The 55,087-nt window shown below is 69.3% G+C and carries 40 protein-coding genes and 3 pseudogenes; 16 read left to right on the top strand and 27 right to left on the bottom strand.

Going from position 1 to position 55,087, the window contains the following annotated elements; all coding sequences use genetic code 11:
• Positions 1–353: 353 nt before the first annotated feature.
• The 22 genes and pseudogenes from ACFPIJ_RS57850 to ACFPIJ_RS57950 form a co-directional block, all read right to left on the bottom strand.
• Positions 354–719: a hypothetical protein gene (locus ACFPIJ_RS57850; RefSeq protein ID WP_380128108.1), complete on the bottom strand. Its 366-nt coding sequence runs from the start codon at positions 717–719 to the stop codon at positions 354–356.
• 43 nt (positions 720–762) lie between these two features.
• Entirely contained in the window at positions 763–1,329 is a 567-nt protein-coding gene (locus ACFPIJ_RS57855; protein ID WP_417323613.1) for a cold-shock protein, read from the bottom strand.
• Positions 1,318–1,509, bottom strand: a pseudogene (locus tag ACFPIJ_RS64540) (cold-shock protein); the annotation flags it as partial. The pseudogene ACFPIJ_RS64540 and the gene ACFPIJ_RS57855, both read right to left, overlap by 12 nt.
• A gap of 36 nt (positions 1,510–1,545) precedes the next feature.
• A pseudogene (locus ACFPIJ_RS57860) lies at positions 1,546–1,743 on the bottom strand (cold-shock protein); the annotation flags it as partial.
• Positions 1,744–2,681: 938 nt separating this feature from the next.
• On the bottom strand, positions 2,682–4,478 hold the full coding sequence (locus ACFPIJ_RS57865) for a hypothetical protein (RefSeq protein WP_380128109.1): 1,797 nt from the start codon (positions 4,476–4,478) through the stop codon (positions 2,682–2,684).
• A gap of 11 nt (positions 4,479–4,489) precedes the next feature.
• On the bottom strand, positions 4,490–8,311 hold the full coding sequence (locus tag ACFPIJ_RS57870) for a CHAT domain-containing protein (RefSeq protein ID WP_380128110.1): 3,822 nt from the start codon (positions 8,309–8,311) through the stop codon (positions 4,490–4,492).
• Positions 8,312–8,332: 21 nt separating this feature from the next.
• The gene (locus ACFPIJ_RS57875) at positions 8,333–9,241 is read right to left on the bottom strand and encodes a hypothetical protein (RefSeq protein ID WP_380128111.1); all 909 of its coding nucleotides are present in this window, start codon (positions 9,239–9,241) and stop codon (positions 8,333–8,335) included.
• Positions 9,238–11,019, bottom strand: a complete 1,782-nt coding sequence (locus ACFPIJ_RS57880) for a hypothetical protein (RefSeq protein WP_380128112.1) — start codon at positions 11,017–11,019, stop codon at positions 9,238–9,240. Before ACFPIJ_RS57880 ends, ACFPIJ_RS57875 begins: the two co-directional genes overlap by 4 nt.
• Positions 11,020–12,494: 1,475 nt before the next feature.
• Complete coding sequence (locus ACFPIJ_RS57885) at positions 12,495–13,247, bottom strand: hypothetical protein (protein WP_380128113.1); 753 nt, start codon at positions 13,245–13,247, stop codon at positions 12,495–12,497.
• A 25-nt stretch (positions 13,248–13,272) separates the two neighbouring features.
• Positions 13,273–14,151 (bottom strand): hypothetical protein, encoded by an 879-nt coding sequence (locus ACFPIJ_RS57890; protein ID WP_380128114.1) that lies wholly within the window; start codon positions 14,149–14,151, stop codon positions 13,273–13,275.
• Positions 14,148–14,462 carry a hypothetical protein gene (locus tag ACFPIJ_RS57895; protein WP_380128115.1) on the bottom strand — a complete coding sequence of 105 codons (315 nt, stop codon included), beginning with the start codon at positions 14,460–14,462 and terminating at the stop codon, positions 14,148–14,150. Before ACFPIJ_RS57895 ends, ACFPIJ_RS57890 begins: the two co-directional genes overlap by 4 nt.
• A gap of 31 nt (positions 14,463–14,493) precedes the next feature.
• Positions 14,494–17,673, bottom strand: a complete 3,180-nt coding sequence (locus tag ACFPIJ_RS57900; RefSeq protein WP_380128116.1) for a CHAT domain-containing tetratricopeptide repeat protein — start codon at positions 17,671–17,673, stop codon at positions 14,494–14,496.
• A gap of 621 nt (positions 17,674–18,294) precedes the next feature.
• Positions 18,295–18,420: pseudogene (locus tag ACFPIJ_RS57905) on the bottom strand (IS6 family transposase); the annotation flags it as partial.
• A gap of 375 nt (positions 18,421–18,795) precedes the next feature.
• Positions 18,796–19,893, bottom strand: coding sequence for a hypothetical protein (locus ACFPIJ_RS57910; protein ID WP_380128117.1), 1,098 nt, complete (start codon positions 19,891–19,893; stop codon positions 18,796–18,798).
• Positions 19,894–19,896: 3 nt separating this feature from the next.
• A complete protein-coding gene (locus tag ACFPIJ_RS57915; protein WP_380128118.1) occupies positions 19,897–20,886 on the bottom strand; it encodes a thiopeptide-type bacteriocin biosynthesis protein in 990 nt (329 codons plus the stop codon).
• Positions 20,868–22,073, bottom strand: a complete 1,206-nt coding sequence (locus ACFPIJ_RS57920) for a lanthionine synthetase C family protein (RefSeq protein ID WP_380128119.1) — start codon at positions 22,071–22,073, stop codon at positions 20,868–20,870. Before ACFPIJ_RS57920 ends, ACFPIJ_RS57915 begins: the two co-directional genes overlap by 19 nt.
• On the bottom strand, positions 22,073–25,126 hold the full coding sequence (locus tag ACFPIJ_RS57925) for a lantibiotic dehydratase (RefSeq protein ID WP_380128120.1): 3,054 nt from the start codon (positions 25,124–25,126) through the stop codon (positions 22,073–22,075). Before ACFPIJ_RS57925 ends, ACFPIJ_RS57920 begins: the two co-directional genes overlap by 1 nt.
• Positions 25,127–25,298: 172 nt before the next feature.
• Positions 25,299–25,550, bottom strand: a complete 252-nt coding sequence (locus ACFPIJ_RS57930; RefSeq protein ID WP_380128121.1) for an FxLD family lanthipeptide — start codon at positions 25,548–25,550, stop codon at positions 25,299–25,301.
• A 60-nt stretch (positions 25,551–25,610) separates the two neighbouring features.
• Entirely contained in the window at positions 25,611–26,882 is a 1,272-nt protein-coding gene (fxlM, locus tag ACFPIJ_RS57935) for a methyltransferase, FxLD system (RefSeq protein ID WP_380128122.1), read from the bottom strand.
• Positions 26,883–27,250: 368 nt separating this feature from the next.
• A complete protein-coding gene (locus ACFPIJ_RS57940) occupies positions 27,251–27,925 on the bottom strand; it encodes an HAD family hydrolase (RefSeq protein ID WP_380128145.1) in 675 nt (224 codons plus the stop codon).
• 212 nt (positions 27,926–28,137) lie between these two features.
• Positions 28,138–28,809: a 2'-5' RNA ligase family protein gene (locus tag ACFPIJ_RS57945; protein WP_380128123.1), complete on the bottom strand. Its 672-nt coding sequence runs from the start codon at positions 28,807–28,809 to the stop codon at positions 28,138–28,140.
• A complete protein-coding gene (locus ACFPIJ_RS57950; RefSeq protein ID WP_380128124.1) occupies positions 28,806–30,212 on the bottom strand; it encodes a helix-turn-helix domain-containing protein in 1,407 nt (468 codons plus the stop codon). Before ACFPIJ_RS57950 ends, ACFPIJ_RS57945 begins: the two co-directional genes overlap by 4 nt.
• A gap of 665 nt (positions 30,213–30,877) precedes the next feature.
• On the opposite strand from ACFPIJ_RS57950, the gene ACFPIJ_RS57955 reads away from it, so the two are divergent.
• From ACFPIJ_RS57955 to ACFPIJ_RS58015, 13 genes are all read left to right on the top strand, one after another.
• Positions 30,878–31,411, top strand: a complete 534-nt coding sequence (locus tag ACFPIJ_RS57955) for a hypothetical protein (RefSeq protein WP_380128125.1) — start codon at positions 30,878–30,880, stop codon at positions 31,409–31,411.
• Complete coding sequence (locus tag ACFPIJ_RS57960; protein WP_380128126.1) at positions 31,393–32,865, top strand: APC family permease; 1,473 nt, start codon at positions 31,393–31,395, stop codon at positions 32,863–32,865. The genes ACFPIJ_RS57955 and ACFPIJ_RS57960 overlap by 19 nt, the downstream gene beginning before the upstream one ends.
• Before the next feature lie 436 nt (positions 32,866–33,301).
• Positions 33,302–34,162 carry a hypothetical protein gene (locus ACFPIJ_RS57965; RefSeq protein ID WP_380128127.1) on the top strand — a complete coding sequence of 287 codons (861 nt, stop codon included), beginning with the start codon at positions 33,302–33,304 and terminating at the stop codon, positions 34,160–34,162.
• Positions 34,162–35,406 carry an aminotransferase class V-fold PLP-dependent enzyme gene (locus tag ACFPIJ_RS57970; protein ID WP_380128146.1) on the top strand — a complete coding sequence of 415 codons (1,245 nt, stop codon included), beginning with the start codon at positions 34,162–34,164 and terminating at the stop codon, positions 35,404–35,406. Before ACFPIJ_RS57965 ends, ACFPIJ_RS57970 begins: the two co-directional genes overlap by 1 nt.
• A complete protein-coding gene (locus ACFPIJ_RS57975) occupies positions 35,400–36,050 on the top strand; it encodes a hypothetical protein (RefSeq protein ID WP_380128128.1) in 651 nt (216 codons plus the stop codon). Before ACFPIJ_RS57970 ends, ACFPIJ_RS57975 begins: the two co-directional genes overlap by 7 nt.
• 31 nt (positions 36,051–36,081) lie before the next feature.
• Positions 36,082–36,654 carry a hypothetical protein gene (locus tag ACFPIJ_RS57980; protein ID WP_380128129.1) on the top strand — a complete coding sequence of 191 codons (573 nt, stop codon included), beginning with the start codon at positions 36,082–36,084 and terminating at the stop codon, positions 36,652–36,654.
• Positions 36,655–36,883: 229 nt separating this feature from the next.
• The gene (locus ACFPIJ_RS57985) at positions 36,884–38,212 is read left to right on the top strand and encodes a class I adenylate-forming enzyme family protein (protein ID WP_380128130.1); all 1,329 of its coding nucleotides are present in this window, start codon (positions 36,884–36,886) and stop codon (positions 38,210–38,212) included.
• Positions 38,213–38,666: 454 nt separating this feature from the next.
• The gene (locus ACFPIJ_RS57990; RefSeq protein WP_380128131.1) at positions 38,667–39,458 is read left to right on the top strand and encodes a hypothetical protein; all 792 of its coding nucleotides are present in this window, start codon (positions 38,667–38,669) and stop codon (positions 39,456–39,458) included.
• A 307-nt stretch (positions 39,459–39,765) separates the two neighbouring features.
• Positions 39,766–42,210, top strand: a complete 2,445-nt coding sequence (locus ACFPIJ_RS57995) for a hypothetical protein (RefSeq protein WP_380128132.1) — start codon at positions 39,766–39,768, stop codon at positions 42,208–42,210.
• Complete coding sequence (locus ACFPIJ_RS58000) at positions 42,207–43,127, top strand: hypothetical protein (protein WP_380128133.1); 921 nt, start codon at positions 42,207–42,209, stop codon at positions 43,125–43,127. The genes ACFPIJ_RS57995 and ACFPIJ_RS58000 overlap by 4 nt, the downstream gene beginning before the upstream one ends.
• A gap of 65 nt (positions 43,128–43,192) precedes the next feature.
• The gene (locus ACFPIJ_RS58005) at positions 43,193–44,005 is read left to right on the top strand and encodes an SAM-dependent methyltransferase (RefSeq protein ID WP_380128134.1); all 813 of its coding nucleotides are present in this window, start codon (positions 43,193–43,195) and stop codon (positions 44,003–44,005) included.
• A gap of 213 nt (positions 44,006–44,218) precedes the next feature.
• The gene (locus ACFPIJ_RS58010; RefSeq protein ID WP_380128135.1) at positions 44,219–45,556 is read left to right on the top strand and encodes a hypothetical protein; all 1,338 of its coding nucleotides are present in this window, start codon (positions 44,219–44,221) and stop codon (positions 45,554–45,556) included.
• 306 nt (positions 45,557–45,862) lie between these two features.
• Complete coding sequence (locus tag ACFPIJ_RS58015) at positions 45,863–46,204, top strand: hypothetical protein (protein WP_380128136.1); 342 nt, start codon at positions 45,863–45,865, stop codon at positions 46,202–46,204.
• Positions 46,205–46,462: 258 nt separating this feature from the next.
• Here ACFPIJ_RS58015 and ACFPIJ_RS58020 read toward each other — a convergent pair whose 3' ends face one another.
• The 5 genes from ACFPIJ_RS58020 to ACFPIJ_RS58040 all read right to left on the bottom strand — a co-directional run bounded on the left by ACFPIJ_RS58020 (position 46,463) and on the right by ACFPIJ_RS58040 (position 50,773).
• On the bottom strand, positions 46,463–47,110 hold the full coding sequence (locus ACFPIJ_RS58020; RefSeq protein ID WP_380128137.1) for a hypothetical protein: 648 nt from the start codon (positions 47,108–47,110) through the stop codon (positions 46,463–46,465).
• 88 nt (positions 47,111–47,198) lie between these two features.
• Positions 47,199–47,807: a DNA cytosine methyltransferase gene (locus tag ACFPIJ_RS58025; RefSeq protein WP_380128138.1), complete on the bottom strand. Its 609-nt coding sequence runs from the start codon at positions 47,805–47,807 to the stop codon at positions 47,199–47,201.
• On the bottom strand, positions 47,804–48,691 hold the full coding sequence (locus ACFPIJ_RS58030) for a hypothetical protein (protein WP_380128139.1): 888 nt from the start codon (positions 48,689–48,691) through the stop codon (positions 47,804–47,806). Before ACFPIJ_RS58030 ends, ACFPIJ_RS58025 begins: the two co-directional genes overlap by 4 nt.
• Positions 48,688–49,773 (bottom strand): TRM11 family SAM-dependent methyltransferase, encoded by a 1,086-nt coding sequence (locus ACFPIJ_RS58035; protein ID WP_380128140.1) that lies wholly within the window; start codon positions 49,771–49,773, stop codon positions 48,688–48,690. Before ACFPIJ_RS58035 ends, ACFPIJ_RS58030 begins: the two co-directional genes overlap by 4 nt.
• Positions 49,766–50,773, bottom strand: a complete 1,008-nt coding sequence (locus ACFPIJ_RS58040; protein WP_380128141.1) for a hypothetical protein — start codon at positions 50,771–50,773, stop codon at positions 49,766–49,768. Before ACFPIJ_RS58040 ends, ACFPIJ_RS58035 begins: the two co-directional genes overlap by 8 nt.
• Positions 50,774–51,862: 1,089 nt before the next feature.
• Here ACFPIJ_RS58040 and ACFPIJ_RS58045 point away from each other — a divergent pair.
• From ACFPIJ_RS58045 to ACFPIJ_RS58055, 3 genes are all read left to right on the top strand, one after another.
• On the top strand, positions 51,863–52,918 hold the full coding sequence (locus tag ACFPIJ_RS58045; RefSeq protein ID WP_380128142.1) for a hypothetical protein: 1,056 nt from the start codon (positions 51,863–51,865) through the stop codon (positions 52,916–52,918).
• Positions 52,919–53,728: 810 nt separating this feature from the next.
• The gene (locus ACFPIJ_RS58050) at positions 53,729–54,058 is read left to right on the top strand and encodes a pilin (RefSeq protein WP_380128147.1); all 330 of its coding nucleotides are present in this window, start codon (positions 53,729–53,731) and stop codon (positions 54,056–54,058) included.
• A gap of 5 nt (positions 54,059–54,063) precedes the next feature.
• Positions 54,064–54,993 carry a hypothetical protein gene (locus ACFPIJ_RS58055; protein ID WP_380128143.1) on the top strand — a complete coding sequence of 310 codons (930 nt, stop codon included), beginning with the start codon at positions 54,064–54,066 and terminating at the stop codon, positions 54,991–54,993.
• Positions 54,994–55,087 lie beyond the last annotated feature (94 nt).

Raw genomic sequence — 55,087 nt, forward strand, 5'->3', positions numbered from 1 at the left:
GAGCGGCCTGGAGAAACGGACCAGCGGCAACACTGACACCGCGCTCCAGGCCGACTCAACTAGAAAGCAAGATGCCAAGTCCAGCTCACAGCCTTGATCAGCGCCACCTCGACGGTCCGATTACATCGCAATCGCGCGGCTTGTCCGTCCACTGAGGATCGATTCGCGATCGGCAGATCGCAACGCGCCGATCACAGACAGACATCCCATGTTTGGTCTCGAAAGGGCCTCAAGCAAATCCCCTATGGTGGCGTTCCGTCAGCGAACGTGCCGTAGAGATCTCCACCGGAGGCGGTGCCCCCAGTCCGGCCGATGCCAACCGGCAGGTACCCGCTGGCGTGCTTGGTGCTCAGTCAGATCCAGTCCTCGTCCGAGGAGGTCTCGTCGGTGAATCCGTACGGCGCCCCGCCAGCGGTATAGCCGACGACGAAGAACGACCTGCCGTCAACGACGATCCACGAGTCGTCGTCGGGGACGATCCCGTAACCGACCCGACGCGTGGACCGCAGCCGCGGCGACGACGGCGGACGCTGCGCCCACTGCTGCGCGAAGGCCGGCAGAGGGACACCGAGCGCGGCAAGATCGTCGAACGCGGTGTACCGGTCCACGCCATACCGCTTCGCGTACGCCTTGACAGAGACCGCGGCACCGGAGGTGATCCAGGCCCGGGCCGAATCCCGGCGTGATCGTTGACGCATCCGGTGCCGACGCGGCTGCATACCGCCGGATGCTACCGGCCCGCCGAGGCACCCCCGGGCACTCTCAAGTGAGAGTAGGAGCGCCTCGGAGGCGCTCTACGCGGTCGGCCTGCGGGCCCCGGTCGCTCTGACGCACCGTGTACCGGACCCGGTCGCCCTGCTGCAGCGGTTCCGACCCCGCGACCACGGACACGTGGACGAACAGGTCGTCACCTCCGGCGTCCGGGGTGATGAACCCGAATCCGCGGTCGCCGTCGTAACGTGCGACGACGCCCTCGCCCGCGCGTGCGGGCACGCCCAGTGACGGCGGCTCCCTCCTGGCGGGTGCCGGCCCGACCGGCGCCGGCCGTCGCGGTGGCGGTACGGGCTCGACCCCTCGGACCAACTGCACATCGCGGGCCTGCGGGCCCTTGTCGCCGCTGACGACCTCGTACGCCACGCGATCGCCCTCTGCCAGCCAGGTGAGGCCCTCGGCCAGGGACCGGGCGTGGACGAAGACGTCCCCGCCGCCGGAGTCGGGAGCGATAAAGCCGAAGCCCTTGTCCTCGTCGTACCAGGAGACGGTTCCGTCCGCCCCGTCGGCACCGCCGGCCCCGGCGTGCAGGCCGACCCCGGGACCGAGCGGGACCACGTGCGCGGCCTGCGGGCCGCGCTCGCCCTCGACGACGACGAAGGCCACCCGCTGCCCGTCGCTGACCACACCGCCGGTCACGATGGCCGAGCTGTGCACGAAGATGTCGGCGCCGCCGCCGTCAGGCGAGGCGAACCCGTACCCCTTGGCCGGCTCGTACCAGTTGACCGTGCCGAGCAGGCCTACGGCGCCGCCGGCGGCCTGCTCGGCGGTGACGCGGACGCGCAGCGCCTGGGGACCGCGGTCGTTCTCGCCGGCCTCGAACTCGACGGCCTGGCCCTCGCGGAGCACCTTCGGGCCGCCTTCACCCACGATCTCGGAGGCGTGCACGAACACGTCTGGCGAGCCGTCCTCAGGCGCGAGGAAGCCGAACCCCCGTTCGGCGTCGAACCAGCGGACGATCCCCTGCGGCATAGGAAAGCTCCAGGTCGTAATAGCGGCATTGCTCTCAGTCTCGCTCACGGCGTCGCGCCTGGGACCACCGGGACCGGCCACCGGCCCCCAGCCTCACGCAGGCCCGGCCCCCAAGATCGAACCTCGTCTGCCGCCCCACCCGGATGGATCTTCAACAGCTTCGAAATCCGCAACCGGTCAGATGCGGCGCACCGGCCGTCACCCGTCGGATCCCTTTTCGGAACGGTGGACCAGGCGGCACAGACCCGCGCCGACCAGCACGGACCGGTCTGGACCGTTCCGAAACAGCCGATCACTTTCGGAACACCACAGGTCCACAGTGGACAAACGAAGAGAGGCGGTTGATCTACGTTTCCGCAGCTCAACCGCCTCTTGATCTTGCGCACCCGAAGGGGCTCGAACCCCTAACCTTCTGATCCGTAGTCCTTCAGCGGCCAGGCAGAGCTCGCAGCCTTGATCAGCACCGACTCGACCGCCCGATTACGGCCCATTCGGTAAGTTCGTCCATCGACTATGGACAACAGTGCTCCGGACACGTTCCAGACACGCCGATTGCGGCAGACATCCTATGTCTCAGCCCTCAGAGCTGTGGCCGCAACGCCGCGCCGCGCCGCGCCGCGCCGCGCCGCGCAAAGACAGTGGCATGTGCGGAAACGCGATCGGGCGTTATGTGGCACTCGTCGGTAGGCCAGTATTTAGCCCGGCGCAATTCCGACCGTGGAGGTTTCGGACTGCCCGTCCCCCCTGGCTCGCCGGCGCGGCTGGCGTGCACGCCTACCCGTACCGGACTTCCCGATGTGCGAGTTCGACCGCAACGGCGTGCGGGCCGTCACGCCGAGCCGTGCCACGGGGTGCCACGGCCATTAGCGGTGGAGGGCCCTGGGCTCGGGCTCTGTCGGCAGTGGGGCGACGACGACGGCGTCCACTGGGCGGCGGCCTTACGCTTGCAGGAAGGAGAACCGCTCCGGTGGCATAAAGCCGAGGTGTTCGTCCACGAAAAACCCAGGGTCGTCGAAGCGGAAGAGGCGTTTGCACCACGCCTCTGGATCGGTTTGGTATTGGGCCGCAAATGTCCGCTGCCGCGTCGTCACCGGGCGGTCCGCGTTCAGGAACTCCTGACACCATGGGGCGCCATCGCGGAGCAGCCGGACCACATCCTCCATGTCATCTTCGAGCCGGTCCATCCGGCGGTCGTCGCCGTATGCCCAGGCGGTGAACATCTCGATCAACAGGCGCCCCTGCACCCGCAAGTTGTCGTCCTCATCTTCAAAACGCAGATACTGGACGCGTTGCCGGCAAGCGTGCAGCACGTAGCGGCTGTCGATCAGGCGCAGCAGCAAGGCACCAGCGCGGTCCGGGTCGGCGACGTTGAATGCCTTCTGGAGATAGAGCCCGGGTTCCGACCGTAGGAGGTCTCCGAGCACCATGAATGCTCGCTGGACCCCGTTTTCCTCGTCGCCGGGCACCATACCGCGGAACGCCGGACCGACGTCCTCGGCCGAAAGCACGGCCCACGGCCGGTGGAGCCAGCGCAGCACGACGCCGGCCGCTCGGTCCCGATCCGCCCGGGTCAGTCCGAGCCCTTCCAGGTCCGGGCGCAGCCGACGGTGGTCGTGGAAGAAGACCCACCGCCAGAGCGCATTGCTCGCCGTGAAGACAGTGTCCGCGTTCTTGACGTCGTCGCGGCGGTGCCGTCGCATGGCGAAGCCGAGCGCGCGAAGGTGATCGGCCGTCGCCTCGGTCAGATCCCGCCACGCGGGGCCCGGCTCGTGCCGGGCATTCGGTGCGTCGAGATACGCACGGCAGTCGGCGGCGAGTTCGTCGAGCGCCGAGGTCAGCCGGTCGTGATCGGTCCCGGCGGACTCGACGAGATCGCGCAACCGGGGAAGAAACTGCCGTGTAGCGGTCAGCGCCGCCTCGGTCAGCGGGTACCAGAAGTTCATGCCGTTCGGCACAGTGATGCGCGCCGTCAGCTGGTCAAGCAGTACCCCCAGCACCGCGGCGAAGGCGAACGCCTCACCGGCCTGGGCGTAGGTCGGACGATGCTCCGCGAGCAGCGCGTCGGCGTCGTCGGCCAGTCGTCGGACCGCGGTCAGGTCGATGCCATCACTCGCGTCGTCGACCAGCGCGGCAAGCGCATCGATCGGGGCTTCCGCGGCCTCCTCTGCGAGGCCGTGCCGACCGGCGAGCCGCGCCGCGAAGTCGGCAACCGACCAGAACTCGAGCCTTCGGAGCGCATCGACGAACGGCGGGCAGCGGTACGCGGTCAGCGTGCTCCAGCCGTCCTCGCGTGCCTCGTCCCGCAGACAGTTGCGCAGTGTGTCGGGCAGACTGAACGTCAGGGCATTGCCGACGCCGTGTGACACCCAGCCGAGGCGTGTGTTGGCGTACATCGCGAGGCAGTCGCCGGGCTCCGAGAAGTAACGTTGCCCCGGATGACCCGGGTGTTGCATGCCGGTGAGTCGGTCGTCGATGTCGAACCGGTCGAGCGGCAGGCCCAGCTCGGCCGCATAATCGTAGAACGGTTGGCTGGTCTTGTGGACCTGATCGCGCTGCAGGGACACCGCCCCGGCCCGATGGAGCAGGGACCGCAGACCTCGCAGCGAGCCGGGCACGCTGAGCCGGTGTGCCTTCCACCAGAAAAAGTGTGCTGCGTGTAGCCGTTGGTACAGCGCGAACTCGTCGGGCTGCAACCGCTCGCGGAGGACGTCGTCGAGCGGCGTCTGCTGGGACACATCGGTCATGGTCACGCGCCCGTGAACTGAAAGGCCGCCCAGTAGTACGGGTCGGCGAACGGATGGTCCTGCTGGCTGTCCGCCACGCCGGCCTCTTGGGCGGTCACATCGCGGAGCCACAGCTGCGCGAGCCGCAGAGCGGCCGCGGGCGCCATCTGCTCGCACAGGTGGTGCTGGTAGAAGCGCCCCATGAGCAGGCTCGTCGCCCGGTCCTCCACCGGCCAGAGGGTGCTGACCACGCCACAAGCGCCGCCCTGCAGGAACGCGGAGGGAAGTCCGATGAACTCGTCCGCGGATGACCGCAAATCCACCAGGCCGGTCTCACACGCGCTGAGCACCACAAGCCGGTTCGCGGTGAGATCGAATGCCGGATCCAGAATGCGCTCAAGCGTGAGGGCCGAGCCGGCCAGGCGCAGCCCAGAACGAAGCACGTCCTGCGGGTCATATCCGCCGTGACAGCAGAAATGCACGTGCGTCCGGCCCGCCACCGCCTCCGTCACCCGCTGCGCGGTCGCCGTGGCGCCGGACAGTTCGGTCTGCGGCTGCCCATTCGCCGCGGCTCGTACCAGATCCCCTTCGACACGGGCGAATTCCAGGTCGCCGGTCGGGTCGACGACGGCAAGGAGGTCGATGTCGGAGCCGGCGCGGGCGGCGAGCCGGCGCTTGCTGGCTCGCAACGCGTAGATGCTGGGTGCGTATGAGACGACGTAGCGGTCGAGAAGGCAGCCGGTGCCGTCGCCCAGGGCGCCGGCGGCGTGCAGCGGCAGGAACGACAACGCGCCCTGCGGCACGATCGTCACCGTGGCTCCTTCGGGCAGGTGCCCCTCCAACTGCATGGCCATGGGCTCGACCAGGGCCTGCCACAACAGGCGTAAGTTGGCGCGAATGGACTCGCGCCATGCGTCGTCGGGTAGTGCACGCATCCGCCACATTTGATACTGGCTCATCCAGCCGGGATGGCCGTCTCCTCCGTGCAGCAATCCGCGCAGCACGTCGTTGGTCACCCAGCTCATCGATCCTGTGATGAGACCCAGCTGCCCCTTGTCGTCCCGGACCAGGGCGAGGATGACCGTGCCCTCCGGAGTAACGGTCGGCATGATCACCGCACCGTTAACCGGTACCGTCTCGCCTACCTCGTCGAGTCGCAACCGGTGTCGCACCGCGTCGGCGTGATCGGTTTCGACGTCGGCCAGCGAGACGTCGAGCGTCCGGCGCGCGGCTGCGAGGCGCTGACTGGTCCGGACTGCCTCGGGGATACCCGTGCTGAGCTCGTGACGCAGCGACGCGTCGAGCTGCCGCACGAGATGGCGCGCACTGCGGATCTCCTGCATCTTGGGGGTTGGGAGGCCGAGGAGGTCGAGGTCGCGGAGCACCAGCGCGTGCGCCAGGAGTCGGCCCTTGCCCCACTCGGCGCAGATCATCGCGGCGAACGGATCGTTGAGGCGGACGAGGCAATAGGCGGCGCATGCGTAGATGTCCACATCAGTGGCGACAGCCGACAGCTGGCCGGTTGGGGTGTGCGCGGTGGCGAGCATCGAGTCGATGACCCGCATCGCCGTCACGAGCCAGCGCAGCGCGTCGTACCACCGCTGGTGGCGGAAGTGGAGCATGGCCAGGTGGTTCAGCGCTTTCAGGCGGCCGAGGGGGTCGGCAGCGACCGTACATACCTCGAGGACACGCTCGAGATGCTGCACGGCCTGGGCCCTGAGCGGCCAACGTCGCTCCGCCTCGGCGCGCTCGGCGCGGCGGGTGTAAACCCTCGCCAACGTGCGATGCAGGTGTGCCCAGCGGGCCGGTGCCCCCTCGCGTGTGTAGATTTGGAACGCCTCGGTCAAGTGGCTGACCGCGCGGTCGATGTACGCGTCGTCCTCGGACGCGAGCGAGGCATAGATTGAGCCGAGAATGGTCTGCGCCTGCGCCCACGAGTGCGGGAAGTCACGCAGCGTGTAGACGGTCAGCACCGACTCAGTGATCTCCGCCATCCGGCGCAGATGTTCGGTCGTTACGCCGCCCGGTGCGTTGTCGAGCAACTCGACGGTGCCGAGCTGGTTCTCCGCCCAGATCTCTGGATACTGCTCCTTCGGGCATGCATCGACGACCTCAGCGAGCAGGTCGAGCGCGGCCTGCCAGTTTTCGGCCTTGTCTCCGTGCACCCGGGCCAGGTAGGCCGACGCCAGGGCACGCCGCGGGGTCGCCCAGTCCGCCTGGTCCAGGCCCGGTTCGGTACCGGCCACGCCGCGGGTGAGGAGATCGATTGCGCGTTCCACGTTGTCGGCGCGGTCACCCGATCCCCGGTTGAGATGGATCAAGCCCAGCACTACTAGGGCCGTGGGGCGCCAGGACGCGTCGTTGTCCGCCGCCGGACGGGAGAGAATGAGTTCCAGATGAGCCGTAGCCTCCCGCAGGTTCTCTTCGCTGTCGCCGATGACACGTTGGCGCAGCAGCTCGGCGAGGCTGCCGTGCCATTCCGGCTCCGCCTCCGCGGGGTCGACGACCGCGATGAGGTTCCGCAGAATCTCTATCGCCATCTCATGGTTCTCCCACCGGCTACCGCGGCCGCGCTGCTGGTAGGCGACTGCGAGGTGGTGTTCGTTCTGCCGCCAGAACACGCCGTCGGCGGGCGTCAGTATGCTGCGGGCACGGGTGTGGTATTCGATCGCGCGGTCGAGGTTGGCGGCGCGGTCACCGGACTCCTGACGGCCGATGGCTGTCCCGGCCAGGCAGAGCAGCCCGCCCCATGCAGACGGGAACCGGGCCCGATCGACGGCCTCGATCGCCGCGAGACTCAGTTCGAAGGCCCGGCCCCAGTCGCCGGCGGCGTACGCCTGGCCGATGTCATGCAGCGACGAATGGGTGGCATCCACGCCCAGCAGCCCGGTCCACCACACCTGCTCGGTGACCAATGGCCGCGTCAGGATGCCGGCGAGCTCAGGACGACGATCGATCAACAGCTGCATGTCGTTCGCCGCGATCGTCCCGCGCTCGTTGGCGAGGCTGGCGAGCGCGGCTGTCGCCTCGGCGCGCAGGTCCGGTCCGTCGCTGTTCGCCGAGCGGTCCGATGCCGGCGGTCCCAGCACGGCGTCCAGCCCATTTGCCCGACAGGCTTGCAGGACCGTCCTGATCTGCCTTAGGCGTGCGATGAAATCGTCCGACCTTTCCGAACCGTCCGCCTCGTCGATGGTGAAATTGTCGATGGTGAAATTGATGAACTCCTCCGCCTTGTCGCTGAGGAGCATGCCCGCACGCCGCTCGATCTGACCGCGCAGCAGGTGGAACGGCGTGTCGAGCAGTCGGCCGACCGCCTCGACCAGCTCGTGGGGCACATCAAGGATCTGATCGCTGAAGGCTTGTTCCGGGCCAACGCTGACCGCGGACTCGACGCGCCTGCGGCGGTCGCGGAGCAGCTCCTGCACATCCTCCTGATCGAGGTGGAGCAGCCGCAGGTCATCCAGGACCGCTGCGGCCTCCGGGCCGACGAGTAGCTCCAGGTGATCGGCGACGTGCCGCCGCAAGGTGGCCATGTCGCGGATGTTGACCAGATCGAGTACGGCCGCCTCCACCTCCGGGCGGCGGTCGGGGCGCACGAGGCCCCGATCGATGCCGTACTCCCGGCACCGGTACAGCAGGCGGCGGGAGCGGCGCAGCGCAGTGACATCGTCGGTTTCGTCTCGGTACTGCCGGATCAGGTCGGACAGGACCCGGTCGGCCTGGTCGGTGAGGAGCAGCTCGTGGTGCTGCCGCAGCACCGCCTCGGTCTCTGCGGCGTCGCTCGCGTCGACGAATGCGAGGACGGCTGCGACGGTCTCGCGATCTGGCTCGTTCGATCGGCTCACCGTCGGTCACCCCCTTGTCGATCATGCTGTCAGTGCGTCGTGGATCCAGCGTGCGACCACCGCGTCGGCGAGGTACCCAGCGATGCCGTGACGGTTGTCGGTGTGGTTTCGCACGGCGTCGTGGTGCTGGATCGGCGGCTCCTCGGGGATGATCGGAAAGCGCTCGGTGTCGAGCGGGTACAGGGCGACGAGGTCACGGCGATCACGTGCGTTGTACCAGGTGTCCACGCACGCCGGGCGGCGGATGGGGGCAAGCGAGCGCAGCTTCCGGCGGATTGCCGTCACTGCCAGCGGCGAGCCGAGCGTGACGAAGCACGGCACCCGCCAGCCCCGCAGATGGCCCTCGCGGCGGAGCAGGTTGTACGTCACGACCGTGCCGAGGGAGTGACCGACCACCACCGTCTCGACGCCCGGAGTCACCGCCGCGCTGATCCCTTCCTCGATCTCCTCGCGGATCAGCGAGTCCGTGAGGTACCGGTACACGTCGTGTGTGGCGACCGCGATGCCAGCCCCGCTCGCGTACGGCACGTACCGGTCGACCGCCTTCAGCACGGCGTGTGCCCAGGCGGAGTCGGGCCAGCCGGCCCGCTGCACCACGTCGAGGCTCCCCATCTCAGTGATCTGCTCGGCGGTGACCCCCGCCTGCAGATGCGTCTCGGTGAGGACCTCGCGAAGGAACTGACGTTCCTCGTCATCGATGTCGCCGCCCCGGACAACCACCGCCGACGCCAGTTCGGCGGGCACGTCGGCCACCCGATCGACGAGCGCGTCGCCGTAGAACGGAAATCGGACGTCCGCCGCAGCGACGGGCAAGGCCAACCCGCTCTTCGCGAGTCCTTCGGCGAGGGCGTCGAGCCACTCCACCTTCAGCGCATCCGGGTCCTTGAGCTGCTGCGCCCGACCGTGTACCAGCACCAACTGCCTGTTCATCGCACCGCTCCCGTCGCCAACACCCGCCGCATATGCCCGAGCTCCTCGACCCCGTAGACGGCCCAGTCCGAGTCCCGCAGGCCCGCCTCGACGCCGGCCAGTCCGCCGGGCAGACCCACCCGGTGCGCGTGCAGGAGCGCCCAGCCACGAGCGACTAGCGGAACGAACGGCACGACGCCGGTGACGGGCCCAATCGTCCGGCCGACCAACTCGCGCCCGACCAGTGCGATGTCGAACAGCACGCCCCCCAGCTGGCCGCGCTGGAGCGCGGCCAGCCGCTGGATCTCACCCAGCGGCTCCTGCCTGTCGTGATGGGCGTAGGCCACGCGGAGCGCGACTCCAAGGTCAACCGTGTCCCCGTAGCGCGCGCGGTCGAGGAGGTGTGCCGCCGTCGTGGAGTCCAGGTCGAGCCGGTCGTACTGTGCGACGGCCCCCGTTACAGCGCGGACTACCCGCACCCGGTCCGCGAGCCCCACGAAAGCCGCCCAGCGGCGGTGGTTCGCGGACGGCTCGAAGGCGACGTCGACGAGCTCCGGACCGTCGAAGGTGATGGCCGTCAGAAAGCCCGTGAAGACCGGCACCACGGTGCCTACGCCGGACGCGAAGCGAAGTATCACGCTGGCGGGCAGGCGGCCATCCGGATCATGCACCCGCACCAGATCGCCGTCTTTTCCCAACGTCTCGCACTGGACTCCATACGCAAAGCACTCGACGAGCTGGGCGCCTCGAATCTTGATGCCGCAACCGGACTCGTCATGGTCGGGGCCAAAGGGCGCGGCCGTCCTCCGCACCCGGGCGGCCAGCGAGTCGGTGCCGATGTCCGGTCGCTGCTCCGCCTTCCAGATCTCCTGGCGGAGCTCGGCCTCGGACTGGTGGGCCGCGGCGCTCACCAGCCGCCCGGCCACATCGCGCAGCGTCACCGCGCGCCGCGGCGGCCGCGGTGTCTCCGGCCCGCGAAGCGGCTCGGCCGCCGTGGGCACAACCCTGGCTAGCCAATAGTCGTGCCGCATCAACAGAGCATCAGGCTCCTGATTGAAGACCTGCCGCAGGCCACGCGCACGCAGCCGCGCCGGGATCTCCCGTTCGAGGTACGCCTGCAGCAGGTGGGGTACGACGAAGCGCGCTCCGTCGACCGGGTCCGTCCGGTGGTCGAACACCTCGTCCCGAAAGCCGTACAGCGCGTCGAGCATCGCCGCGGTGTACACCGCAGTGAACCCCGTGGCCGCCTCGCGCGCATCCTGAATCTCTCCGGCGGCCCGCCCCAGCCGGCACGCAAAGAACTGATCCACGGGGTGGGCGCGCGAGCCGCCGCCGTCACTCGGGAACACGTCCTGGCCACGGACGTTCTGAGCCTGGATGCCCGCAGGCGCGACGCGGCAGGAGTCGGAAATCATCGCTACGTGCCCGATGCCGCAGTACCGAGCGAGCTCGACGCTTCCCGCGACGTTGACTGCTGCGCCGGTCTGCCGGGGCGCGTCGCTCAACAGCCAGTGCTCGCTGCGGTTGAGATTCACCCCATGGCCGGCGAAATAGACGATGAGTTGGTCGGCGCCGGGGCCGTCGACGATCTCCGTGATGGCGTCGTAGATCTGCCCGGGATCGACCTTGCGGCCGTCCTCGTCCGTGATCAGCTGGGCTTGGCGGCCGTCGACTACCCCTTGGTGCAGGGCCCAGTCGTACATTCGCCGAGCGCCCGCCGCCGCATCCTTCAGCGGCTGAAGATTTCCGGAATGATCAACACCGATAAATACCCCAGCGCGGACAATATCCGATCGCATGCAGTAATCTCCAGGTTGGCGATGAGCAGCTTCGGCGCGTCCGAAGTCTAGTTGGGTCCGAACGCATGGCGGTGTAGCCGCGTCCGCAACCAGACACGCGGCTATGGCAATTGAGCTCTCCGGGGAGCATCAATCGTCCATTCGGTCCCGGTGGGCGATCGACCGTTAGCTGACGGCGGTGCAGCGGCGCGGTCGGTGCAGCGTCACGATGAAAATGGCTCAAGGTCTAGTTGCGGGCGCCGATGGTGCAAGTGCCTGCTTGCATCGGCAGATCCGGATGCTTTCGGCCGCGGTGGGGTGGCGCAGTCAGATGGTCGGCGGCCGGCTGCGGTGAGCGGCCCGGGCGAGGGTCAGCTTGGCGGTTGTGCCCCAGCCAGGGGTGCGGGGACCGGGGTGCGGCTGACGCGATGGAGCCAACAGCCCGGACGGCCTGCGCTGTCGCGGACGTCCGCACGGCGATGCGACCCCGCAGATGATCTTCACTGAAGACGGTCGGCGCCGGCCTGGATCACGATTCGGGGACACTGCTTGATCTTGGCTGTTGCCGCGGCACCCAGTCCAAGATCCAGACCAGCTGGCACGAACGGATCCCCACCAGCGCGACCCGAACTGGACCGTTGCGAAACAGCGGATCCCTTTCGGAACACAACAGGTCCACAGTGGACGAAACGCAAGAGGCGGTTGATCTACGTTTCCGCAGCTCAACCGCCTCTTGATGTTGCGCGCCCGAAGGGACTCGAACCCCTAACCTTCTGATCCGTAGTCCGCGCACAGTCGAGACCAGGTCACAGCCTTGATCAGAGTCGACGCACCGGCCTGATTACTACACAATCGCGCAGATCGTCCATCCACTGTGGATCGACTCGTACCTCGGCAGATCAAGGCACGTCGATCACGGCAGACATCCCATGTCTCGGGTCTCGAAGCGCCCTCAAAGCGGATCATCGTATGGCGGTATCTCGTCGGCGAACGTGCCGTAAGGAGTGCCGCCGGAGGTGTAGCCCGCGACGAAGAACGGCCTGCCGTCCAGCATGATCCACCACTCGTCAGGGACCGGGAGGGTGGCGCGCCCGCCGGTACGGCAGGGGTCGTTGATGGGCGCTGCGCCCACTGCTGCGCCGAGTCAGGCAACGCGAACCCGAGCGCGGTCAGGTCGTCATACGCCGTGTACCTGTCGACGCCGTACCGCTCAGCGTAGTGCTTCACCGTGACCACCGCCCCGGAGCGGATCCACGCCTGTGCCGAATCCCGGCGCTTCGTGCTTTTGCGGCGTGCCCGACGGTGCTTCTGAGAAGGAGCTGGCTGCCGCGATTGGCAGCTGCTGTTGGTGGTCTTGTTCTGCGGCCAGCACAACGCCTACCACATCAAACAACCCCACGAACCAGCCAGCACCCGCCACCACGGGCCGGCCACCATCACCCTCTACCCCATCCAACGCCGTGCAGCATGATCAACTTAGGCTAAGTGGCAATGGGTTAGGGTCGGGGCATTCGGGCGGCGACGTTATCGTGACCCTCCGGCCTCAGTATTATCGCCCGGATCCGGACAGGTAGGTCCTGGATGTACGGGAGTACGTCGCCGTTCCAGTCACCCAGATCGCGCAGGATCGTCTGCGGATCGGTCGATTGGCGGTGGCGGACGGCGAAGTCGGTCGCGAGTTGGCGGCTCTGGCTGCTGATGTATTCCTGCGCTTTGATGACGAGTAACTCGATGACGATGTCACGCATCGCTGCGACGTTTGCCGGCGTGACCGGGAACCCCGCAGTACGCACGATCTCTTCGGCGAAGTCTGGGCGGACCGGTGGCACGGTCAAGGCGATCGACTTCGCGGGAATGGTGCCGACCGGGGCAAGCGTGGGATCGCCCGCCCTCCACTGCGCCATAATGGGGAGATCGCGGCGAGCACCGGCCGCGCCGACCATGAAGAGTCCGAAGTCGGTGTCGGAGTCGCCTTGCCACGCGGCCACAGCAACGAAGTCGTCGCTTGGGTCGCTGAAGCACATCACGTTCGTCGGCGGAGGCGAGGCGGCGAGCCATCGGTGACCGCATGCGACGAGGTGTGGCAGGTCGGCGTAGTGGCGGGGTCGTTGCCGGTTTATCGCCTGTTCAAGGATGTCGAATCCGGTGTTGGCGTTCTGAGCTGAGCGCAGCTGGATGCCCTCGGCGAGTACGCCTGGTTGCGGACGCCGTGGTGCAGTCGCTTCGGATCGGTTGCGGAAGATTCCCATGGCAGGTCCTCACTGTGATCGACGGTCAGCGCGACTTCACGAGGCGTCGGTTCAGGCGCTCACCGCGTAGCTGTTGTCCGTTTTCCTCGTTGTCGGGCACGATCGCCGCGGCCAGGGACGTGTAGTGCAGGTCAACCACTGATTCGATGAGGTCGGCGTACACACTGACGCGGGCGCGCGCCTGTCGCCATGCGGTAAACGCGACGACGGCACCGATCAGCAGCGCCGGCCACCACAGCACCCCGAGAGCGGCGTAGAGCAGCCCCCAAGCCGCCAAGACGGTGGCCTGGTCCACCGCTGAGCGACCTGCTCGGACCTCGTCGCGTACGGCATTGGGGATCAGCAGCCACAGACGTGGCCACGCAATGCTGAGATCGAGCTGTTGGTACTCGTCCTTGACGGTCTCGGTGACTGCTTCCAGCCGGTCGGCCATCCAGGTGGGGTGTCGTGGTTCGCTGAGAGCGATGCGCCGGCGCTGCCTGACAAGGACCGGATCCTCCATTCCGGTCAGCCGGCGGTGCTCACGATTCTGCGCGTCGATCGGAGTCCATTTGGTGAGGCGTCTGCGGGTCAATGCCTCACTGAGGCGATGGAGGGGTGTCGGCCACGAACCGAGCCAGATGGTTTCCACGACACTGCTCAGCGCCTGCGCCGCCAGGCCGCTCGCAGTGGCGGCGAGCAGGACCGCCGAGGCGGCGACCGCGATCGTGACGGGTTGCGGGTGCGGCTCGGAGACGGCCAGGGCGTTCAGCGCGGCAATGGTGCTGTGCACGCGCAGGGCGTGGGACCACCCGGCGGCATATGCAAACGCTGCGGTCGCGGTGTAGAGCAGGCCCGGCAGCACGAGCAGCGTGAGCCATTTCTGGGCAAGCTGCTTGCCGAGCTCGGTGAGAAATCCGTTCATCCGGCGTCGCTCCGTCGCAGTGGCAGACCGGCGACGAGACAGTGTGGTGGGGTGACGCCGGCGGTTTTCAGCCACTCGCGACCACACCTGGGCTCGGCCGGGCACAGGTACACGCTGGCGAACGGTGTCCATTCGCCGGGCCCGGGGGGCGGGACGACATGACGGCTCGCCTGCCGGAGCCGGACGCCCAGATCGGCGGCGATCGTCAACACCGCGTCTGCGATCGATTCACCACGGCGGGCAGCCTGCTGCAGTGCCGGGGCCTCGTGGACCACGAGCCCGGTCTCGAGCAGTTCGCAGAGCAACGCCATGCCGGCTCGGTCGACGAGATTTGGAATGCTGCTACGGTCCGACATGCTGGTAGCCCGCCCAGATCGAGGGATAATTGATCCACCGGTCGCGCAGTGCGACCACGGCGTCGTTCAACGCCCGTGCGACGTCGGCGGTGCCGTGCCTGCCGACGTGTTGCCAGACCTGTTCCGCGACGGTGGCGTTCTGCTCGTCGTCCAGCGCCCAGAGACCGCCGATGACGTGGCGGAAACCGGCCAGGTGGAACGCGGCGAGGATGGTGACGGCTTCGTCGGCGAGCTTGATGCCGTTGAGGGCGGTGTCGCAGCCGCCGAGGAAGGCGAGATCGGCGCCGTGCAGAGACAGTTCCGCGACGTCGGTGGCGGTCAGCGGGGCGACTTGCCAGTCGTGGGGCAGGAGGCGGGCCGACGCGCCGTCCAGCAGCGAACTGGCCGCATGGCCGGAGTAGTGAAAGTGCCGGATGCCAGGCAGCCGACGTAACACGGCCGCACGCGTGGCGTCCGGGCCTTCCAGCAGTCGTGCGCCGGGTGCGAGCACAGCCACGCGACGGGCCTCGCCGCGGGCGAAGGCGAGCGGCGGCTGGCTGGGCACCTCCGGTACGGCCACGACGAGCGTGCCCGAGGAAGTTGTGACGACAGGGCTGCGGCGTGCTCGCCCCAGGGCCGCCACGGTCGGTGCGTAGGACGAGACGACCTGGTCCACGACCGTGCGGCGACCGGGTTCGCGATGCCGGCCGGCGGCGTGGATCGGCAGGAGCGCGAAGAGCCCCGTCGGTACCCACCACACGCGCGGTCCGCAGTGCCCGAGCACAGGTGCGGCGACGTTGTCCCACAGCCATACCAGCCCGTCGTGGAGCTTCTCCTCAGCCGCCAGGCGCTGTGCCGCCGATACGTGGTCACTCGTCGCGACGCCCTGGGCTTCGAGGAAGGCTTCGGTCCGTTGGGGGAGGCTGTCCGTGGTCACGTTCGGCAACGCGACGGCGCGGTATTCGCCGGCCTGAAGGATGATCGCGTGCGCGCGCAGCGTACCTAGGACTAGGACGACCACCGATCCCTGGCCAGCATCGTTGACGATCGACTCGATGGCGCGAGGACCGAGGAAGCCTGCGAAGCCGTCGATCCGGCGGATGTCGGCCAGCACGCAGTCCAACTCGCCAGCCAATGCGCTGTGCCCGGCCAGCGCGTTGGCGCGCGCATGCGTCTCCGGCCCGGTGACCGGCGACGGTTCCATGTTCAGTGCCCGACGGACGGTCTCGAACCGGTCGGCGAGTTCCGGAGCCGCGGTACGTAGGTTGTCGCGGCTGTCGCGAAGCTCGAGCGCCTGCGACAACAGGATTCCCCGCGCCGTCTCGACCATGACCAGCGCTTCCGCGACGTCGCCGACCTCGATGGCAGCCGCAGCGGCCCCGCCGGCCACGCCGGTCAGGTCGCCGAGCCCGCGTTCTCGGTCCGCACGGGTGAGACCCCGCGGCGCCACCTTCGGCAGCAGGTTTACAGCACGCTGGTACAAACCGAGCGCGCCGTGCGCGTCGCCGCGACGCGCACACAGACGCCCGGCCCATCGCGCCGCCGCCGCTGCGGCTCGCGGGGCCGCGGTGGGCAAGTAGGCGGTCTCCCGGAGCAGGTCAATCGCCTCGCCATTCCGGCCGATCTTGATCAGCGTGCCGGCAAGGTTGATCATCGCGGTGTCGCGGTCGCGCGCCTCGGCCGGCATCAGGTCCAGGGCTTTCCGGAGCGCGTCGACTGCGGCAAACCCTGTGGTTATGTCGGAGTTCAAGTCAAAACGCTCACCCAGCAGCTGGCCCAGGTCGGCGAAGGAACGCGCCTTGTCCGGCCCGACCACGGCCGCATCAACGGCCTGCCGGAACCACGGCTCCGCCTCGTCCATCCACGCCGGGTCGCGCGTACCGAGGAATCGCTCGTAATGAATGTTACCCATGACGCTCAGCGCCACGTACCGCTGCGGATCGCCGATCGCGATAGTCTGCAGTGCCGCATGCTGGTAGCCCTGCGCCTCATCGAGCAGTTTCGCATGCAGCTTGCGCCGCGCCTTATCGAGAAGAGCGCCGTCGCGGATAACCCGGCACTTCGTTGTCAGGCTGGCCGCGAGGTTCGTTCCTGCGATCGCGCGATGGTCGGCGGTCATGGCTTTGTCGACAGCGACCCGACGCAGGACGATCGACTCGTCCAGCGCCCGTTCGTCACCCACGGCGTGGTAGGTGTACATCAATGTCTCGGCGAGACCCTCCACCATGGTGGAGTAGTTGACCGCGCCGTCGTCGATCGACTCCAACGCCTCCCGGTAGAAATCCACCGCCAGGTCGAGCGAGGACGCGTCGCCAGCGTGCAGATACTTGTCGGCGTAAAGGGTCGCCAGTTCGTGGAGGTAGGCAGGCCTGGACGAAAATCCCTGCGGGGCGTTGCGGACGGCGTCCCTGCCGGCGCGGACCGAGTCCTCGAACAACCGGTCGTCGCCGGTGACGCCCCACCGAAGGTGAAGGACCCGGCATAGTTGACCCGCCGTCGCAGCCTTGTCGATCGGCAGCGCGGACTTCTCCAGTGCATCACGGAGAGCGTGCTCGGCTTCCGCCAGCGCGCCATGGTCCGATGTGGACTCGTAGACCTTCACCAGGAGCCGCGCCAGGTTTCCGCCGACAGTCGGGTATGCGGGGTGCCACGCGGGCATCCGGCGTACCTCGTCCCGGATGAGTGTCACTGCATCGCGCACCCGGGCGAGCCCGGAGCTGTCGCTTCCGTCGCTGGCCTGCTGGAGAATAACGTCGGACAGGCCAGCGACTACCACGGGGCGCTGCAACTCCTCCAGGGCCGGAACAGCCAGCGCCGCCCGGAACGACGCCTCGGCCTCGGCCAGCCCGGAGACGTCGCCGAAGTCGAGATACAGGTCGGCGAAGGCGTTACCAAGGTTGTTCCACGCACTCGCGACCGACACGTACGTCGGTGAGCCCGCGGCCACCGCGCGGCGAAGGACGTCGATCAGCTCGTCCAAGGCGCGACGGTCGCCGGACAGCCGGTAGATCAGCGCCAGGCAGCGACCTAATTCGACCTGCGCCTGAGTCCAGCCAGGGCCACCTGACAGGTACCGTGACGCCAACTCGCGGGCCATGTCGGTAGCCCGAACAAGCGTATCGACGTCGCTAGATTTCTCGGCTTCACCGATGAGAGCGACGACTTCGTTGAACGAATCCGACCCCACACTTTCCTCCCGCCCGATCTGAAGCGACTGCAGATGAAAATGCGGCAGCCATATTGATGGTCACCTGTGGTGTCCCCTGGAGGAACCACCCTTGCACGTCGGCTAAGTGCGCGAACAGTCCATCGAATCCACGAAACGTCCTGGATCCACGACCCATCGGGGCGGACAGATCAGACCGGGCAGGGGACACTACGCAGGTCCGGCCCCGATCAGCCGCCAACGAGTGCGGGCAACATTGACTACGACCATAGGGAAGCCTTACCTGTCGGGCCGAGCAGTCGCCAGCCGAGAAGATTGATCACGGCGGCACATGTTTGCCCGGCCAATCTCGAGCAAGATCAGACGCACTGCCATCGGCTTCTTATCTACTGGTGATACGACCAGATGAGTGCACCGGCTCCGCTGCAGAACCGGGCGGCGTAGCCGGCGAGGCGGCGCCACCGCCGGGCAACACCGGGCGGGCACCCGGCCCCCAGCCTGACGCAAGCCCGGCCACCGAGATCGAATCGCCTCTGCCGCCCCACCCTGATGGGTCTTCAACAGCACTGAAATCCACAACCGGTCAGATGCCGTCCACCGGCCGTCACCCGCCGGATCCCTTTTCGGAACGGTGGACCAGGCGCCCCGCTCGATGAGGAGTTCTTCGACGTCGCGGTAGGAGAGGTTGTAGCGCAGGTGGAGCCGGACGGCGACCACGATCACGTCCGGCGGGAACCTGAATCCGGCGAACGCCGACCGTGGTGGCAGGGCCGGACGCCGGCGGTTCGAGTCCTTCACCGCTCAAGCCTGTCTGACCAGGACACGCTCAACGCAACGGACCCTTCGCAGCAAGGCTCCTATTGAGACACGTCAGCCGGTCCGGTGGCAGCGCGCCACCTTGGAGCCCCGGTCGACAGATCAAACTCAAGGCACGCACGTTTCCGGCCTGTCGTACCGCGGGTCAGACCGAGGCTCCGAGGCGACACACCAATATCCTCACAGTCGTGTCCGGTCGGAACCTGCGTACATCGGGAACACCTCGCGAGCGGTCTAGCGAGTGCCGGGATCGGTTCGGCGAGACGAGTCGTCGTCCGAAACGGTCGACCGATGATCATGTTTCGGCAGCCTGATGGCCATGGTTCCCTACTGAACGATCTTGCGCAGGGCGGTCGCGGCTTGCTGGACCGCTGCGTTCAGCGTTTGTCGAGAGTCGGCCGGCATTCCGCTGCTCAAATTGGTGCTGGTGAGGATGGTCGTGAGTGCGTTGTGCCGCGCTTCGTCGATTCGTGTAGCGGCGCAAGCTCCAAGAAGTTCTCGGGCCGCGTAGCCGTCTGGCGACGCAAGAACCTCGTCCGCGGCTCGGCGTAACGTGGCTGCCGCCGCCGCTTTGTCGTAGGGCGACAGCAGCGTGACGACGGTTGCCGTCCATCTCGCGCGGAAGTGCGCGTAGCCGGGTAAGGGATCGTGTGCGAGGAAGCGCTCGATCATGGTCGTCGCGGCGGTGGCCGCGGTATCGGGTGTGGCGCACATGACGGCGAGGCATGAGCCGACGTGCTGCTCCCACGGTTCGGTCAGTGTGCTGGTGCGCAGCGTTTCGCGCCCGACCTCGCTGCGGTGGTGTAGCAACTCGTTGATGATCGCCGCTTGGCGTCCTTCCATGAGGTGGAGGCCGATGCCGTTGAGGGCGTTGGCGTGGGTGACGGCTTCGTCCCAGCGTCCGGACATGGCGTGGATGCGGATGCCTTCGTTGAGCAGTTGTAGCCAGGTCCAGCGGATGAGTTGCCGCCGTTCGTCGCGGCTGCCGCTGAGGCCGTTCAGGCTGATGGTCTGGTCGTCGACGACGAAGGCGGCGCCGAGGGTGGCGGCTTGGTATATCGCGTTGAGCAGGTGCAGGGCGGGGCTGCCTTCGTCGGCGCGGACCTGCAGTCGGGCGAGGTTCAGCACCGGCTCGAGCAGGTAGCCCGCCTGCAGGACGGTCAGTGGTCTTGCGGTGCGGTAGGTGTTGATGTGATGCCAGCACCATTCGTGGGCGAGGTCGGGCAGGCCGCAGTCGCTGGCGATCAGTGCCGCCTTGTTCAGGGCTTGGGCCGCGGTGTTCATCGTGTCGCCGTCATTGGTCGCGGCGGTGGCTGCGAGGGTGCGGACTTCGGCGATGCGGTCGGGCAGGGCGGGGCACGCTGGTCGTGGCCGGCCGAGGAGCGGGAACCGGCGCGCGGCGGCGTGGATGGCGGCTTCGTCCATGGGTCAGCTCCTGGGTAGGAACGCTTCGACGGCTGCGCGGGCGAGGACGCCTTGGGTGCTGGCGGTCAGCCCGAGCCGGTTCCAGTGGAAGATCACAATGTGGCTGAGGACGGTTCGTAGTCCGCGGGCGAGGTTGCCGGTGTCCGCGGCGCGCCGGAGTTGTTGTCCAGCGGCGGTGTGCGCTACGTGCCAGGGGGCGGCGAACGGGACGGTTCCGTCGCTGCCGAACAGTTGGGCACCGGTTTCGTGGGCGGTGGCGATCAGGGCGCGGGTCTTGCTGGTCAGCGGTGCCAGCCGGTCGGGCTCGATGTCGGTGATCGGGCGGATCTGGGCGACTTTGGCGAAGACATCACCGGTCTCGAACCAGTCGAGTCCGGCGTGGTGCAGCAGCGTGCCGAGCAGAACGAGCGACAGTTCGCGCCGGCCGAGGGTCGGGTTGGGGTGGCGCACGTAGTCCAGGGTGCCGTGGCTGTCGGCGCAGAACAGTTCGTGCACGATGCGCATCGCGGCTGGTCCGCCGAACGCGAAGGTCTCCGCCTCATAGACGCCGGCCCGCCAGCCGGCCACGATGCCGGCAGCGACGAGGTCGTCGAGGGCGCGTTCGATCATGGCGGGGTCCGGGTCGGCGAAGCGGAGCCGCCAGTGCGGGTGTTTGCGCAGGAACCACCAGCCGCTGGCCGCGCCTGCTTCTACGAGGCGGTCGAGCATGGGGCCGAGCCGTGTCGCGGCGATGTGTTCGGCGTGGTGCCAGTCGGTGAACAGGACGCGCACTTGGTGCCAGGTTCGGGTGGCGTGGTCCTGCAGGGCGGCGAGCCCGGCCGCGTGGTAGACGTCGGCGGCGTCGGTGAGTTCCTGCGTGGCGATGCCGAAGGCGGCGGCGGTCTCCGGTAGCGGCCTGCCGGTCAGGAGGGCTCGGGCGGCGGCGGCCATCGTTGTCGGTGGGGTGCAGGCGGGCGTCGCCTGATGCGCGGTGGTTAGGTGATCAGCAGGCATGTGTCCCATCCGGTGGTGGGCGTGCCGTGGGCTGCGGTTTCGGCGGCGAGGGCGATCCCGGTGTGGCCGGTGAGCAATCCGGTGTGGCCGTCAGCCGCTGCTGCCGCGCGGGTGACGGCTTCAGCGAGGTTGGGGAGACGTTCGGCGATGGTGTCGGTGGTTGCGTCGGCGGCGGCTCGGTATGCGGTTTGGAACAGCCCGGCCAGGCCGTGGCAGAGTCCGGGGCCGGTGAGTCGAGCGACGCTGGCGTCGGTGAGGCAGTCGGCGAGGATTTGTTCGGCGTCGACGCGTCGGCTGTGTTCGTCGGTGGCGATGGCGGCGAGTTGCAATGCACGGGCGATGCCGGGCGTGCCGTAGCACCAGGACGGTTGGTTTGGTTCGGGTTGGTGGGTGTGGCCGGTGTCGAGGTCGTCGAGGGTGAGCCACTGCGGCCACCACGGGTCGACGGTGCCGGCGTCGTCTTGCCGCCAGCGGTCGAACACGCGGGTGAGGCGACGGATGGCGTCGAGGTGGCCGTCCACGGTGTGGCCGCGGCGGTGTGCGCTGGCGAGGAGGGCGAGGATGCCGGCGGCGCCGTGCGCCATGCCGAGGTTGGCGTGACCGCCTGGTGTCGGCAGTGTCGGGTCCGGATCGTGGTTGACCCACCAGCCAGGCAGCCGCAACCCGTCAAGGTCCTGCGGTCGGGTCAGCTCGATCAGATAGCGCAGCAGGTCCGGGATGAGGTCGCTGCCGGGCATGCGCTGCAGCAGCAGGGCGCCGAGTCCGGTGAGGCCATACAGCAGGTCGTATTCCGCGAAGGAGGCGGTGCCGCCATGTCGGATGCGGGCGGTGGCGTCGGTGAGACGGTGTTGAGTGATCCGGGCCAGGTGTGTGTCGAGGGTGGCTGCGGCTGTGTGGTAGCGGTCGTCGGCTTGGGCGGCCTGGCCGAGCAGGAACGCCAACGCCGGCGCGCCGTAGAAGAGGCCGGTATGCGCGCCACCGTCGGCCGGGCCGGTCGTTGCCGCGCGGATCGCGGCGTGCGCCGATGCCCAGGCTGCGGTGCCGGCCCGGGCTCGCTCCAGCTCCAGCAGGGCGATCCCGACGTGTCCGGAGGCCAGCGATTGACGGATCGCATCGGGTTCGCAGATCACCGGTCGGTCGGTGCGGCTCGCGCCGCTCGCACTCGTCTGGCCTGCTGAGACGGTCATCACGCGGTGATCCGGGCGATGGCGCGCAGCGCGATGGCACGCGCGAGGCGGTTGGTGGTCTGTTCGAAGGAGGGTTCGATGCCGAGCGCGCGGGCGTGGTGGTCGCGCAGCAGGGTCGGCAGCACACTGGCCGGGTCCCGTTGTGTGGCCAGGATGGCGAAGTAGTTCCGCAGGGCGCTGTCGCGCACGTGCCAGGTGTCCCCAACCGTGGGGGTCGTTGCGGTTGGTGACTGTGGTGGCGACTCTGCGATCTGCAGTGTCCGGTCGAGCAGGGTTCGGTCGAGGGGTCCGTGTTGCTGCGGCAGACATCGCAGCAGTGCCTGGTGTCCGGATATGTCGTCGTCGGCGAACGCGGCGGCGAGGCGCGCCATGGACGCGGCGGCCAGCGCCTGCGCCGGTACGTCCGCCTCGGCGGCGGTGATTTGGGCGATGACACAGGCGGTGTCCGCGGCGAAGACCTCTTCCGCTGCTTCGAGCGCCAATTCGGTGCCGTAGCGGCCAGGGTGGTCGGTGTAGGGGACGAGCGACTGCATGCCGGGCAGACCGTCGGCGGTCGCGTCGGCGCTGAACTGGGCCAGCGCTGCGGCGACGGCCGCATGATGTTCCGCAGTTCGCAGCCGGGCCACGATGACGAGGTGCTGGTCGGCGTCGTGCCGGACCAGGTCACGCTGCCGGCGAATCCACCACCGTGATGCCAGGTCATGGAGCGGGCCGGTGAGCGCCGGGAGGCGCCGGACGAGATCGTCGAACCGTGCCGGGTTGCCGGCCAGCCGTGCTTGGATGATGGTGCCCTGGCCGGGCAGCTGGGTGCGGGCCGGCTGGGCGAGCGGCGGCAGGGTCCGGCGGGCCGGTGCTTGGCTGGTCAGTGGGATCAGGAATTCGGCGGGGCGGCCGATCCAGCCTTGCTGCTCGACGTCGGCGTCTTCGTGGAGCTCGACGCGTCCGGCGTTTGCGAGCTGGCTGCGCAGCAACGCCCGGTCGAGGCGCTGGTCAAGATTCAGCGGTTGGCGGCTTTCGCCGTGGTAGCACACCACCCGAGCCGGGACTCGCCAGCGGCGCTGCCACCGAGCCAGCGCTGCGTCCCAACCGCTGTCCGCACCCTCACGCAGGCCGGGCTGGCCGGTGGTCTGATCGGGGGCCTGGCCGGCCGTCGGCTGGGTCTGCAGATCGGTGGTGGTCAGCAGCCAGCGGGCCGCGGCGAGGGTCGTGCGGCGGTACCGGATCCGGGGCAGGTATGGCAGTACACGCGCGGCGCCCGGGTCGAAGGGACCGAACACCGCGGTCCGTGCGTCGCCGACCTCCGCGAGGAACCTGGCCAGCGGCGGGCTCTGCACGACGGTGTCCAGCGCGTGCGGGATGTGCACAACGACGCGGCGGCCGGTGGAGACCTGCACCAGGTACATCTGGTCGGTGTCCGCGGTGACGGCCAGGTCGTCGAGCCCGATAGAGCTGTCGGAGGGGCTGTTGGTGGGATGCTCGGCCAAGCTCACGACGTCCGGCAGCAGCTGCGGGACTCGCGTGACGTTCTCGTTGCGGACTCGGCGCGGCGGGAACGACAGCTGCACCGGCACCGCCGAGGGGTCCGATGCTGTCGGTGCGCAGGCGGCGGCGAGCCGGGCGCGGTCAGGGTCGTCGAACAGCGCGATGAATCTGCCGGCCATGCTGGTCGGCGCGCCGGGTGCTGCGGCGAACCGCAACCGGAACTCGCCGCGGTCCAGCGCGCCGATGGACGTGGCCTGCACCGTCACGCCGAGCTCAACCCGCGCCGGTGGAATTACCTCAGCCGGGTCGCCGACCGTGAGTGCCGCAATGTCGGTGTCGGTCAGGCTGATCTGGTCCCGGCCGTCCAGGAGTGCCTGCTGTACCAGGGCCAGGAACACCGCGTCGCGTTCGGTGATCCCACGCCAGCTCGGATGCGCTCTCGGCGCGCCGAGAAACCCGGTGGGAAATCCCAGCCCTGAGTCGGCCACCAGGTCGCGGACCGGCACCAGCGCTCCAGGGCCGTACCGGGCACGGAAGCGTGTCCGGTAGTCCTGCCACGCGGTCGACCCGAACGGTTTCGTGCTGAGCCGCAGCAGCACGTTCGCCGCCATGACCGCTTCGGTGAGCACCGCGTCAGGGAGTCGAATATGGGCATCGAGCCGGGTGTCCACCGACAGCACGTGCCGACCGCTCGACGACACAGCCCGCATCCGCTGGATCGCCATGGCTCGGAGGGCGGACTGGTCGGCTGGGTCGCGGCTGGCGTTGTGCTGGCTGAGGAGGTCACGCACGGAGACCAGATCACGCAACAGTTCGCCCACCTCGGCGACGGTCTGGCCGCCGGCGGCGGTCACCGTGTCGATGACGTGGGTCAACCCGTCGACGACGGTCATCGGCGGGCGCAGGTTCGTGATCAACGCGCCCTGGTCGAGCAGCGCCTCGAGCAGCGCATCGATCCGAGCAGCGGGCGCGGCCGGAAGCCGGCCAGCGAGTGCGGCGGCAAGGCCGTCGAGCCGGATCGGGGCGCTCGCCAGCGCCAAGACGGCCCGAACGGGGGCGGTGTGACGTACTGACGCCTCCCGCAGCGGCACCGTCGCGCCTGCTACCTCTGGACCGATCCGACGGGACGTCACGTATCGGCCGCCCCGGACGACGCCGGTGTTGTCAGCGACGACCATGAGTCGCCGCCGCAGGTCCGGGTGCTGCTCAAGACGGGTGATCACGGTGGACAGCCAGTCGTAGTCGACGGCGGCGACGACGTGGTGATGCGCGCCGAATGTGGCGCCTGCGGGTCCGGTGGCCGCGAGTGCTACACCGGCGAACAGCCCGAACGGTGTGGCCCGCTGCTGCCAACGCAACAGGTACCCGGTGAGGGAGACGATGGCGCCGCGGAGTTGTTTGACCTCGGTGACACCGCACCGTTCGACGATCCGGTAGATCTGTGCGGCGAGGCCAGGGCTGGCGATTTCGACAGCGTCCCGTACGTCGGGGCGGTCCCAGATCTTCGCGAGCCAGGCCGCACCGTCGACGGCGACCGCGGTGTCGTCGGACAGATCCATATCTTTGGGCATGTCGAGCTCGCCGCCGACAGTCGTGGCGCGAACCAAGACCACACCGGTGTGCCGAAATACGGAACGTGCTGGCACGGGGGCACCTCCTTGCCATGGGCAGGGCCGTTGCCGCCGACGCCCGGAAGGGGCGTCGGCGGCAACGTCGAGCGGTGGTGGCGGCAGCGGTGGTGCTTTAGAGCGGGTCGCTCGCCTTCGTCGTGCAGGCGCTCGTCGAACAGCTGCTGCCGCAGCCGTCGCTCGTGCTGCACATCATCTGCACCAGCGGCGTGGTCGATTCCACGACCGTCATGTCCAGCTCGAAGTCGTCCTCGCTGAACCCGGACTCGCCGTTGAGGTCCGGGTACAGGGGAGTCGTCGCCAGCATGCCGCTGGCGAAGCCGGGTGCGTCGGCCGCGGTACGGCCAGGGTGCACCAGCACGGTCATCGGTTCACACTCCTCGCGTCGGTGGATCCAGAGGGGGTTGGTTCACCTGGCCCTCGGCGGCTAGCTCGCCGTCGGCCAGGAGATCGTGAGCCGGCCGCTGGTCTTGTCCAGCACCGCGACATCACCGACGACGGCATCGGGAGCGGTGCCGGTCGGCCAGAACGCGAACGTCGGTTCTGGCCCGCCGCGGGCGTGCCGGTCCCACGCCCGGATCTGCTCCACCATCGCGGTCGCCGCCTCAGCACCGTGTGCGCCGTAGGCTCGGGCACCGAGTTCGGACCTGCCTTCAACGGCGGCCGGGCGGAACGCGAAGTAGGCAAACGAATCACCACGCACGACGCCGAACGGAAACCAGTCCCGCTCGCCGTGCAGGTCCGTGCCTGCATCGGCGGCCAGCAGGCAGAAGCCGGGCAGAAACCCGGCGAACCACAGGTACACGTCGGCGAAGGATTCGCTGCCGGCGACCGCCACGCTCGACCACACCGCCGTCCTCTCGGCAGCCAGGACCCCGTCGAGCAGGTGGATGTCCTGCGGTGCGCCGGTGTCGAAGCGCAGGCTGACGTGCCGTCCTTTGCCGTCGGGAAGGCGGAAGATCCGCTCCGGACGGGCGCCGACGCCCTGCATCGGCACGAACCCCGCCAGCTCCGTTGATGTGCTGACGAGATGATCGGCGGCGTGGCGGAACGCGATCGTGCGGGTCACCCCGTTCATCCGCAGCGGCACCACGATCACGCCGTCCGGCGCGAGATGCTCCAGCAGCGCCGCCGGAAGGTCCCACGCGCCGGCGGTCACGAGGATCCGGTCGAATATGCCCGCGTCGGGAACGCCGAGCGACGCATCGGCCTGCGCCACCGTGACCCGATCTCCGTAGCCTGCCGCTTCGAGCAACGCGGTAGCGCGTTCGGTGATGTCGGCGTCGATGTCCACGGAGACGACCGCGCCGGCGGCGCCGACCACTTCTGCCAGCAGCGCCGCGTTGTAGCCACCCGAGCCGACCTCGAGGACACGCATCCCGGCGTCCACACCGGCCTGCTCGATCATGCGCGCCTGGATATAGGTGGCGCTCACCGACGACAGGTGTGCCCCGTGCTCGTCCGTCTTCGTGATCACGGACTTGTCGACGTGGTATACGTCTTCCAGCGGCGTACCCGCAGGGACGAACGCGTGGCGAGGCACCGTCCGGAACGCCGCCTCGACCCGGGATGAAGTGATCTTGCCCATGGCAAGCAGTTCGTCGACCAGGACGTTACGAAGCCGGTCTGTTCGACTGTCCGCGGCGGACGTGCTGCTGCTCGATGCCACCTTTAGTGCCCCTTTGATCGCGACTGCCACAGCAACCCGGCTGCGGTCAGGTACGGCAGCGCCACCTCACGGCCGGTGGGCAACGTGAAGGGCGTTGTACACCGCACGGGTCGATGGTGCTGGCACAAGGACCGCGTTTCGCTCAGCTCTTCTGAGCCTGCGACACCGGTCGGATCACCGCATTTGCCTGGTTCCCATTCATCATCGCCCGCTTGCGGCAGATGGCTATGCCAGCCTACGCATGATCGACATACGCGTCGCGTATGAAGGCTGGAACGAGAATTCCTCAAGCCCGAGGGGCACCACCGCGACGGTGTCCGCGACTCGGCCGAGCTGTCGGCGAGGTTACCGTCCATGCCAAGGCACGCCACTTGGGAAGAGGGCGGCGAGGCCTGCGCCTACCGGCTGGCGATGTCTTTCAGCCGCATGGGCAGCTCGGCGAGGGAGTCGATACGGATGTGCGCCTGCTCGACCTCTGACTGGTTGGCGTAGAAGTACCCCCACGGGCCGCGACGGATGAACACCGTCGTGAGGCCAGCCTGCCGTGCCGGAAGGATGTCGTTGTCGAGGCGGTCACCGACGTAAACAATCTCGGCGGCTGGGCAGCCGGCCGACGCGATCAGCGCGTCGAAGAACGCCGCGGAGGGCTTCTCAGCGCCCCAGTCATCTGAGGTGGCGATCAGATCGACGTCGAGGTTGAGCTCGTGCAGCAGCCGCCCCGCGCGCGCTGTCTGGTTGCCGGCGACACCGACGAAGTACCCGGCCGCTCGCAGGCCAGTCAGGCACGCACGGACATCCGGGTAGAGGTCCCGGCCGTTGAAGTGCTCTGCGAGGCCGGTTTCAGCACGGCGGCGACGCTCGGCGGCGAGGTCGAAGCCGGGCTGGAAATGCTGGAAGACCTCGCGGTAGTCACGGCCTTGGGCGATGACCTGCCCGAAGACGGCGGAGAACGTGTGCCGAGGAACGCCGAGCCAATCCGCCCACGTTCCGTACTCGGTCGCCTCGTCGATCAGGGTCTCGCCGACATCGAAGTACACGGCGCGGATCGGGTTGGGCTGAACACGGCTCGTCATGAAGTCAGCGCACCCAATCGCTCGTCGAAGACCTGAACGGCCGGTGAGTATCCCACGGACGCAGCTGCTCACGCAGGGCGTGCAGACGCTCGGCGCCGGTCGCGTCGCTGGCACGCAAGAGCGCGGTGACATCTTCGCTGTCCACCGCGCACGCCAGGCGACCATTAACAACTCGGATCCCGACGACCGCTGGCACGCGAACCCCGCGAACGTTAGGCACAGGCGCCGAGCGGCGCCGTGTGGACGGTCTCCCACACGTAGGCCCGGTCGGCGCGCCGAAGCGTGATGAGCTGTACCGCGGCAATGCGGACGATGGCGGGTTCACGCTCGCGGAGCGGTTCGATGGCCGTGATCGCATCGTTCGGTGGCACGTCAGCGCCGCTGTACGCCACGGTCACGTGGGGCCTGAATCCGTCTGCGGGCTCGGGCACGACAGGCCACACCTGCGCGATACCGGAGCGGATCGCTGAGCGCAGATCGATGACGGGTGCCCACGGCTGGATCAGCAGGCCGATGCCTTCCGCGTCCGGGTCGAGTGGCCCGAGAGACAGGTCGAATGGTCGAAGGCGCGCGCACTGCTCGGTGACGCCCTTGATGATGGCCGCGAGATCGCCGTCGGACACCTCGTCGGTGAAGCCGACGCCTTGAGCGGTGAGGTGTAGACCTTCAAGCGGAACGAGATCGAGGCCGGGCCGGCGGAGGTGACGCTGAACGTCGGACACGAGCTGTTCCAGAGCGGTCTGGCCGGCGAAGGTGATGTGCCAGGTGTAGAACCGTCGCTCGGGGCTCCAACCTGGCCGCCAATACCAGTGATTGCGCAATGCCGGAAGGTTCCGGTAGGCGCGCCAGCGTGTGTCGAGGCTTTCCCGCTCAGCAGTCGTCATGGCGTAGATGGTATGGCCGACACCGCTCTCGGGCTTCGTTGCTCAAGAAGGCCAGTCACCTGCCGGACGGCAGCGTGTCCGGACCACTGTTTCGCCGTTGCCAGAAACTCGCTGGCGCGTAGCGTCACAGATTCGAAGGCATGATCGGCCGTCAAGGTCAACGCCTCGACGGCGTTCGCGCACGCATACTCGAGGTCGACATCCCTCGCGGGGCGTTGAAGCTCCGCGGTCGCCAGGTCGAGCCGGCTGAGCGCACGGGGACCGTGGAGTTCGGCACGATCGAACGCGGCCAGGGAGTGATGCGCATGGGCCTTGGCCTCCGCATGCCGTCCAAGCAACAGATACGCCGTGGCTGCGTTGGCCGCACCTCGTGCCTCGCAGTACGTATCAAGAGAGAGGCTCGGACTGACGGTGCTGTCAGCGCTGGGCAATGCAGCGAGTCCATGCTCAACAGCAACGTCAACTCCCCGGCTATCGCCGAGCCGGGCAAGAGCACGGGCCTGACCATTGATCGCGAGGCGGACAGCTTGCGGACCATAGGGCGAACGAGCTAGACCATCACGGGCGAAGGCGAGCGCATCGTCATACTTCCCGGAGTAGTACGCGATGAGACTCTGACCCGCCCGCACCCACGCCTGCACGTCAGGCTGTCGGATCGCCTCGGCAAACGCAAACGCCTCTGCACCGTAGTGGCTAGCGACCGTGAACCGACCCACGTCCATCGCAATGACGCCGTGAACGCCAGAGAGGCGTGCCGCAGCCGCATACAGTCGCTCACGCTGCCGCGGGAGCTGCCGCTCCTCCAACAAGCTCAGCGCTCTCGCACGAAGGTTGCGAATTCGTGGCGCCAATTCCAGTGGCGAGTGTTGTTCGTAAACCGCGACGATGTGGCAAATCTCTGCTTCGATGTGTGTCAGTACGACTTCGTCAATGTTGGTGGCGATCGCTCGACTTCGTCGACGCTCAATCACCTCGATCGAATCGAATATCGGGGTGTCTGGCTGGCTGTCGATCTGGTGGTGATTGTTGGTGGGGCCGTTGGGGTCGGTGGGGTCGTGTGGTTGATCACCGTCAGGGCGGCCTAGGGACGGGGTCGGGCTTGGGATGTCGAACCAGCGTAGTGCTGGCGGCATGTGCAGCAGGTCGGCCCAGAAGGCGAGTCGGTCGAGGTGGCGTTCGGGTCGGCCGCGTTCGAGTCGGCTGATCTGTGCCTGAGTGAGGCCGGCCCAGGCCGCCATGGTGTCCTGGGCGATGGCCCGGCCGTGGTGGGGGTGGCGGCGGTAGGCGGCGATGAGCTTGCCCATGTGTCGTGCCTCGGCGGCGGCGCGGATGTCGAAGTGGTCCCAGAACGGCGCGGGGAGCGTCGGCGGCTGCTGGCGCAGCTCGGTGGCGGCGGCGCACATGCTGCACCAGGGTCCGCGGTTGTCTCGCGCGAGCGGGGTGCTGCATTGCGCGCACCGGTGCGGTTCCGGTGAGGTCATGCGGTCGACTCCCGTCTGTGTCGAGGTCAGCGGTACGTCAATGGAGCATAGACGGCATATACACGCTGTGGATACGCGCCATACCCGAACCGTCGCAACGGATTCAAGGACGCGTAGGTCTGGCTTTAGCACCCCTGAGGATACGGCAGCCAACGTCTCCATACATGTTGCGCATGTTTGATCATGCGCAAATTTATATAGCTGAACATTTCCGCTGAACGATGATGGAAATGAATTGATCACCGGTGTTCGAACTCGGCGAGGTTCGTGCGCTGATGGTAACTCAGGGACATCTGGTCGCTGTCGCAGCGGTGGCTGAGGCAGCGGCCAGATCCGGATCCACTGCAACATCAAACGCGCTGACTGGACGCGCGTAAGGACGCGCGGAGACGCCGTGCCTGTCGGATCACTCGTCGATCGAACTCATGGGGAGGCTTTCGATGGACGAATCCGCTCGGCAGGTTGCGGTGCTCCGGATGAGCAGTGACTGAGGCGGGCGGGGGTAGTCGGTGTCCACATCACATCGTCGAGGGCCCTGGATGTGTTCAGCGGATCTCACCGCACCCGACTGTGGCAGCGGGAATCGCATGGAGCTGTTGAAGCAGTGCTCGGCGGAGCTCGGATTGAGTCGTCCAGCTGCACACGACAGCTCAGAAGTAACGGTCGAACGTGTCCGGTGCCGCACCGCTGCTCGACAACAGCCGCTCGCGGTATTGGCCGTCGACATCTACCTGGGGAGGTTGCAGATGCGAGCGACGATGCACTCGTCGAGGTTCAAGATTGTGCGCCGTCTGGTTCATCAACTGAACGGGTCGCCACGGCCAGGGTCGGGGGCGTCCGGCTTCGCGGTGCGGATCGACTGGCCTGCCGTCGTTGGCAGGTCGGTCAGCCATGACTTCGTACGGTTCGCCACGACTCTGCCAAAGGCGCAACGCTGCGCGGCGAGCGTGCAGAGGTTCTGGCGGCGTGGTCCATTGCGGCCGCTCGCGGTGACGGTGGCGCCGATGACGTGGTCAGAGTTCCTCTCGCATCGGCAGCCCTGCCCGGCGCTGGACTGTCCGACGGCGGCGCCGCTGTACGGGATGTCGGGAGGTGGGCAGGCATGCGTGCAGCAGGGCTGATCCGTCGACACATCAACGGTTTCAACGCATGGCAGTTCATGGTGGGTGCGACGTCACCGATGGCGGTGCTGGTCGGTGGTGTCGTCAACACGTATGCCACCACGGGAGTGCTCGGTACCCCCCTTGCGTTCTTGATCGTCGGCGGTGCTCTGGCGTTGTTGATGGTCGGCTACCTGGCGATGACGAACCGCGAGGGCAATGCCGCGCCCGCGTACGCGTTCCTGGGGCTGGGTCTCGGCCCGAGCTGGGGGATCGCGGGTGGGGTGCTGATGTTCGCGGCGACGAACGCGATCCAGATCTCGTTGTACGGCCTGTTCGGCGCGACCACTGCCGAGCTGACCGGTGTCGGGCATTGGACGGGCTGGGCGTTGGCGGCGTGGGTGCTGGTGGCGGTGTTCGGGTTGGCGAACTTCTCGCTCGGCAAGGTGTTCATCGCGGTCGTCGGCGTGGCTGAGCTGGTGATGATCGGCGCGGTGATCCTGGCCGCGTTCACGCATCCGCACGACGGGCAGGTCAGCACGGCGCCGATGACGGTCGGGGCGTTGTGGGATCAGCGGGCGATGGTCGGTGGGGTCTTCGCGCTGACTGTGGCTGCGTTCGTGGGGGTGGAGAGCGGGGCGGCGTATGCGGAGGAGGGCCGGACCGACAAGACGATGGTGCACGCGACGGCGGTGACGTTGCTGGTGTTGCCGGTGCTGTACTGCGCGATGGCGTGGGCGTTGCCGGTGTGGACCGGCCCGGACCAGATCGTCGGGGAGGCCCGCAACGCCGGCCACAGCGGGTTTCCGTTCACGATCGTCGCGGCTGGCTACGGCGGCGGGATGGTGGCGTTGGCGCAGCTGCTGATGCTGACCAGCTTCTTCATCTCGGCGTTGTCGTTTCATCAGGTGATCGGCCGGTACGTGCACGCGATCGCCCGGGAGGGGGTGATCCCGGCCTGGCTTGCCGACGTCGGTCGTCTCGGCGGGTGCATGGCGGGGGCGACGGCGCCGGCGTCGCTGCTGCAGAGCGGGATCGCGCTGGCGGTGATTGGTGTCTGTGCGTTGCTGCGGGTGGATCCGATCGGTGGGATGTTCATCTGGTTGTCGTCCGGTGCTGCGGTCGGGGTGCTGGTGACGCTGGTCGGGGTGTCGATCGCGACGGTGTTCTACTTCCGTAAGGGCGGCGGTGGTCGCCGTGATCCGCTGATCGTGCGGACCGCGGGTCCGGTGCTGGGCGCGATCGTCGGCAGCGCCTTGGTGGCGGTGATCGTGGTCAACCAGTCGGCGTTGCTCGGGGTGACGAGCGTCGGGTTGCAGGCGGTGATCCCGCTGCTGGTGCTGGTCACGATTGTGGCCGGGTTCTGGTATGCGCGTCGGGTGCGGCGGTTGTGGCCGGACCGGTATGCCGCGGTCGGGATGGGCCGCCCGGACGAGGTCGTGGTCCCGGATCAGCAGGTGGGTTTCCGTGTCTAATCACCCGCAGCCTTATCCCGGCGATGATCCGACCTCCGCGCAGCAGCCGGCCCGGCGTCAGTTGTATCTCGTCCGGCCCGCCGCCGATCCGGACGCGACCGCCCAGCAGCCGACGATCGGTGGGGCCCGCGGTACCGCGTCGGCCGGTACGGAGCCAGCGTGGTTTCATCCGGCGACCCGCGACGGTGAGCGCCCGGATCGGCATTCCGGCGGGACGGAGCACGGCGCAGCTATGGGCCGAGGTCATGACAGCGGCGAACGTGACGGGACCGGGCAGCTGCCCGCGCGGCGCGGTGACCGAGACGTACGGCCTTACGTCAGCGAGGTGTTGGCATCCCCGCAGCAGTACCCAGGGCCGGTGCCTGGCGGGGGCGTCCCAGTGGGTGCGGCACCCGCGTCTGCCCAGTCTGGTTCTGCTCAGTCTGCGCCCGGTCAGGTGACGCCGGATGAGCAGGTGCCGGAGGGCGAGGTGCCGCCGGGGCCGCAGCTGGTGGGGATGCCGTGGCCGCGGCATCCGTTCGATCTTCGACCTCCTTCGCCGGACCTGGGCGGTGCGGTGCCGCGCCGCCCGGACGGGGAGCTGGACCCGGATGAGCGGCCGGCGGTGGCTGATCTGCGGTGGGCGGTGGTCCGCCGCCTGTCCGACATCACGTCGAACCATGCTGAGGCGGCGTGGCGGCTGCGGTACAGCAAGCCGGTGAGCCCGACGCTGGTGGTGTTGCTGTTCGCGGTGCCGTTCGAATATCAGGGGCTGCTGCGGTTCGCGTTGCGCGCTGACGTGCGGACGTGGCATTTGAGCGAACGGGTCGCTGACCCGGCGGCGGTGCTGCGGGAAATGGCGCTGCTCGTGTACCGCGGCTGGCGAAAGCAGGGCCCGGCGTTCGATGTGCGGGCGGCGTTGACGAACCAGGTCGATGAGGGGTGGACGGAGCAGGATCTGCGGCGACGGCCGGAGTTCCTGGGGGTGGCGCTGTCGACGTTGGACACCAGTGTCTACGGGCCGTGGAAGCGGCTGCAGGGCCGGATTGGTTCCGGCGACGACGTGCCCAGCGAGGTTCTGATCCAGTTCACCGACGGCGGCCGGATCAGGGTCATGCGACACGCCGGCAAGGAGTATCACCGCATCGAACGGCAGGCCAGCACGTCGCTCAATCCCGACGGCCGTCCGCCGTATCTGCCGTGGGAGTCCAAGCTTGCGCTGAACGACATCTGGCCCACCGACCCGACCGCGTACGTGTGGCATTTCCTGGCCGAGCTGACCCGGACCGTCTACTGGGGGTGGCCGGCGTGGCGCTGATGACTGCCGGGCCGCTGACCCTCGCCGACGTGCGGGGCCTGCACCGCAGGTGGCTAGCCGGGGCCGAGTTCGACATCGGCTACCCGAACGCCGTCGACTTCGACGTCTCGACGCTGTTGCGCCTGTTCGACGTCACCCTCAACAATGTTGGGCACCCGTTCGCGCCGACCACCGGGTTCTCCGGGCACACCCTGGGATTGGAGCAACAGCTCATCCGGGAGCTCGGCGCCATGTTCCGGTGCCCGCCCGAGCTGGTGACCGGGTTCGTGACCAGTGGCAGCACTGAGGCGGTGAAGGCCGCGCTGCTGCAGGCCCGCCGCCGGTTCCGCCGCCGGGTCGTCGTGTACGCGTCGGCTGCGGCGCATACCTGTGTGGCGAAGGTCGCGGACGAGCTGTGCATGCGACTGCAGCTGGTTCCGGCCGGCCTGGACGGGGTGATGGACGTCGCTGCGCTCACCGAACTGGTGGCGCAGCGTCCGGCAGGTGCGGCGGTCGTGGTGGTGGCGACTATTGGGACCACCATGGTCGAGGCCGTTGATGACGTCCCGGCCGTCCACGCCGCGCTCGATGCTGCCGGCGTCCGCGTGGACCGGCGGTGGGTGCATGCCGACGCTGCCCTGGCCGGCGTTCCCCTGGCCATGCTGGACCCAGCCGATCGGCCGGGGTTCGACTTCGCCGACGGTGCCGACAGCCTCAACATCTCCGGCCACAAGTACCTCGGCGTCCCCACGCCGTGCGGCGTTGTGCTGCTGCGCACCGACCGGTGCCCGGCCGCGGACGAGACACCCACCTACACCGGCGCCCCGGACCTGACCCCGGCTGGGTCACGGTCTGGGCACACCCCGCTGCTCATGCAAGCCGCTCTACGCGGCTTCGGCATCACCGGGCTGCGCGAACGGGCCGCTACCTGCCGACGTAACGCGGCCGCGCTGGTGGAGCTGTTCACGGCGGCGGACGTGCCCGCCTGGCGGCATCCGCTCGGTTTCACCGTGGTCCTGCCGGCACCGTCGGAGCAGCTGCGGGCGCGCTGGCCGTTGCCGGCGCCGGACGACGGCTGGACGCATGTCATCTGCATGCCCGGCAAACGATTCAAGGTCTACCAGCGCTTCGCCAGTGAGTACCTGACCGATCGCCGCAACACCACCAACCGGCACCAGTCCGACCAGCACGCACCCGATCAATGCTCGTCTGACCCAAACCCAAACCCTGACGCCGACCAGCTTGAGGACGCGATCGCATGCTGACCCTGCGAGCACCTACCCGGATCCTGGACAAGGTTGATGCTGTCCGCGCGCCCGCCGATGCGGTCGGCGCGACGCTGTTCAGCGTCCGAGCCGGGCAACTCGTTCACGTCGACCCCGCCCGGAACCGTGTCCAGGACCCTGTCCAGGATTCGGTCGAGGACGGCGGGACCGGATGGATGTGCCAGCCTCTGGGCGCCGGTCATGGACGCGGCTGCCGGCTCGTCCTGCACGATGTCGACCTGGCGACCGCGCTCGCCCCGGATCGGCTGACCAGCGACGGGCGCCCGGATCCGGACCGTGACCCGGCCGCGTACCTGGCCGCGTGGTGCAGCCGCGTCTGGCAGCAGCACAGCTCCCATTTTGGGCCGGTGGCCGACCAGCTCGCCGCCGTCGCCCGACCGATACCGGGATCCGGCGGGGCGCCCATCGCGCTCACCGACCGCGACAGTCTCCGCCGGTACGCCCTGCGTGCCCACCGGCATCCGGTCGGGCTACAGAACTCCCTGGCCAAACTGGGACACGCGGGCTTGGTGATGGCAACGACCGTCGAGGGCGTTGCCGCAGTCGCCCTCACCTTCGGGCTTCGTGTTCACCGCCCCGAGACGCAGCACGCCGACCTGGTCGCCGCGGTGATCGGGTCATGACCAGCGGGCAGTGCGCGCGACGGTCACTCGTGTGGGCGAGGCGCGGATGAGTGCCGTACGCGGTGCCCCGAATGAGGACGTGCAGCGGCTCCGCGCCCCGGTGCTAGCCCCGGTGCTAGGTGTGCTGCCCGGGCCGGATGAGGAGCCCGTGTCAACGGCCGACCTCGGCACAGCCCTGCAGCTGACCCCGTACGAGGTGCGCCTCGGCAGCTCGGCGGCCAGAACCCGGGCCTGTATCGCCCGACTTGCCGTGACCGCCAACTGGGAACCCTCTTCCGGTGCGCAACGCCGTCTGACCGTCGTCGCTGGCGTCGCTGGCGTCGCTGCGGTGCTCACGGTGCTGCTGTTCGCGGCGCTGATCACGCTGTGGCGCGCCGATGACGACATCTGGCCGTCGGGCCTTTCCACGTACCTCAGGGCGGCGGTCCACGGCAGCCCACTGGCAGGTGTCCTGGATCGTGGAGCTTGGCAACGTGGTTGGCCTGTCACTGTCGCGGCGAACACGTGGCGGTCCGTGTGGCCAGCCGTGTGGCCGGCGCTTCGGCCATCGGTGTGGCCATCGGTGTGGCCGGCCGTGGTGCACGACTTGGCGGCCGGCCGATGACCGCCATCGGCCGCGGAACGCGCGTTGCTGTGCCGTGTGTCGGTCTATGGCTGGGCGCGCCGGCATTGCAGCTGAGCGCTCTGCTCACGTACGCCTACGACAGGTCTTGTGGCCGCATCGCTGCATCGGCAGATCCCCTTCCGGACCTGTCTGCCGCGGCACCGGCTGTCGTCGCCCCGTCCGGCACCACGCCGCTTACCCGTGCTGGGAGCCGGTCGTGATCAATGCGATGAGCAGCACATCGTTCGCAGCGGCAGCGGCGTCGACGACCGTCCAGGACATCCTTGCCCGCTTGCGCGATCTCGCCGTCCTCGACGGCGATCGGCTCGCGGTCATCGACGCGCACCGGGTCGTGACGTTCGCCGAACTGTGGCATGCAGGCTATGAGTACGTCACACAGTACCGATCCGACCGGACGGTACGTCCGGTGCCGGCCCGGCCCTATGCCGCGACGATCACGACGGCCCTCGGCATCTGGCTCGCCGGCGGTATCCCGATGCCGGTTCCGGCTGCCACCCGCATGACGATGCTCGACCCGCTGGTGCTTCAGGTCGACAAGATTGGGCACTGGTGCCAGCCGTGGCGGGCGCACCTGCACACCGAACCCGGCGGCCAGCGGCTCTATGTTGCCGGCGGCGAACCACCAACGAACCCCCGCGTCGGCGACGCGCTCGGCCTTGCCGCCGGTGGCACCGCGCTGCTGTGCGCGCCCCTGTCGGCTGCGGCGGTGTTCGACACTGCGGTGCGGCAGCTGATGCTCGGCGGGACGGTCGTGCTGCGGCCGCAGTTCAGCCCGCAGGACTGGCTGGCCACCGTCGTGGAGACCGGCGCAGACTGGGCCGTCCTCGCTCCCGGGCAGATGGTGGGTTTGATCCAGCAGCAGGAGGATCTGCCTGGCTGGCTCGATGTCGCCGTCCGCACCCTGCACCGGATCGTCGTGCCCGCGGCGGTCCCGGCGATCAACGTCGGCTACCTCGCCGCGCTCACCGCGCACACCGGCGCCGCCGTCACCACCTGGTATCACGCCCCGGTCTACGACGGCGCGCTCAGCACACCCGGCGGGGACCCGGCCACGCTGACCCCGCTGCCCGGCGTGCTGCTGCGGACCGTCGACCCGGCCGGCCAGCCGACGCCGCCTGGCATGGCTGGGCTGATCGAGGCGTCCAGCAGCAGCGGCGCCACCGCGCACCGCGCCGACCAGCCGTGCACACCGGCCGCGCAGTGGCGCACCAGCGGCGACATCGGCACCATCGACGGCGACGGCCGGCTCACGCTGCGCCGCCTGGACCGGGCCCGGCACTACCGAACCTCCGCCGGGCCGGCGGATACGGCGAAGGTCCGCGTGGCCGCGCTGCAGCAGACGCTCAACGCGCACCCTGGCGTCGCCTCCCACGCTGTGCATGTCGTGCCCGACGCCGGCGGTGTACCCCGCGCCCATGTCCGAGTCCGCGCGTCGACCGCGTCGCTGACCTCGGCGGCCCTCGCCCGGCACTGCGCCGCCCTGGACACCCCATGCCCGGCCGAGCACATCACCATCACCAGCAGCGGTGAGCTATGACGCCGATGACCCGACCCGGCGCCTGCCGGACACCTGCCGCCGCTGAGGCCGGCGGCAGCCGATCGAGCTGTGTACGCCACCAGCAAGGGCCCGACGACGGGTCCCTCGCCGCCAGCACGCTGCCGCCGCCCGGCGCCACCGGGTTCGAGGACACCTTCATCCGTGTGCTGCACGCTCTTGCCGGCACACCCACTGGCGCCGCTGCGCTGCTGCCGCTGGACGTGAGCGGCTGTGACGGCCGGTGCGCCGTTCCGGCGTTCTACGACCACGCGACCGGAGCCTGGCGGCACTTCAGCAACCTCAGCCGCTGTCACCGTCCAACCACCACACCTCCCGGAAGCGACTGCCACCGATGACGCAGCAACGCTCAACCCGCGACAGCGCGGGCGGCGCACCGCCCGGCAGCCCCGCGGTAGACGGCCCGCCGACACTGACGTCAGTCACCATCGACTGGATGACGGCGGTCTGCATCGCCGCGGACCTGGCCGAGCACGGCGGCGACGACGCCTACGTCGTCGAGTTGCTCGCCGGCCCGCTCGGCGGCGTCGACCCGGCCACTGCATGCCCGGATCACCTGCTGATCAGAGCAGCCGTCCTGTACGCCCGTGCTGTCGACCCGGCACCCGACCCGGCGCCCGTGGCTACCTCAGGGGCGTCGTCCGGCCCGGTGGCGGATGATGTCGCGTGGGCCCGCTACGCCTACCGGGCGGCCCGCGCCCTGTACGGCATCGACCATTCGACGGCCCTTGAGGCGACCGAGACGCTCGCGCTGGTCCTGGCCAGCCGTGACCAGCACAGCGAGGCATACGCGTTGCGGCGCGACGTGATCCAGTTGCATCTGGACCGTGGTGACGTCGACGCTCACCTGGAAGCCCGGATCACCCTCGCCGCGCACCTGCACGACATGGGCCGGTGCGGTGAAGCGATCCGGGACGCCATCGCCGCCTGGCAGCAGTGGAGCACCCGCCACGACCCGGCCGACCCGGTGTCGGAGCCGATGGCGTTGCACGTCGCGAGCATGCTGCTCGCGTGCGGCCGGACCGACGAAGCCGTCGCAGTCATCGACGCCGCCGACCTGCACCTCGGCGCCGACACTGACGCCGCCGGTGCGGTGAGCGGTGCCCGGGACGAGTTCCTGGCCATGTTCGCCGCGAGCCAGATCGTGCACCGGGTGGTCTGTGCCCGCCGCCTCAACCACGCCCTCATCGCAGCCGCAGCTGCTGTCGGCGACGATCGGGGCGCCTGATGACCCATTGCCAGCCAACCCTCACCAGCCGAGCACTCAGACAGGAACCGAGGCAGGAAGCTGGGCGGACACGCAGGCGCTCGTATCGCGGCGTCGGCCGCCCCGGCAGGGTCGTCCGTTCCACCATCGACAGTCGTCCGGCGCGCCGGATCGAAGCAGACGCCGGCCGCAGTCCCCGGAGTCACCGCACCGTATGGCGCGACGACGTCCCTACCACGGTCGGGCGGCCGGTTGGGCTCGCTGGGGTGCAGTGTGTCGGGTCGGTCCTGCCGACGGGTCAGGCGGTGACCGGGCGATGAAGGTGCGGATGCCTCGGTTGACGCGCCGGGCGACGGTGAAACGCGCCGCGGCACTGCTCAATGAGGGCCACGCTGATGAGGCACGGGCGTTGCTGGTGCGCGTGCTCGGTCACCGTGACGCCGCCACGACCCGCCCGGACGAAGTTCTGTTCGACGCCGCCGTGCTGTACGTCGACGCTGTTGACGCCGACCTTGCCGCCGTCCCGTCCGCGATCGCGTGGGCTCGATACGCGCACCGGACGGCGCAGCAGTTGCACGACGGTGACCTGGAGATCCTGCAGGACGCCGCACAGATCCTTACCGTCGCCTTGAACGCCCTTCCGGCACCGACAGAGGCGTTCAACCAAGCGTGCCGGGAGGTGATCCACTACGCCCGCCAGCGCGGCGACCTGGCCACCGCTGTGCGGACACAGGGCGCGCTCGCCTCGTCGCTGCATGCCTCCGGCCAGTGCGCGGCGGCGGCAGCAGAAGCGGTCGCCGCGGCGCACATGTGCCCACGACATCCGGCGCAGGCTGCGTACGAGGCGATGGCATCCGCGTTCGTAATCCTGGACGTCTGCCACCAGCACGAGCAAGCCGCTGAGATCGCCGCCCAGTTCCTGGTCACCGACCTGCCCACCGAGCTGCCGTTCGCCCCGTTGCTGGACATCACGCAAGAGCTCGGCCCGAACCTGCACGCGCACACCGCGCAGTTCCACCACGGCGAGCCATGCCCACTCCCCGGCTGTGCGGTGCCCGCCGACCCCAGCGATGTGCACACCCCGACGAACGGCGATACAGACGCAGCAGCGGCGCAAGCCACGGCCCGAGCCGCGATGGAGGGCGGGGTCGGTTATCCCGCGATCGTGCTGCGGTTGTGTGCGGGGCTGCTGGCAGGGCACGACCCGGTGGACGCGCCGGTCCACGGTCCGCTCGCCGACATCGCCGACCGGTACGCGTGCCTGACCGACCCCGTAGCCGATCTGCAGGCGAGTCCGATGGCGTTGGCGTGGGCCCGGTACGCCCATCGTGTCAGGCTGTCCCTGCTGACCGATGCGGCGCAGATCGAGACGGCGACGGACGTGTACGCCGAGACGCTGCGCCGGCACGGGCACCCGGACGCGGCGGAGACCGCGTGGCGTGACGCCGTCCGGCACGCTGCCGCCCGCGGCGACCCCGAGGGTCTTGACGTCGTCGACGTCTGCCGCGCGAAACTCGCCCAGGTGCTCTACGGCGAAGGCCGCTGCGACGAGAGCCTGGACGAGATCCGTGCCGCGGTGCATGCCTGGCGGGACCGGTACCCGCAGCCGGACGTCGTGGGTATCGGGCTGGCGGTGCAGGCGGCGTTCATGCACGGCGGCTGCCACCGCCACGACGAGGCTGGGCAGTACGGCAGCCGGATCCACGTCGACGTGCTGTCAGACCGTCAGCAACAGCGGTACATCCGCGGGTTGGTCGGTTCCTTCGCCGAGCAAGGGCAGGCGCACACCCGCGCTCACCACGCCGGCGAGCGGTGCGACGACCCGTCATGTCTGATCACCCTGGTCGCCGCATTGCACGGAGCCGACGCGTCGGCCGACGTAACTGACGGCGTGCTTGCCGACGCTGCGGGAGTGTTTGCCGGTGTGCGGGAGGCGGGTGAGGCGGCGCTGGCGTTGTTCGCCGAGCACCGGGACGCCGACGTGTCGCAGCTGCTCGCAGCGTGCCTCGCCGACTTCGACCCGGCGACCGTCGCACCCCACGACGATCTGATCGCTGTCGCCACGATGTATGCCGTCACCACAGCGGCGGGGCCGGACGCCAGCCCGTCGCCGCGGGCGTGGGCGTACTACGCGTACATCAACGATCGGCAACGGTGGCCCGATCGGGTGGGCCGGTGGACCGCCACAGGCCGGACCGCCGCGCGCCGGGCGGACGAGGACGGCTGCCACGACGACGCCATCGAACTCGCCACGCAACTGCTCACCGCCGCACTGGATCATGGCAGGTCGCTCGAGCAGGCTGAGATCCGGCTCGACCTCGCCGACTACCTGCTCAACGTCGGCCGCTGCGCTGTCGGTGTCCACCACGCCCGCATCGCCTGGCCGACCATCCCGCACGATCAGCCACCCGCCGGGGAACGGGAACGGTTCGACCGGCTCCTCACCGGCATCCGCGCCGCCTACCTGCTCGGCGGCTGCCACCAGCACGGCGACGCCGTATCGGTCATGTTCGACGCCCTCGAACGGTACGCCGGCCCAGAACCCACCGGTCCCGGCCGGGCCGATCCGGACCCGCTTGATCCGGACGTCCGCGAGCAGCGCTGGCAGTCCGCTCTCACCGCCTACGGCCAGCGACGGGAAGCGCACCGCGCCGTGCATCGCCACGGCCCCTGCGACGACGACCACGAGGGCGGAACCCTCACCGCCGAGCAGCACACCGCCGACATCGTCGAGCTGATCCACGCTCGCAGGAACCGGGAGATCCGCGCATGACCACCGCCCTGACTCGGATCGCCGTCGCGGCCAGCGTCGGTTTGATGCTGGTACCGGTGGCGGGCCTCACCACCGGCCGGACGACCGCTGCCGACGCTGGCTCCACGCTCGTGCCGACGTGGCGCGGCAGGGCACCGTTCGCGTCGACGGCACCGGCTGGTGGGACACCCCAAGGCGCGTTGCTGGACATCGCCCAGCACGCCCAGCCCGCCGCCAGCGACCGCCATGCCGGCAGCGCCAGCTGCCTGCACCTAAGACGCTGGACCCGCACCCCCGGCCTCCGGGTCATCGAAACGACGTCGATCCTGCTGGTCAACCCAGACGGATCGGGGCTGCTGTGGCAGCAGCGCACCTCCGACCCGGACGCCCTGCCGACTGTCACGCAGTACGCGGCAGGTGACCTGTCCGGCCCGATCGGCGAGCCCATCCCAGCCGACGCGGTCCGCCTCGCCGACGCGGTCACCGCCGCCACCCCTCCCGGCAGCGGATCGGCCCCCGTCGTCGCCGTCCTGCTCGACCTGGTTTCCGTCCGGACCCTCGACCGCGTCCACCGCGCCGCCGTCATCCGGGTCCTGGCGATGCTGCCCGGCGTCGAACTGCTCGGACAGTCGCCACGCCACGACAGCGGCGTCCTGGAGTTCCAGTTCTCCGACGCCAGCGGCAACCCGATCAACGTCGACATCGACCCGGACACCGCCGAGATCCTCGGCTACCAGCTCGGCGGCCACACCAACCTGCAGTCGAGCACGACCACGCTGATCCAGCGGCGGACCCGTTGCGCATGCCCGCCCGCGCCCCAGGCCGGCTTCATGTCTGCGGTGCTTCGCACCGGCGTCCCACCGTCCGCTGGGTGCGTCGTGCCGCCCGGCGGCCCGTACTTCCACCCCGCTGACACAGTGCAAGGACCACGCCCATGACGACACCCATGCCCATACCGCCGTCTCACCGGCCGCCGGACGGCGCCGGAACCAGCACGGGAAACATGACGGGAAGCACCACGTTCGACACCAGCGTCGCGCACCCGGCCCGCCGGTACAACTACTTGCTCGGCGGCAAAGACAACTTCGCGGCCGACCGTGCATCCGCGCACGGGCTGATCGAGGTGTTCCCGGCCGTGCGCACGGCCGCGGTCGAGAACCGGCGGTTCTTGGAGCGGGTCGCGCGTCACCTCGCCGAACAGGCCGGCGTGCGGCAGTTCCTCGACATCGGCACCGGCATCCCCGCCGTACCCAACGTCCACGAGATCGCCCAGGGCATCACCCCGGACGCCCAGGTCGTCTATGTCGACAACGACCCGATCGTCATGACCCACGCCCGGGCCTTGCTCACCAGCAACGCCCTCGGCGCCACCGCCTACGTCGAAGCCGACGTCCGCAACCCCGCCGCGATCCTCCGCAGCCCGGACCTGCGCGCCACCCTCGACTTCACCCAGCCGATCGCGGTGCTGCTCATCGCCGTTCTGCACTTCCTGACCGACGACGACCAGCCGTACGACGCCGTCGCCGAACTTACCGCCGCGATGCCGCGCGGCAGCTTCCTCGCCATCTCCCACACCACGTTCGACCCGCTCCCCGGCGACGTCCGCCGCCGGTTGACCGCCCTCACCGACCCCGCCGCCGGCCACGGCCCGTTCCGACCCCGCACCCACGAGGAGGTGGCCCGTTTCTTCGACGGTGCCGGCCTCCTCGACCCCGGCCTCGTCTCGGTCGTGGACTGGCATCCCGACAACACCGGCGTGCCGCACGCCACGCCCGTCGAGGCCATCAGCTACGCAGGCGTTGCCCGGCTGCCGTAGCCGCAACTTCCGGATCGCACCGACCACGTCGGATCAACCCTGCCAGGCGGCCGAACCCGGTCACCTCTACCAGCCGCACCAGCCAAGGAGTGCCCGTGACGCTCGACCGTGCCCGCAACGCCCGACCCCGCGTCGGCGTGTGGCTGCCGGAGGTGCCGTGAAGAACGAACAACCAACCGGACGCATGCCCAGTACACCGAGCCTGACGCGACCGTGACGGGCGGTGGCAGGCATGCGGCGCCGGAAACGCCGACAACGCTGGTCGACCAGGCCGGTGCGCGACTGGCCGCCTACGACTTCACCGGCGCCTATCAGCTGCTCGTGGAGGTCCGCTCTCTCCTCGAGCACGGCGTCCCCGTCGAGGACGTCGACGCGGTCGACGCCACCCGCATGCTCGCCGACACGCTGCTGGCCATGGGACAGCCCGACCGTGCCGCCGATGTGGTCGCCGAGCTCGCGGCGCGGCCCGGTCTCGGCCCGTACCAGTCAGCCATGCTCACCGTCACCCAGGCGCGGCTGCTCACCGCGCAGGACCGGCTGGACGAGGCAGCAGTCTGCTACCGCCACGTCATCGACCGCAGCACCGGCGGCCGGGAACGGATGCGCTGGCCGGTGCTGCTGGCAACGGCAGGCGCCGCCGCGCTCACCGCCGCCCAGGGGCGGCCGGCGACGGCCGAACCCGCCCTGATCGCGGCCTACACCCGCCTCGCTGAGGAGTACGGCACCAGCCACACCGACGTCGTGCGGGTTGGTGTCGAACTCGTCCGGGTGCGCAAGCAGGCCGGCGGGGACGTTGCCGCTGCGCGGCTCGCGGCCAGGCTGCTACCAGCAGCGACTGCGGGTCTCGGCCGGCACCACCCCTTGGTCGTCGAGCTCGGCGGCTACGTCGATGACCGCACCGTCCAACCCCGCGGCCGTGAGAGGGCACCGGGCGCCGCACCGTCTGTGCAGGCCACGGCATTGCCGGCAGTGCCATCACGCGGGCCGTCCCCGCGTTGCCGGGGCACGGCACGGCGGCGGTCGCTGCCCTACTGGGCGCTCGTCGCCGCTGTCGTATGTCCGGCGGTCGCGGCGGCGACCGCGGCCACGGTGCTCGCCATCACCACATTCTTGCCTGCCCGCACCCCGGGCGCGGCCACACAGCCGACCACACAGCAAGCGACGGTGCCGGTCGTTGCCAGGAGTTTCTGGTCGCCGTCGTACCCCGCGGCAGGTGGCGTGCGGATCGTCCGGGACAGCGGCACCACCATCGACGTCGCCTGGACCGACCCGACCGGCGGCACCCGGCCCACCATCCTGTTCCTGACCAAAGACGACACCCCGCCAGTCGTCGCCGCGACCGTACAGGCCGCCACCACCAGCCATCGGCTCACCGGCCTGGACCGCCGCGCCCGCCGGTACTGCGTCAGCGTCGCCATCGCCTACAGCACAACCACGCTCGCGCGTGCCCCAGACGTCTGCACCAGCAGACAAGCGCCCGCCACCTCGAACACCCGCGCCGGTATCCTGCCGAACTCCACGCCGGCCACATCCACACCGCGAAGCCCGTGAACGCAACTGGCTTGGAGAAGCTGAAGGGCTCCAGGCCACGCTCGTCGCCGCCGAGCAGAAACTCGCAGCGATGGATGCCACCGTTGCGCGTAAGGACGATCAACCTCGGCATGCCTACCAGGCCCTGCCCAGAGTGACTGTGGTGAACTACCCCGCCAGCGGGCCGCCCGACCATTACTGGGTTGCAGGCGCCTACGACGGAGCTCGCCTAGCAAGCAGCATCGGGCAGACAGGGCTGGCGGAGGATTGACGGAACTAAGCCAAAAGCTCCATACTAAGTTCCGTCATTCCGGCGAGAGGAGCACGATGACGAAGATCGAGCAGCTGATCGAGGTGCTGAAGGACCTTTTGAACGCTGCCACTCCCGGGCAGAAGCTTGCATCGGTGGAGGAGCTTCAGGACTCCATCCCGGGTGGTGCCGGTATCGGCACTGTCATCCGCGCCGTTCAGCAAGCTCAGGCGATGGGGCTGCCCATCGTGGCGGTGCGTGGCCAAGACGGAGGGTACTTTCGCGGCCCTTACGAGAATCGGGTCGCGCCGATGGCGGTTACGGATGGCGTCGATGTTGCTGCGCTCCTTGCGCAGGCCCACGAGATCCGTCGTGCTGTTGACGAGCTCATCGCTCACCTAGCGACTGCTGCCGCCTAAGATTCGCGTCTGCCATCGCCTGGAGGCGGGTGACTATCCGGCTCCAGGCGATGATCGGATCGAGAACTCCAGTAGGCATCGATTTCATCGAGGCCAGTGAATCAAATGCCAGAACGGCGGTGAGGTGACCACCGAATCGACGGTGGCCGCAGACATCGCGGCGAGCACATCACGGGCGTCACTGAGGTGCAGCCGGACCGGCCAGCGTGCCGATATTCGAACCCCCGCAGCCCGTCGCCGGCAGTATCGCTGGGGTGCTCATGTTGGCACCGCCCAGCGCTGTGGTGCGAGGAGCAGACACAGCGCGGCGGCAGCCTGCTGCGGGACGACCCCGTTGCCCAGGACCCGCAGGGCGCGGGTGCGGGGCAGCCCGAACTGCGGGTCGGTGACCCACAGCTCGGGCAGGCCCATCAGCCATTCCACGAACGGTGGGGCGAGGACGGGTTTGCTGTGCCGGCCCGGCTGGGACGGGTTCGGCACCGGGCGGCCGATGAGGAGTTCCCAGCGGGCGACGGCAGTGGCGTAGCTGCCCCATCTGCTCTCGTCTGGGGTGCCGAACCCGGACGGCGGGTCGGCCATGTCGGTGGCCATGTCGGTGGGCTCGGTCGGCCGGTCGGGCACACGGACCGCTGCGGAGGGCAGGGTCAGGTCGCCGTGTGAGCCGCGCTGTGCCGGGCAGCCTTTGCTGCCGTCGGTGGCTCGCGGTGTCGGCAGGAGCCGGGCTGCGTCGGTGAGGGTCCGGCCGGGGTGCCCGATGAGAGGGATGGTCCGGCCGGCGGTGGCGTTGGCCGAGGATCGGCTGCCCGCGACCGTGGGGGTGGGCAGCAGCGCACCGTGGGCGAGGCTGTCCAGGCTGGGCCGGACCGCCGCGCCGGGGGATAGGGATTGGTTGGTGCCGTACGGCACGGCGGTCGGGGTGGGGAGGCGGTGGTGGCGGGTGCCGCTGGGTTCGATGAGGTCGGGGAGCCCGTACTGGTGGCCGACGCCGCGGCCGTCACGGGCGCACGGCGTCGGCAGAGTGTTTGCGGAGGCGGTGTTGGTCGGCGGCCAGCAGGAACAGCCGGTCGCGGCGGTGGGCGGCGCCGATGTCGGATGCGCGTAGGCATGCCCAGCGCGTGTCGTACCCGATCGCGGCCAGGTTGGCGTGGACGACGTCGAAGCCCCGGTGGAGGAGGGCGGCGACGTTCTCCACGAAGACGAGCGGTGGTCGAAGGACGCGAATGGCGTCGGCGACGGCGGTCCAGACGCTGGAGTGTTCGCCGGTGATCCCGGCGCGTTTCCCGGCGTTAGAGATGTCCTGGCATGGAAACCCGGCGGTGAGGATCTCGACCGGTTCGACGGTGCTCCAGTCGATGGTGCGGATGTCGCCGAGGTTGGCGACGTCGGGCCAGTGGTGGGTGAGGACGGTGCGGGCGTGTGGGTCGGTTTCGGCGTACCAGGCGAGCCGGCCGCCGAGGACCCATTCGACGGCGAGGTCGAGGCCGCCATAGCCGGTGCACAGCGACCCGATCCGCGGCCCGCTGCTGTGGTGGCCGTCGGGTCCGCCGGGATTTCCGGCTGCGGTGTGCCGGCCCGACGGGTTGCCGGTGGGGCGATCACTCATGCCACCTCCCGCACCGGAGTCGGCCCGGTTGTGGAGTCGGTGGTGGTGTCGCCGGGGTGCGGGCAGGTCCACGGCCCGCACCCCGGCATGTCCACGTCAGCTGTCGCCGGTCTCGGCCGCAGCAGCACCTGGTCGAGCGGGACCCGTTGGCGGTGCAGGAAGAACTGCCCGCGCAGCGGATGTCCGTCGGCGTTGGCCCGCGCGGAGCCGTGCCGGATGGCTGCGTCGAACGCGACCGCGTCCGCCCATTCCGCCGGGCTGTCCGCCTTCAACGTGGCCCAGAACCCGTCGTCGTGGAACGGGCACCCGAGGCAACTCGACTTCGGGGTGCCGGGCAGGCCGTGCCGCTCGAGGTAGGCGACGCAGTCGCTGCGCTGCCACCCGAGGTCCAGCAGCGGGAAGACGTTGCGCATGTAGCCGACGTCGGCGTCGCGGGCGCGGCCGATCTCGTCGACCGAGATCCCGATCGTCATGTCGGCGACGACACCAGCCGGTACCCGCCGCGGGTGCGGGTAGCCGAGCCGGCGCCGGACCTCCGCCTTGATCGGTTTGATCTTGTACTCGGAGGTGCACTGCCGTCGAGCCATGCCGCGTTCGCCGTTCGGTCCGAGCATGAACAGGGGCATGGACGCGAAGCGATGCTTCGGGTCGATCGCATCGGCGCGGATGTGCCCGGCCGACACCCGCACGATCGGGATGCCCGCGTCGGCGGCGATCCGCTCGAGCCGGTCGAGGTGGTCGTAGACGGCGGCGGGCTCCCAACCCGTGTCGGCGAAGACTGCTGCGGCGAATGTCGGGATCTCGCCGCGGGCGGCCAGCAGCAACGTGGCCGAGCTCTGGACGCCAGCCCCGAGGCTGAGATATCGGTGGATGGATGTGCTCATCCGCGGCCCACGGCATCGTCCTGTATGGACGGTGTGATCGGTGCGACCGGTTTGGTGAAGATCAGCACGTCCTCGTGGGCGATGAGGTGCATCGGCGTGCCGGCGGCGCGGGCTTTACGCACGGACTGCAGCTGGAAGAAGCTGGGCCGGGCGACGAGCTGCCCGTCGCGGACCGCGGCAAGCAGCGCCACACACCGTTCCGTCGGTACCAGTCCGGCGCGGATGCCGGCGCCGATGACGGCGGAGGGCAGGTCGACGAGTTCGCCCTTCTTGCGCCAGGGCCGGGCGGTGACCACGACGGTCCCGCCGGGGCGCAGCAGCGTCGCGCAGCCGCGCAAGATCTGCGCGAACCCATCGGCGAGGCCAGTGAGGTCGCGGTAGGCGAGGTTCCCGCGGTCGGTGCCGTCGTTGTACCGGTTGTCGCGGATGTCGAGTTCGTCGCCGGTGCGGACCAGGCCGTGGACGGTCGGCCCGTACGGCGGTGATGTCACCACGAGGGCGGCCTGCCCGATGAGGACGGCGGGGACGAGGGACAGGATGTCGGTGGCGTCCCCGCGGATGATGCCGCCCCGGCCGGCGGCGCCCTGAGTGTGGGCGTGGCGGAGGTTGGCGTCGGCGATGTCGGACCAGCGGGACTCGTACTCGATGCCGAGCGCGTCCCGTCCGGCGTGCACAGCCTCGACGAGGGTGGTGCCGATCCCGGACATCGGGTCCAGGACGAGGTCGCCGGGGTCGGTGTAGGCGTCGATGGCGTGCGCGGCGATCGCTGGCAGCATTCGGGCGGGGTGCTGGACCGAGTCCGGCACGTACCGGCCGCGGCGCTGGACCGGGCCGGTCCGCTGCGCCGTCGCCCACACCGACAACCCCGCCAGGGAAGGGGCAGCCAGGGCGGGCCGGTCCGGGTTGGTGTCCGCAGCAGTGGTGGCGCTGGCGGCGGTGCGATGCTGGGCATCGTAGGCCCGGTGCCGGCCACCCGGACCGTTCCGGCGAGTGCCGGTGCCGTCGGTGGGGTTGGTCGGGGTGGTGGTGCCGTGGCCGGGCCCGTCCGGGTCGGCGGCTACAGCGGTGCGGGACTCAGCCATGGCTGGCCTCCCCGCTGCGGTCGGCCCGGGGGGAACTGCCACGGCGACGGGCCGTGGTGCCGGTGACCGGGGTGAAGACGAGCAGGTCGGCGTGGACCCGCAGGTGCGTGACCGTCCACTGCTCGCCGGCTTTGTCGGCGCGGGCCTTGGACAGGGCGAGGAGTTCCTCATCGTCGAGGTGATAGACGAACGCGTCGCCGTGCTCGTCGCTGCTGGTGTCGGCGGCGACGGCGACGATGTGCTGCAGGTAGCCGAGGCCGACCTGGGTGGCGGCGGTGGCGATCGGGCTGAAGTCCTCCGGGGTCGCGGCGAGCCCGGCGGGCACGGCCACGATGAGGACGAGGCAGCCGCCCGGGCGCAGCAGTTCCCGGCATGCGGTGAGCAGCCAGGCCAGCCGGATCCGGTTGGGGACCGCGTCGGGGTCCAGGGGCCAGGTCGCGACGACGAGGCTGGTCAGTCCGGCGAGGGACACGCCGTCGGGGATCGGGACGACCGGCGGTGCGGTCGGTGGGAGGTGCGGGTCGGTGAGGTCGTCACCGAACCAGTCCGCGAGGGACCCGGCCAGCTCGACACTGTCGGCGGTGAGGTCGGTGTCGAGCTCATCGTCGGCCTGCGTCTCCAACGTGCTGTTCTCGTCGTCGAGGGTGCTGGTGACGGGGCCGATGATGAGGCTGGCGACGTCGGTGAACCAGGCCCGGTGGTGCCGGCGTCCGCCGGTGGTGCTTGCGGTGGTGAGGGCGTGGTCGGCGGTGAGGTCGACGACGGCCTCGCCGGGGCGGCTGTAGGCGGCGACGAGCCGCCGGGCCAGCCGGGCGGGAATGCTGGGGCCGTGGTCGCCGCTGGTGCGGGCGGTGCGCCAGACGGTGATCGGGACCGGCGGGTCCCCGGCGACGATGTCGACGAGCGGCTGCTCGGCATCATTGGCGCCGGAGGCGCCGGGCGTCCCGTCCGGATCGGAGTAGAGGTCGGTGGACTGGTGGTGCGGCGGGTGCTTGCTCATATGGCTGTCGGCTCCGCGCCGCGCCGGGAAGCGCTGACACCCTCCTATCCGGGTTTGTGAGCCGTGGCGAACGCCCCCAACGCTCACAGCCGCTCACAGCACGCCGGACACCGCTCACAGCCACGCACTGCACGCTCACAGCAACGGTCGGTCATCGAGCTGGGGGCGTTGGGGCTCGCAGCGGTATCTACCGTCAAGACCGCGGCCACTCGCAGTCGCTCACAGCCACTCACGGCGGCATCGGCTTCAAACCTCAGGTCGCTCACAGCGGCTGGAGTCCAGCTGCCGAAACCCGGCCGTGCGCGTCGCGGTCTACATGCCCCGCTGGCCGCACCGGCGTCTCCGTTCCCATCCGGATGTAGGTGCCAGTGCGGCGTGAGGGTGGTTGTCGGGCGTCGCACGGGGCGGCGCAGCGAGCGTCGATAGCGATGCTCTGTCCGCCGATGATTGCGGGCAGTGCCGGCGCCTGAGGCAATGCCGGTGCTGCTGTGGGTGGTGTGGGCGTGACGGTGGTTCGTAGTCACCGCCCACTGCGGTGACCAAAGGAATCGATGATCTTCTGTGGCGTGCAGTGCGTGTCAGTCGACGATCTTCCGTGACATGACTCCCATGTCACTCGACGATCTTCTGCGACATCCGCACGGTGTCAATTGATGACCCTCTGTGCCACGCTCGGATGTCAATCGGCAGGCATCTGTGTCGTGTGGCGGCGTCATGGCCGCCGGGCCGGGGCCGTGCCGTGACGGTTGCCGTGAGTGGCGACGGGTGCTGTGAGTGGACTACTGGGCGCCGTCCGTGGTTGCGATCGCAGCAGTCGGCATGGCGTAGCCAGTGTGGGCATCGATGAAATCAATGTGCAGCTCAATGCATGTTGTACGAACTGATGTCAACGATCACAGCCAATGCTGGAGATCGTGTGACGCGGCCGGTCGGTGTCGTGGCGCGCGGTGGCGCCGACCATCCGGATGCGCCATTGACCGGCACTGTCAGTGACCCGTGAGTGGTGCGTGGCGCAATGGCACCCAGGACGCCGCGGTGACAGGCCCGCGATATCCATCCGCGATCTTCGTTGTCATAGGAGCTTGTGACATGACCGTGTCCACCTCCATGGACCACACTACGAACCGCCCGGACGCCGGCGCCGACACCGATGACACCGCCCGTGACACGGCTCGTGACACGGACGGCGCCGCTGCCGGACCCCGTCCAGCGACCACCGGCACGGCCCGCGCCGTGCCCGGTCGTAGACCAGCCGACCCCGGCCAGGCCGACGGCACCAGCGGCGCCGATGACGAGGGCTGGCCGTCCTCGCCGTTCGCGTGCGTCGACACCGCGTTCACCGCGCTGGCCACCGGCCCGGACCCGCTGAGCATCGACCTGACCGACCTGGACCCCGACCTCGGCCTGCCCGACGGGGTGGTCAGCGTGGCGGTGCTGCGCACCTGGCTGGCCGAGCACCCGCGGGATTGGCGGGCGTTGGACGCGGTGTGGCGGGAGCTGATCGTCCGAGCACGCCTCGACGGCCCGGCCTGGGTCGTCGTCGCGACCGCCGTGGCCCTGCCCGGCCTGGTCCGCCATGCGGCGACTCTGGTCGCAGGCGGCTGGCACGGCGACCCCGACGACATCGACGCCGAGGTCCTGACCGGGTTCCTCACTGCCCTGCGCGACCACGTCGACGTGACCCGCCCCGCCCCGTACGCCCAACTGTGCAGGGCCGGGCAGCGCGCCGGCCTGGCCCTGGTCGCGCAGCAGCGCGACATCGTCCTCATCGACGACCTCGACGCCATCCCGCCCGGCCCCCGAACCCCGCACCGACCGTGGAGCCACCCCGACCTCCTCGTCCAACGCGCCGTCGCCCTCGGCCTCCTCGACCCCTGCGACGAGCAGCCCTACATCGACACCCGCCTCGGCAAGCGGGCGATCGAACCGATCGCCGCCCGCCTCGACGTCACCGTCGACGCCCTGCGGATGCGGCTGAACCGCATCGACGACCGCATCGCCTCCGCCCTCGCCAAGGGGCTGCTCACCGGCGCCACCTCACCTGGAGCTGAACAGGAACTGGCGAAACAGGCCGCCCACCGGCAGCGGACCCGCGCCGCCGTGACCTCTCGCACCACAGACAGGCCAGAGCTGGCCGCTGCCTGAGCCGCGACCACGCGCCTGCACGACCGGGCATCGTTCAGGGCCGTGCCTCCGACACCCGTTGGTGTCGGAGGCACGGCCCTTTCGCTGCCCTCCACGGCCTTCGCGGCGCCGGTCGTCGACACGCGAGGGCCAAGCGCCGGGGTGGGTTTGTGGGCGTTGTGTCCGGCCTGGCGGCCGTGAGCGAGACACGGTCCGCGTGCGCCGGACGCGCCGCTGCGAGCGACCTGTGTGCGGCTGTGAGTGGTGGGGGCGTTCGCCACGGCTCACAAACCCGGATAGGGGAGTGCAGGACTTCCCGGCTTCCCGCTGAGGCCTTTGACGGCCACGGGTGCGGGAGTTCTGCCCGCCGCCGGGCGAACCCCGTGCAGCGAGTGCTGCGCCAGCTGCGCGCCTCGGGTGCCGCGCCATCGTGATGCGCTGACACCTCATCCCACAGCCGACCCGTCGAGGGAGGACGAGCTCCTCCCGAGCGCGTTCGTGGCTGTGCGACCGCACTCGCTCATCGGGGATCCCGCTCGGCGGCGGCCACATCCGCTGTTTCGAACATTCGCTCCGCACCGCCCGCCGACACCCTGCGCCTCTGGCGCCGGTGCCAGCCCGGCGGTGCGGGGCGGGAGGTGAACCCCAACCATGTCCCGTTTCCTGCGGGCACGCCTGCGTGCCCAAAACCCGAACACCGCCATCATCGACCCGGCCTCGGACCTGGTCACAAACCGGGCCACGAACCCGGTCACCGGCCTAGAGGCCGGCACCCCGGCCATCACCGAGGCGAGCATCACGCCACCCTCCGTCCGCCGGCATGGCCGGCGGATCGCGCGGGTGTTGACCGCCTCAGCCGTTACGGCCGCCCTGCTGGCTGTCCCGGCGGTCGCGTCCGCCGATTCCGGCACACCCGCCGTCGTGGCGGCGAACGCGCTGCCCGCCGTGATCGCCAACCTGCAGACGTGGGTCATGGGGATCCTCGCCGCGGTGGCGACGCTGTTCCTGGTCCTCGCGGGGGTGTACTGGGCGACCGCCGGTGGTGACCCGGCCCAGGTCGACAAGGCCAAAGGTGCGTTGAAGAACGCCCTGGTCGGCTACGGCCTGGCCGTCCTGGCGCCGGTCCTGCTGCAGGTCGTCCAGGGCATCGTCGGGGGCTGACGATCATGGGCTGGCTCCTGGACAACATCCTCGACGCGTTCTCCGAAGCGATCGTGGCCTGCTTGGACGCGCTGATCGGTGTGATCACCAACGCACTGCTCAAGACCCCGGACGTCACGACGTTGCCGCAGGTGCAGGCCCTGACCGGCCGATCGGTCCTGATCGTCGACCTCTGTTTCGTGCTGTTCTTCGTCGCTGCCGGTGTGCTCACCATGTCCGCCGGCGGCGACGAGCGCTCCCGCTACACCGCCAAGGACCTGATCCCGCGCTGCATCGTCGGGTTCATTGCCTCGCACTTCAGCCAGCTGTGGTGCGCCAAGATGATCGAGCTGGCCAACGGCGTGACCGGGGCATTGGTCCAGGACGACCTCGGCGGCGACGGGGAACTGCGCCCCGCCCCGATCAACGGGATCAAGAACCACCTGATCGCCTGGCAGGACCAGACGGTGCAGCTGCTGTTCTGCGTCTGTGCGGTCATCATCCTGATCCTGCTCGGCGCGACCGCGTTCTCCACGATCGGCAGATTCTTCGCGGTCCTCGTCCTGACCGCCGTCGCGCCGCTCGCCCTGGCCTGCCACGCCCTGCCCCAGACCGACCCGGTCGCGAAGCTGTGGTGGCGGGCCTACGGCCTCACGCTCGCCATCCCGATTGGGCAGGGCATGACCCTGTACGCCGGCAACTGGCTGCTCACCGACGGCGACACCATGCTGCCCGTCTTCGGCCTGCCGTATGAGCCCGGCGGCACGATGAACCTGTTCATCGTCATGGTCCTGCTCTGGACCACCGTGAAGATCCCGGGCCTGATGCGCCGGATGCTGTCCTCCGGCGGCCAACGCCCGAACTTCCTCGGCATGATTGTCCGGGTCATCGTGGTGCAGCAGCTGACCCGCGCCGTGCCCGGCCTGGGCAAGGTCGTGCGGGCGGTGGGCCGATGAACCACCGACAAGAACAGTCCGTCCGCGCCCGGATGCCGACGGCTGCTTCATACTGCGCGGTCTCCGTTTGCTGTTGGGTTTGGTTTGAGGCGGA

Source organism: Dactylosporangium cerinum (assembly GCF_042653625.1).
Taxonomy (GTDB): domain Bacteria; phylum Actinomycetota; class Actinomycetes; order Mycobacteriales; family Micromonosporaceae; genus Dactylosporangium; species Dactylosporangium cerinum.

Bases quoted from the DNA above. Each gene is read 5' to 3' on its own strand.
- ACFPIJ_RS58005 (WP_380128134.1), top strand. From the start codon at position 43,193: ATGACGGGAAGCACCACGTTCGACACCAGCGTCGCGCACCCGGCCCGC.
- ACFPIJ_RS57920 (WP_380128119.1), bottom strand. From the start codon at position 22,073: ATGACCGTCTCAGCAGGCCAGACGAGTGCGAGCGGCGCGAGCCGCACC.
- ACFPIJ_RS57915 (WP_380128118.1), bottom strand. From the start codon at position 20,886: ATGCCTGCTGATCACCTAACCACCGCGCATCAGGCGACGCCCGCCTGC.
- ACFPIJ_RS57960 (WP_380128126.1), top strand. From the start codon at position 31,393: ATGCGTGCAGCAGGGCTGATCCGTCGACACATCAACGGTTTCAACGCA.
- ACFPIJ_RS58030 (WP_380128139.1), bottom strand. From the start codon at position 48,691: ATGAGCACATCCATCCACCGATATCTCAGCCTCGGGGCTGGCGTCCAG.
- ACFPIJ_RS57885 (WP_380128113.1), bottom strand. From the start codon at position 13,247: ATGGGAATCTTCCGCAACCGATCCGAAGCGACTGCACCACGGCGTCCG.
- ACFPIJ_RS57970 (WP_380128146.1), top strand. From the start codon at position 34,162: ATGACTGCCGGGCCGCTGACCCTCGCCGACGTGCGGGGCCTGCACCGC.
- ACFPIJ_RS57985 (WP_380128130.1), top strand. From the start codon at position 36,884: ATGAGCAGCACATCGTTCGCAGCGGCAGCGGCGTCGACGACCGTCCAG.
- ACFPIJ_RS57930 (WP_380128121.1), bottom strand. From the start codon at position 25,550: ATGACCGTGCTGGTGCACCCTGGCCGTACCGCGGCCGACGCACCCGGC.
- ACFPIJ_RS58000 (WP_380128133.1), top strand. From the start codon at position 42,207: ATGACCACCGCCCTGACTCGGATCGCCGTCGCGGCCAGCGTCGGTTTG.
- ACFPIJ_RS58015 (WP_380128136.1), top strand. From the start codon at position 45,863: ATGACGAAGATCGAGCAGCTGATCGAGGTGCTGAAGGACCTTTTGAAC.
- ACFPIJ_RS57975 (WP_380128128.1), top strand. From the start codon at position 35,400: ATGCTGACCCTGCGAGCACCTACCCGGATCCTGGACAAGGTTGATGCT.
- ACFPIJ_RS57895 (WP_380128115.1), bottom strand. From the start codon at position 14,462: ATGGCGTTGCTCTGCGAACTGCTCGAGACCGGGCTCGTGGTCCACGAG.
- ACFPIJ_RS58055 (WP_380128143.1), top strand. From the start codon at position 54,064: ATGGGCTGGCTCCTGGACAACATCCTCGACGCGTTCTCCGAAGCGATC.
- ACFPIJ_RS58040 (WP_380128141.1), bottom strand. From the start codon at position 50,773: ATGAGCAAGCACCCGCCGCACCACCAGTCCACCGACCTCTACTCCGAT.
- ACFPIJ_RS57950 (WP_380128124.1), bottom strand. From the start codon at position 30,212: ATGTGCGCCGCCGCCACCGAGCTGCGCCAGCAGCCGCCGACGCTCCCC.
- ACFPIJ_RS57955 (WP_380128125.1), top strand. From the start codon at position 30,878: ATGGAGCTGTTGAAGCAGTGCTCGGCGGAGCTCGGATTGAGTCGTCCA.
- ACFPIJ_RS57875 (WP_380128111.1), bottom strand. From the start codon at position 9,241: ATGAACAGGCAGTTGGTGCTGGTACACGGTCGGGCGCAGCAGCTCAAG.
- ACFPIJ_RS57990 (WP_380128131.1), top strand. From the start codon at position 38,667: ATGACGGCGGTCTGCATCGCCGCGGACCTGGCCGAGCACGGCGGCGAC.
- ACFPIJ_RS57880 (WP_380128112.1), bottom strand. From the start codon at position 11,019: ATGCGATCGGATATTGTCCGCGCTGGGGTATTTATCGGTGTTGATCAT.
- ACFPIJ_RS58025 (WP_380128138.1), bottom strand. From the start codon at position 47,807: ATGAGTGATCGCCCCACCGGCAACCCGTCGGGCCGGCACACCGCAGCC.
- ACFPIJ_RS57925 (WP_380128120.1), bottom strand. From the start codon at position 25,126: ATGCCCAAAGATATGGATCTGTCCGACGACACCGCGGTCGCCGTCGAC.
- ACFPIJ_RS57945 (WP_380128123.1), bottom strand. From the start codon at position 28,809: ATGACGACTGCTGAGCGGGAAAGCCTCGACACACGCTGGCGCGCCTAC.
- ACFPIJ_RS57910 (WP_380128117.1), bottom strand. From the start codon at position 19,893: ATGGACGAAGCCGCCATCCACGCCGCCGCGCGCCGGTTCCCGCTCCTC.
- ACFPIJ_RS57995 (WP_380128132.1), top strand. From the start codon at position 39,766: ATGCCTCGGTTGACGCGCCGGGCGACGGTGAAACGCGCCGCGGCACTG.
- ACFPIJ_RS57850 (WP_380128108.1), bottom strand. From the start codon at position 719: ATGCAGCCGCGTCGGCACCGGATGCGTCAACGATCACGCCGGGATTCG.
- ACFPIJ_RS58045 (WP_380128142.1), top strand. From the start codon at position 51,863: ATGACCGTGTCCACCTCCATGGACCACACTACGAACCGCCCGGACGCC.
- ACFPIJ_RS57940 (WP_380128145.1), bottom strand. From the start codon at position 27,925: ATGACGAGCCGTGTTCAGCCCAACCCGATCCGCGCCGTGTACTTCGAT.
- ACFPIJ_RS58035 (WP_380128140.1), bottom strand. From the start codon at position 49,773: ATGGCTGAGTCCCGCACCGCTGTAGCCGCCGACCCGGACGGGCCCGGC.
- ACFPIJ_RS57890 (WP_380128114.1), bottom strand. From the start codon at position 14,151: ATGAACGGATTTCTCACCGAGCTCGGCAAGCAGCTTGCCCAGAAATGG.